We start from the raw sequence: 56465 nt of genomic DNA on the forward strand, positions 1-56465 counted from the left end.
GGTAGAGCACGGCGTGCTGGGCCGGAGAGAACATCGGGTCGCCCTGGCGCACCGCCTGGATCGTCTTCGTCAGCTCCACCTCGCGCGTGCGCCGCTGGCCGCCAGTCGAAACTGTCGACACGAAGCGCCGGCCGGTGCCGGCAAGCGACGTTCCGGCGGCGGCATCTTCCCGCTCCAGGATAATGAGCTTCGTCACCAACCCTTGCGCCACCGCCTGGTGCTTGGCGATATCGTCCTCGTGCAGCGTCGTCAGGCCTGTATTGAGTGTCATCGTCAAACCTCGCTCACGACCTGATTGCCCGAAATGACGTGGACCTTGTAGTCGCCGAAGACCTGTTCCGCCTCGCCGGCGGCATAGAGCGCCTGATAGGCGTCGTGCGGCACCAGCGCGTGCTTCTCGTAGGAAGAAACCCCCATGCGCGTCGCTTCCAGATTGGCGGTGTCGATGTGGAATTCTTCCTGCGCCGGGGTCGACGACCAGAAGCCGCGCTTGGCCGGCCGCTCCGATTTCGAGAAGACCTCCTGCACCGTCCAGGTCAGGAGCCAGGCGTTCTCGGTCTTGCGTACCTTCGAGAGGATGTCGTTGATGCGCGCATTGTTCTCGGTGATCCCGGCCGAGTAGAACGGCCCGAGCACGATGCGGCGCAACTGCTTCGGATGCAGCTCGTCAAAATCCTTGTCGAGATTGGTGGCGATCGTCACCGGTGTCAGCGAATAGCTGCTGTTCTTGGACGCAAAATCGTCAAAGCGGCTGGCAAGCTCCGGATTGAGCAGGCCGCCAACCGGCAGTGGAATTTCCACCTGCGGGTTGAGCTTGCCATCAGCGGTCACCAGCATGTCGACGATCTTTTCCGAGGAATCCTCGATCGTCGCCATGTAGACCATCGGCAGAGTATTGGCCCCGTCGAAGGCGCCCCAGCTCACGATGTAATAGGGCCGCATCGTCTTGGAATTGACGGCGACACGGATGGTCTCCGGCAGGATGAAGGGCGAAAAGATCTCGCCCTTGCCGATCTGCTCCAGATAGAGCCGCTCGGCCATGCGCGTCTGCAGCGCTTCTGGAAAGGCCTTCTGCCTCAAGATGAAGTCGACCATCTCGTCACGCAGCGCATCGGCCGATGGAATATCGGCCAGGCGCTTCGTCGCCGTCTGGCGATCGTTCTCCAGTTCCAGCACGTTCTGAAAGACGGGAAAGCCACTTTCGGCGCGCGAAATCCGGAACTGGTCGACGAAGCCGATCCGGTTCTCCCAGCAGTCGATCGAGGCCTTCAACCGGCCAAGATAGGGAACGATCACTTCACCGACGACGGTGTTGCGATAGAGCGGCGAGTTGCGGTCGCCGAGAAAGAGCTCAAGCCCGGCGAGTGCGGCGTGGATCGACGCGAAATACTGTGCGACAGCGGATGAAGCCGCGACCTTCATGCAAATCCCCGTGGCGCGTGCCGAAAGGCAAACTCGGTTCGGATCATGCGCCGCCCGTTCACTGCTTCACGTAATTGGCAGTGTTGTGCTTGTCCATGACAGCCTGGAAGCGGCGGGCAAAGGCATCGTCTGCCAGCTTCTTGCGGCGCTGGATATCCTGCGTTGAAAGCATGTTCTTTTCATGCATTTCCAGGAGATCGCCGATGTGGCGTTGCGCTGCGGCACCGATGCCGGCCATCGTCTCCTCGGCGGCCGTGTCGACCTGGCTGCCGAGCGTGTTGATCTTGTGCGCGACGTCCTGCTGGGCGGCGGTCTTCAGCGAATCTTCCAGCGCCTTGTAGAGCACGATGCGCTGCTCCGTATCGATCGTCAGCTTGTTGATCAGCGTGTTCTGCGCGGCGATCTGGTTGTTGAGCGAATCGACGAAGGTCTGGAACATCGAGGTATAGCGCTCGAGCGTCTGGCTCTCGGCCAGCAGTTCCTGCTCCTTGGCCTGCTTCTCGTTATATTCGGTCGCAAGCGCGGAGCGCTCGCCTTCGAGCTCGGTGCGCACCTTCTGCTCGGTCGAGGCGGCGATGCGGTTTTCGATGTCGAGCAGCAGCGGGTTCAGTTCCTCGATGCGCTTCTGCACCGCTTCGAGGTTCGCCATCGTGCCCTTGCGGCGCTCGATCACCTGGATCAGGCTCTGCTCCGAAGTCTTGTAGCGCTGGTCGAGGATCGACTTCTGTTCCTTGAGGATGCCGACGATCATGTCGGACTTGGAAAGCAGTTCCTGCAGGTTGCCGGCAAGCGACATGTTGCGCACGCGGTCGGTGCGCATGCGCTGCATCTTCTGCTTGGAGAAGATGCCGATGAACTTCTCGTAGCCCGTATAGTTCTTCATGCTCTCGAATTCGGAGCCGAAGACATTGGTCGCGTCTTCGAGGCCGATGATCAGGTCGGCGATGTTCGCTTCCATCACCTTTTGCTGGTTGATCACGTCCTGGATGCGGGCATTCTCGATGTCGAAGTTGACGTCGCCGAGCTTGGTTTCGGCCTTGGCGAACTGTTCGAGCACGACACCTGATTGTTCGAGCTTGCCGCGCATCTGCTCGACCACGCCCTTCGTCTTTTCGATCTCCGCGTCAAAATTCTGAAGAGTCGCCATGCCCTGCCCCTCGGTCCACCGTGGCGATATCCGCCAGCCCGGCTGAATTATTCAGCCTTCGATTGCAGTTATATAAAGGGTGTTTACCGAAAGAGAACAAGCCTTTCCCGGCAGCTTTTTGATCAGCCACCACAGCGAAGTGCTTGAGATATCGACGGCATTGCCGCGCGCAGGTCCAGGAAAGATGGGAAACGGCTTTCCGTCCGGGGTTTGCGTCGTCCCTATTTGGCAGCCGGCGACGCCTTCAAATAGGCAATCACGTCGGCGATGTCCTGCGGCTTCTTCAGACCGGCAAAAGCCATCTTGGTGGCACCGACCATTGCCTTGGGGCTCAGCAGGTATTCGCTCAACGTCGCCTCGTCCCAGACGCGACCCTCAGCACCAAAGGCCTTCATTGCATCGGAGTAGTTATAGTCGGCGACGGATGCGGCCGGACGTCCGACGACACCCATGAGGCTTGGGCCGACGCGGTTTGTCGGCTCGCTTGCCGTGTGACAGGCCGCGCATTTGCGAAAGACGGCAGCGCCAGCCGTAGCGTCGCCGCCGGCATGGGCGACCGTTGCGCCAAGACAGAGCGTGATGGAAAGGCTGGTGACGAGACGCAACATCGAAGACCCCTGGCGTGCGATAGAGGCGAAGAATGGCATCGCGCGCGTGGCGGTTTCAAGCCGCCACGACGCCGCACTCACTCGCAGCGCATCAGGTCGTCCCAATGGCGCCGGCAATAGGAGACATATTTCTCGTTGCCGCCAACCTCGACCTGGGCGCCCTCGCGCGCGACCTTGCCCTCACCGTCCAGGCGCACGACCATCGTCGCCTTGCGGCCGCAATGGCAGATGGTGCGCACCTCGCGCAGCTCGTCGGCAATCGCCAGCAGCGCCATCGAGCCCGGAAACAGCTTGCCCTGGAAATCCGTACGCAGACCATAGGCCATGACCGGAATGCCGATGCGGTCGGCGACGCGGGCGAGCTGCCAGACCTGCCCCTCATTGAGGAACTGCGCCTCGTCGACAAAGATGCAGGCGATCTCGCCTTCGCCATCCGAGTGCAACCGATCGATCAGCCCATAGAGATCGTCGTCGCCGTGAAAGGGAATGGCGTCCGCACCAAGACCAATGCGCGAGGAAATGCGGCCGACGCCGCCCCGGTCGTCATGGGCGGCGATCAGCATCACCACGCGCATGCCGCGCTCCTGGTAGTTGTAGGAGGCTTGCAGGAGCATCGTGCTCTTGCCCGCATTCATCGTCGCATAGCTGAAATAGAGTTTGGCCATAGTCACCGCGTCCGGTTTTTCCGTTTTTTGGGTAATGACGAGGCTTGGCCGGGAAGGCCAGAGCCCGTTTGCAGCACCCACAGTTTTTCGGCGGACTAGACTATTTCGTGGACATTGCGACATCGAGCGTCGCATCGTGCACCCCGCCAGCATATTGACGCAATACACTTCCTCCGACATCAAAGCGCTTGAATTCGCTATCCAATGGTGTTTGGCTAAAACAATAATCGAGGCAGGGGAACGACAACGATGAAAAAACGACTCTCTCTCAAACTGATACTGGCAGGCGCCGTTTCGGTCGTCGCCATCACCGCTCAGCAGGCTGCAGCTGCCGAGCCGGAAAGCTGTGGCACCGTCCGTTTCTCCGACGTCGGATGGACGGATATCACCGCAACCACTGCCACCGTTTCCACCGTTCTAAAGGGCCTCGGCTACCAGACCGACATCAAGGTTCTCTCGGTTCCGGTCACCTACACCTCGCTCAAGAACAAGGACATCGACGTCTTCCTCGGCAACTGGATGCCGACCCAGGAAAACGATGTTCGTCCCTTCCTCGACGACAAGTCGGTCGAATCCTTCGGGCCGAACCTGGTCGGTGCCAAGTACACGCTGGCGACCAACGCCAAGGGCGCCGAGCTCGGCATCAAGGACTTCAAGGATATCGCCACCAAGAAGACCGAACTCGACGGCAAGATCTACGGCATCGAGCCGGGTAATGACGGCAACCGCCTGATCATCGACATGGTCGACAAGGATACCTTCGGCCTCAAGGGCTTCGAAGTGGTCGAATCCTCCGAGCAGGGCATGCTGGCGCAGGTCGCCCGTGCCGAAAAGGACGGCGCGCCGGTCGTCTTCCTCGGCTGGGAACCGCATCCGATGAATGCCAACTTCAAGCTGACCTATCTTTCGGGTGGCGACGACATCTTCGGCGCCAATTTCGGCGGCGCGGAAGTCTTCACCAATGTGCGCGCCGGCTACACCACCGAGTGCCCCAACGTCGGCAAGCTTTTGACCAACCTCAAGTTCTCGCTCCAGATGGAAAACGAGATCATGGGCAAGATCCTGAACGACGGCCAGGAGCCGGACAAGGCGGCCGAGGAATGGCTGAAGGCCAACCCGACTGCCGTCGATCCGTGGCTCGCCGGCGTGACCGCCAAGGATGGCGGCGACGGCTTGGCCGCAGTCAAGGCCGCGCTCGGCCTCTGATCGGCATCAAGGCGGGGAATGACCCCGCCTTTTTTCACCGCGTCATGCGCTCCTTTTTGACCTGACGAGACGGATTACCTTCGTGGAATATCTGACCGATAACCGCATCCCCATCGGCGGCTGGGCCAAGGCATTCGTCGACTGGCTGACGACGAATTTCGATTTCTTCTTCGACCAGCTCGCCCGCTTCCTTCAGGCCGTCGCCGACTCGCTGCTCTGGGTGCTTTATGCCCCGCACCCGCTGATCGTCGTCGCCGTCATCACCGGGCTCGCCTGGTGGTTCCGCCGTTCGATCGGCATAACGCTGTTCACCGGCCTGGGCCTGCTCCTGATCATCAACCAGGGCTACTGGAAGGAAACGACGGAAACCCTGGCGCTTGTGCTCGCTGCCACCGCCGTGAGCATGGCCGTCGGCGTGCCGCTCGGCATCGCAGCCGCCCGTCGCCCATGGGTCTACGCCGTCATGCGGCCGATCCTCGACCTGATGCAGACGATCCCGACCTTCGTTTATCTGATCCCGGCGCTGATCCTCTTCGGCCTCGGCATGGTTCCGGGTCTGATCGCGACCGTGATCTTCGCCATTCCCGCACCGATCCGGCTGACGCGCCTCGGCATCATCTCGACGCCGCCGTCGCTGGTGGAAGCCGCACAGGCCTTCGGCGCGACGCCCGGCCAGGTATTGCGCAAGGTGGAGCTGCCCTTTGCCATGCCGCAGATCATGGCTGGCCTCACCCAGACCATCATGCTGTCGCTGTCGATGGTGGTTATCGCCGCGCTCGTCGGCGCCAGCGGCCTCGGCGTTCCGGTCGTGAGAGCCTTGAACACGGTCAACATCGCCAAGGGCTTCGAAGCTGGCCTTTGCATCGTCATCCTGGCGATCATTCTCGACCGCCTTTTCCGCTCGTCCGACGAAGGAGAAGGCGCATGACCAACGCCGTCGTTTTCAAGAATGTCGACATCATCTTCGGCAACAACCCTCAAGTCGCGCTGCAGATGGTCGACCAGGGCAAGACCCGCGACGAGATCGGCGCCGAAACCGGCCTCGTGCTCGGCGTCGCCGGCGCCTCGCTCGAAATCACCGAGGGCGAGATCCTCGTGCTGATGGGGCTTTCGGGCTCCGGCAAGTCGACGCTGCTTCGCGCGGTCAACGGCCTTGCCCCGGTCGTGCGGGGCGACGTCGAGGTGAAGACCGCAAATGGTGCGCTCAATCCCTATCGAACCAGTCCGAAGTCGCTGCGCGACTTCCGCATGCACACGGTCTCGATGGTGTTTCAGCAGTTCGCGCTTCTGCCCTGGCGCACCGTCGCCGACAATGTCGGCTTCGGGCTTGAGCTTGCCGGCATGCCGGACGCCGAACGCAAGGCGCGCGTCGGCGAACAGCTCGAACTCGTCAATCTCTCGAAATGGGCGGGTCGCAAGGTCAACGAGCTTTCAGGCGGCATGCAGCAGCGCGTCGGGCTTGCCCGCGCCTTTGCGACCGGTGCACCGATCCTGTTGATGGACGAGCCGTTCTCGGCCCTCGACCCCTTGATCCGCACCCGCCTGCAGGACGAGTTGCTGGAGTTCCAGCGGCGGCTGAAGAAGACCATCATCTTCGTCAGCCACGATCTCGACGAGGCCTTCCGCATCGGCAACCGCATCGCCATCATGGAGGGCGGGCGCATCATCCAGTGCGGCACGCCGCAAGATATCGTCAAGAACCCGGCCAACCAGTATGTCGCCGATTTCGTCCAGCACATGAACCCGATCACCATGCTGACGGCGAAAGACGTGATGCAGACCGGCGTCCAGCGCGGATTGACTGTTGCCGGCGTGACCGCGACGGCCAAGCCCACGACACCGCTCGTCGACATCCTCGACGCCATGTCCCGCCAGCCGGGCAGCATCGGGGTCGTCGACAACGGTTCCGTCGTCGGTACGATCGACGCCCAGGATATCGTCCAGGGACTGACGCGCCACCGCAACAAAAGTTGACGAAGCCGCTCAACAAGCCAATAAAAGCCCGGAGCGTCGTTCCGGGCTTTTTTCGTCCCGGCGACGACCGCATGGCAGGAAAAGGGAAAGACCATGAGCGACAAGCCGAACGTTCTGCGCGACACCGATAACGAAGCCCGCACGCTGGCCCGCACGCTTCTGCGGGGCGCGCGCAGCGCATCGCTTGCGGCGATCGAGCCGGAGAGCGGCGGCTTCCCCTTCGTCAGCCGCGTGCTCGTCGGCATGGATGTCGACGGGGTGCCCGTCATCCTGATCTCGAAACTGTCGACACACACGCAGGCGCTGCTGGCCGACGCCAGGGCCTCGCTCCTGACCGGCGAGCCTGGCAAGGGCGACCCCCTCGCCCATCCTCGCCTGACCGTGCAATGCACCGCCGAACAGGTTGCGCGCGACAGCGAAGCGCATATCCGCATCCGCGAGCGATTCGTCCGCCGCCACCCCAAGTCGAAACTTTACGTCGATTTTCCCGATTTCGGCTTCTTCCGGCTGTCGCCGCTGCGTGCCAGTCTCAACGGCGGCTTCGGCCGCGCCTATGTCTTGACCGCCGAAGACCTTCTGATCGACACGCCTGCCATCGCCTCGCTCGCCGCGATGGAGGCGAACGCGATCGATCACATGAATACGGATCATTCTGACGCAGTTCAGCGCTATGCGGTGAAGCTCTGCAAGGCACCGGAAGGCAACTGGAAAGTCGTGGGTATCGACGCCGCGGGGCTCGATCTTGCAGATGGCGATCAGCTAAAACGCCTTGAGTTCCCGACACCTATCGAAGATAGTTCCAATTTACGGGCAATTTTGCGTGAACTTAACGGTTAATCGCTGGAGAGCTACCCCCATTTCTTGCAGTAGGTGGTTGCCCTTTTATGCATCACGACTAATTATCTTGCTTCGTCAACCATAACTACGTGTGATGTAATTTTCGCATGGAGCACGCAATGCAGCCACTTTCGCCTGAAAAACACGATGAAGCCGAGGTAGCAGCCGGTTTCCTCTCGGCCATGGCAAATCCTAAGCGCCTCCTCATCCTCGATTCCCTCGTGAAGGAAGAGATGGCAGTCGGCGCATTGGCCAACAAGGTTGGGCTGAGCCAGTCGGCTCTCTCCCAGCATCTTTCTAAGCTCCGTGCTCAGAATCTCGTCAGCACCCGTCGCGATGCGCAGACGATTTACTATTCGAGCTCATCCGACGCGGTCATGCGGATTCTAGGCACGCTCAATCAAATCTACGGTGACGACCAGAGCGCCACTGCAGAAAAGACTCCGGTCCGTAAATCGGCCTGATATTCGGTCCGCATCTGCGGACCCGTTCGAACAGCCCCACACGAGAAATCGCGCGGGGCTTATTCTTTGGCGGATAGTCTTCCCAGTTTGCACGCGAAAGGTGCCGGCGCTTGCTGGCATTTACCGAGCCTTGAGACTTCCGGGGCACGATGCGCCGCGACAGAATCAGCCGGAAAGCGGACATCGGGATATGCGTGACAAGGTCCGCTGGGGCATCGCCGGAACCGGCACGATCGCAAACAGTCTTGCCTCGGACTTCCGCTTCGCAACCCATGCGAGCCTCGTCGCCGTCTCGTCCCGCAGCGCGCAGAAGGCCGAGAGCTTCGCTGGGCGTTTCGGCGGCATCCGCGGCTATCAGGGCATCGAGGCACTGGCGGCCTCTCCCGATATCGACGCGATCTACGTCGCCTCACCCAATGCTGAGCACCTTCAACAGACCACCCTCGCCTTGGCCGCCGGCAAAGCCGTTCTCGTCGAAAAGCCGCTGACGACGTCGTCGTCCGACGCGCGCACGCTTGCAAACGCCGCTGCCGCCGGCAGCACCTTCGCCATGGAAGCGTTGTGGACCTGTTTCCTTCCGGCGATTTCCAGGGGTCGCGAACTGCTCACGGCCGGAACGCTCGGCGCGATCCGCCATGTCCGGGCGGACCTCGCCTACGAGAAACCGTTCGATGCCGGCAGCCGGTTCTTCGATCCGGTGCTCGGCGGCGGGTCGATGCTCGACCTCGGCATTTATCCGATCGCCCTTTGCCTCAATCTGTTCGGGCACCCCGGGTCCGTCGATGGCACATGGAAGCGCGCGCCGACCGGCGTCGACAGTTCAGCCAAGATCAAGCTGGCCTATGACGGCTTTGACGCTGAACTGGGCTGCGGCTTCGATCGAAACGGGCACAATCGCTTCGTTATCGAGGGCGAGCGCGGCACGCTGGTCATCGACACACCGTTTCTGAAGGCAAGCCGCCTCTTCGTTTCCACCGGCGGCGCGGCGCGCAAGCTACTGGCTTTCAACGGAAAAACGGCCTACCGGCTGGCCCGGCATATCCCCCTGCCCGGCCTTACCCGCCACGATCATCACTTCCCCGGGAGCGGCCTGCAATTCGAGATCGAGGCAGCAAGCGCGGCGATTCTCGAGGGCCGCAGCGAACATCCGTTGATGCCGCTATCGGCCAGCATAAAGGCCCTGGAAATCATCGAGACGGTCCGCTCAAGGACACCTGAGGCAGGCTAGTTCTACCTCGAAACGGAACGCAAAACGTGGCCGACGCTGCGCCTCTAGAGGTCGAGCGGACGGTAGTCCCGCCAGCCGCCGTTGAGCGCCAACACCACCTCCGTCAGATGTCGCGCCGTCGCGCCGGAGAAAAACGGTGTTTCGCCGCCTTTGAGCGCCTGCGCCTGCACTGCAATGCCGCGCACGAAATCGATCTGCGACGGAAAGGCCGGAAGCGCACTTGCCGATGGCGCCGTCGGATAGCGCATCTTCGTTCCGGGATAGAGCCGAAGCGGAAGCTTGCGGCCGAGTTTCCACTCCAGCCAGTCGAGCCCGCGATGCAGGAGCGGCCGCTTCGCCCCGAAGATCTCCAGATGGATCGGCGAGCGATTGTCCCAGAGATCGCGAACGGCGATCATGCCCTTTTCGCCGATGATCGTCAGCGAGCGGTCGCGCGGCGCCGCCAGGCCGCAGGTGACCCGCGCCGTCAGGCCGGAGCGGAACGTCAGGCAACCCACGGAAAAATCGGGCCCGAGCGCCAGCGTCTCGGTTCCCGGCCCCTTGTCCGGAAAGGTCAGCGCCGAGACGGCACTGACTTCGGCGACCGGGCCGAAGAGCGAGACAAGCCAGCTTGCTGCATAACCCGCATGTTCGAGCGTGCAGCCGACCTCGAATTCATGCACGCCCGGCCAGCGGGCGCCCGAGCGGCTGCGCCAGGCGCGCCAGTTGGCCTTGAACACCGGGCCATCTTCCATCTCGGCATAGACAAGCCGCGGCGTGCCAATGGCACCGTCCGCAAGCAGACGGGCGCAGAGCGCCTGCGCGTCGCTGAGCCCATTGGCCGGTGCACCGGCCAGAACAAGCCCCTTGGCCCTTGCCAGGTCGACGAGTTCGCTCGCCTGCTCCACCGTCATCGCCAGGGGCTTTTCGCAATAGACGTGCTTTCCGGCCGAAAGCGCCCGGCAATTTACGGTATAGTGGCTCTCCGGCGTCGTCAGATTGACGACGATCGACACCGCGGGATCGGCAAGCACGGCGTCGAGCGAGGCATAGGGCGAAACCTTCCAGTAGCGTGCGAACGCGTCGAGGCGCTCGGCATCGCGGTCCCAGACGCCGGTGAGCCGCAGCTCCGGATGGTTGGCAAGCGTCGTCATGTAATAGTCGGCGACGAAGCCGGTTCCGACAAAGGCAATCCCGGTCACGCTTTCAGTCTCCTATCGAGCGTCAGCCAGGAACGACGCGACGTAAACGAGCGGCGCATTCCAGTTGATGGCGATTTCGTTGGACCCATAGGCTTCGATATCGTCGACATAGCAGGTTTGCGGCGCGCAACCGCGCAGCCGCTCCCTGGCGATGTCGTCGACAAAGGTCGAGTTCGGACCGCCGGCAAGCGAACCGACGGGCGGATTTGGCAGCTGCGGATCGCGCTGACGGGCATACCAGCGGCTGTGCTGGTTCTGCGGCGAGCGGCTGCCATAGCCGGTTATGTAGGAAAGCCCCATCGCATTGCGCCCGAGGATGTAGTCCATGCCCTCGCGCGCGCCGTCGAGAAAGACCCTGTCGCCGGAGAGATCATAGGCGGCCGACAGCACGACGATGTTCTGCAGCATCAACTGGTTCGATCCCCAGTCGTAGCGGCGCTCGTTCGGCCGGTAGACGATACCGAATGGCTCCGCCTGTTGCAGCGACAGCAGGTGCTGAGCGCTCGTGAGCACCGAATTGCGGATCGTTTCCTGATCGACCGCCGGCAGAGCCCTGCCATAAAGGGCGAGTTGCAGTCGCGCGAAGCCGGCAACGTCGCGCCAGTTGAAAGCGCCGCCGGGCGAAAACACATCCGCCTCCCAGAGCGGCGAGGCCCGCAGGGTCTTGAGATATTCGCCGTTGCCGGTCGTCAGATAAAGCTCGGTCGCCGCCCAGAAAAGCTCGTCGGAAATGCTGTCGTCGTCGTAGTCGCCGCCGCCGCCGAACCCATCGGACTTGGGGGCAAGGAGCGCCGGATTTGCATTCGCCGCCACCCACGCCTTGCGCGCCGCCGAAAGCAGCCGCGCGGAAAATGTCGGGTTATGCTCGGCAAAGAGCCGCGCGCCCTGGGCAGCCACCGCCGCAACATCGAGCGTCGCCGCGGTCGAGGGGCGGTAAAGCGCGCGCGGCTGCGGGTCGTCGCCCGGCAGCATAGGCGCGGCGGTCCAGGCCGTATCGTGGATCTTGTGGTGCACCATGCCGGCGAGCGGCTCGCCGTCCGGGACCATCATCCGCAGCAGGAACTCCAGCTCCCAGCGCGCCTCGTCGAGAATATCCGGAAGGCCATTGCCGTTTTCCGGAATGCGCGACAGCCCGTCGCGCATCACCGCCGATGTGGGCGCAAACGTCAGGCCGCGTTCGTAGGCGGCGAGCAGTTGCGCAGCAGCCAGCGCTCCGGTCACCGCATATTTGCCGTGGTCGCCCGCGTCATACCAGCCGCCGGTCACGTCCAGTTGGTAGGAACAGGACCAACCGCCATAGACCGCCTCGGCCTGCGCGCCGCCAAGGCACGGAACCGCCTTGTCGCCCTGGTTCGGCGCGACGCCGACATGGCCGGCCGATCGGGCATAGGCCTTGCCGGCGATCGCCCCCCTGATCTCGATCCCGCTTCTTTGCGGGTAGAACCAGGATAGCGCATCGACCCGCAACCGCGTGTAGAGATCCTCGCCGATCGAAAAGCGGTCGCTTGCCCAGTCGCCGGACACCAGTCGATAGCCGTCGCCCGGCGTCTTGAACGCTGAGAAGTCCGCAACCTGCGTCTCGACCCCGGCCGTCGGATCGAAACCGTGGGGCTGCGTCTTGCCCTTGCCGACGATCCTGTCCGCAGAATCCAACAGTCGAAAATCGATGGGTTGTTTCGCATCGGCGACAAAGGTCGCCCGCTTCGGGCCATCCGTGAGGTAGCCGAGCTGGTTGACGCGAATGGCCGGCCCTTCGGCCGCCCGCCGCGCCGCCGGCGAGGAAGCCCCGCTCGCCACCAGCGAGACGTCGTCGAGGCAGACACGGCCGCCCTCGCCGCCGCCAAGCGGAAAAACGAGCTGCGCTTCGTCCGGCTCCTGCCCCGCGAACTCCGCCGAAAAAAGGCTGCCTTCCGGCGTGCCTTCCATCGTGAATTCGTCCACCATGGTCCAGGGATCGGCGGCGCGCTGCACCCTTGCCTGGACGCTGCGCGCCGGCTCGGCGATCACCCTCATCGACAAACGGTAGATGCGACCGGGCTCGAGTTTCAAGCCATTGGTGCCGATGAGTTGGCTCCAGGCTTCACCGCCCCGCGCAGCCTCGACGCAAAGCCGGCCGTTCTCGCGCGCGAACGTCAGTCCGTCGCTCGCCCAGAACATGTCCTGTCTTCTGTCAAAGTGGCCGTCAGCAATCAGTTCGGCGCCCCTTGCCAGGCCCGGCAGGAAGAGCACGGCAATCGCCGCGTGTGCTATCCCGAACCTCGACACGTTTCCAACTCCGAACTCGCCGGCCACCCAAAAGGCGCCACGGAGCCGACAAGCCATGGCAGCAGAGCGTTGCCGCAAACAAGTTAAGCTTGAGAAAAGATCCGGCGGCGCGGCGAAATTTCGCTGTCGCCAAGACCCGTCGCGACCTGTCTGGCGGACCGGTGCGAGGCTTGACGCGCCTCGGCGCCCTGATAGTTTGACCAAAGGGTAAAAATTTGGGCGGCAGCACCGCCCGGACGACAAGAGAGACCGAGGAGAACTGGAATGTCGAACCGCCTTAACACGCCGAACGACCTGCGTGCTTTCTGGATGCCGTTCACTGCGAACCGGCAGTTCAAGAAGGAACCGCGCCTCTTCGTCGGCGCCAAGGACATGCACTACACGACCCATGACGGCCGCACGGTACTGGACGGCACGGCGGGTCTGTGGTGCGTCAACGCCGGCCATTGTCGCCCGAAGATCACCGAGGCGATCCGTGAGCAGGCGGGCGAGCTCGACTATGCGCCGGCCTTCCAGCTCGGCCACCCCAAGGCCTTCGAACTGGCAAACCGCCTAGTCGACATCGCGCCCGAGGGCATGAACCACGTTCTCTACACCAACTCTGGCTCGGAATCGGTAGATACGGCGCTTAAAGTTGCACTCGCCTATCACCGCGCCAAGGGCGACGGCTCGCGATTCCGCCTGATTGGTCGCGAGCGCGGCTATCACGGCGTCAACTTCGGCGGCATTTCGGTCGGCGGCATCGTCTCCAACCGCAAGATGTTCGGCACGCTTCTGACCGGCGTCGACCATATGCCGCACACCCACTTGCCGGCCCAGAATGGCTTCACCCGCGGCGAGCCCGAGCATGGCGGCGATATCGCGACCGAACTCGAGCGTATCGTTACGCTGCATGACGCCTCCACCATCGCAGCCGTCATCGTCGAACCGGTGGCCGGCTCCACCGGCGTGCTGATCCCGCCGAAGGGCTACCTGCAGAAACTGCGCGAGATCTGCACCAAGCACGGCATCCTGCTGATTTTCGATGAAGTCATCACCGGTTTCGGCCGCCTCGGCACGCCGTTTGCCGCGCAGTATTTCGACGTGAAGCCGGATATCATCACGACCGCAAAGGGTCTCACCAACGGCGTCATCCCGATGGGTGCGGTCTTCGTCACCTCCGAGATCCATGATGCCTTCATGAATGGCCCGGAGCACATGATCGAGTTCTTCCACGGCTACACCTATTCGGGCAACCCGATCGCCTCGGCCGCCGCCCTCGGCACGCTCGACACCTACAAGGAAGAGGGCCTCTTGACCCGCGCCGCCGAGTTGGCGCCCTATTGGGAAGAGGGCCTGCACTCGCTGAAGGACTGCCCGCATGTCATCGACATCCGCAATCTCGGCCTGATCGGCGCGATCGAGCTTCAGCCGATCGCCGGCGAGCCGACGAAGCGCGCTTTCTCCGCCTTCCTCAAGGCCTATGAGAGCGGCCTCTTGATCCGCACCACCGGCGACATCATTGCGCTGTCACCGCCGCTGATCATCAGCAAGGCAGAAATCGACGAGCTGTTCGGCAAGCTGCGCGCCGTTCTCAACAGCAATATCTAAGCAGGCCTCGTCGAGACCGTCAGAACCCTTTCCCCGGCAACGGGGGAAGGGTTACTCTTATCCGCAACAATGAAACCAAGCGTCGTCCCGCCGAGAGAGCATCCGGGGCGCGTATAAGAAATGGAGTTGCCTCATGTCCGAAGCGCTGGAACGCTATATCGATCAGGGCGTCGGACGCGAGCCGGCTGACATCGTCTTGAAGGGCGGGCAGTTCTTCGATCTCGTCACCGGCGAACTGGTCGCCTCCGACATCGCGATCTCCGGCGACCGCATCGTCGGCACCTTCGGCAGCTACGAGGGGCGCGAGGAAATCGACATCACGGGCCGCATCGTCGTGCCCGGTTTCATCGACACCCATCTGCACATCGAATCCTCGCTGGTCACGCCGCACGAATTCGACCGCTGCGTCCTGCCGCTCGGCATCACCACCGTCGTCTGCGACCCGCACGAGATCGCCAACGTGCTCGGCACCGAGGGCATCGAGTATTTCCTGGATTCGGCGCTCGAGACCATCATGGACGTCCGCGTCCAGCTCTCCTCCTGCGTGCCGGCGACGCATCTGGAAACGTCGGGCGCCGACCTGCCGATCGAACGTCTCCTGCCCTTCCGCCACCATCCGAAAGTCATCGGCCTTGCCGAGTTCATGAACTTTCCGGGTGTTGTGCACAAGGACCCGGTCTGCCTCGCCAAGCTCGATGCCTTCCAGGGCGCCCATATCGACGGTCATGCTCCACTGCTTTCGGGCAAGGACCTGAACGGCTATCTGGCAGCCGGCATCCGCACCGATCATGAATGCACCAGCGCTGAAGAAGCCATGGAGAAGATCCGCAAGGGCATGCACATCCTCGTGCGCGAGGGCTCGGTCTCCAAGGACCTGCATGCGCTGATGCCCATCATCACCGAGCGGCTGTCGCCGCACCTGGCGCTCTGCACCGACGACCGCAACCCGCTCGACATCGCCGAGCAGGGTCACCTCGACCATATGATCCGCACGGCGATATCCGCCGGCGTCGAGCCGCTGGCGATCTACCGCGCCGCCTCGATCTCGGCTGCCCGCGCCTTCGGGCTACGCGACCGCGGCCTGGTCGCGCCCGGCTGGCGCGCCGATCTCGTGGTCATCGACAGCCTGGAAAACTGCAAGGCCGAAACGGTGTTCTCCGGTGGCCGCCGCGTCACCGACGCGCTCTTTGCCACCCGCAATCCGGTCGCGCCCGTTGGGCTCGACAGCGTCAAGGCCGGCCAAGTCCATGCCAGCGCCTTCGGCATTCCGGTCGCAGACGGCGACACCTCGGTCATCGGCGTTCTGCCCGGCAAGATCATCACCGAGCACCGCCGCTACCGCCTGCCGGCGGTCGGCAACCAGACCGGCGTCGATCTCGGCCGCGACATCATCAAGGTCGCCGTCATCGAACGCCACGGCGTCAACGGCAACCATGCCAATGGCTTCGTGCAGGGGTTCGGGCTGAAGAAGGGCGCGATCGCCTCGACCGTCGGCCATGACAGCCACAACATCTGCGTCGTCGGCGTCAACGACGAGGACATGGCGATCGCCGCCAACCGGCTCGGCGAGATCAAGGGCGGTTTCGTCGTCGTCGAGGACGGCAAGGTGACCGGCGAGATCGCGCTTCCGGTCGCAGGCCTGATGAGCCTCGAGCCCTATGAGAGCGTCCGTGACACGCTGCACGACCTGCGCCACGCCGCCTTCGCGCTCGGCGCAACGCTGGAGGAGCCGTTCCTGCAGCTCGCCTTCCTGCCGCTGCCGGTCATCCCGCATCTGAAGATCTCGGATCGCGGGCTGGTCGATGTCGACAAGTTCATGCTGATCGGGTGATTGGCGGCGGCACTCAGTTGTCGGCCACGGCGGGCGCCAGTTCCTTGCGGAAATAGACGACGCGCTCCGTCTCCTCGAAGCCAAGCGCCATGTGCAGGCTTTGGCTCCTCAGATTGTCGGTCGCCGTGTCGGAGGCGAGTTCCTGGCAGCCCCGGCTTGTCGCCCAGCGTTCGACCGCGGTGATCAGGGCGCGCGCCACGCCGCGACGGCGGTAGGCGGGCAAGACGTAAATGCCTTCGAGGAAGCCGACGGGCGAGGTCTCGCAGCCGTTGACGTAATCGTGGCGGATCGACGCTTCAGCGAAACCGGCAGCGACGCCGGCTTCGTCCTCGCAAAGGAACGAAGCGTAGCGGTCGCCCTCCGCGAGACTGGATTCGACTTCGGCGCGATGATCCGCCGCCGGTGTATCCGGCCAGAGCGCCAGACGCATCTCGACCCAGCGGCCGATGGTTTCGCCATCCATCAACAATACGCGCATCAGAACTTCCCTGAGAAGGCCGACAGTCCGGCAACCCTGATGCTACCGGCTTCAAGCCGTGCCGGATATCCGGGCAATTCCAGGGGCTCAACCGCCGACGGCGCCAGAAACTCCAGCGGTTCCCGGGTGAGATTGAAGACGAAGAGCAGCCGGTCGCCGTCTTTCTCGCGAACAAAGGCCAGGAGATCGCTGTTCGTGTCGAGGAACCGCATCGTGCCATCGCTGAGCGCAGGCTGCGATCGGCGGAAGGCGAGCGTCGCGCGATAGTGATCGAGCACCGTGTCCCCGGTCTGCTGGGCGTCGACCGAAAGCCGCCGATGGTCCTCGGGCACCGGCAGCCACGGCTTGCCGGCGGTAAAGCCGGCATTGGCCGCCGCGTGCTCCCAAACCATCGGTGTGCGGCATCCGTCGCGGCCCTTATAGGAGGGCCAGAAACGGATGCCATATGGATCGCGCAGATCCTCGAAAGCAAGCTCCGCCTCCGGCAGCCCCAGTTCCTCGCCCTGATAAAGGCAGATCGAGCCGCGCAGGCTGGAAAGCAGTGTGATCGCCAGCCGCGCCACCCTCTCCCGCTCCGCTTCATTGCGGGCAAAGCGGCTGACATGGCGCGTCACGTCGTGGTTGGAAAAGGCCCAGCAGACCCAGCCATCGGTCACCGCCTCCTGGAAGTTCTCGACACAGCGGCGGATATGGGTCGCGGTAAAGTCCGGCCCCAGGAGGTCAAAGGTATAGCACATGTTGAGCTTGTCGCCGCCGCTGGTATAGGCGGCCACGGTCTTCAGCGAGCGGGCGCCGTCGCCCACCTCGCCGACGGTCATGCGGCCTTCGTAGCGATCAAGCAACGCCCGAAACCGCGCGAGGAAGGCGATGTTTTCCGGCTGGCTCTTGTCGTGGAGATGATCCTGCATGCCGTAGGGGTTCACGTCGGGCGCATCGTTGCTGGTGGCATCCGGATCCGGCACGAGCGGCGGGTTGTCCCGCAAGTGCTTGTCGTGGAAGTAGAAGTTCACCGTATCGAGACGGAAGCCGTCGACCCCGCGGTCGAGCCAGAAGCGGGCAGCATCGAGCACCGCGTCCTGAACTTCGGGATTGTGAAAGTTGAGGTCCGGCTGCGAGCCTAAGAAGTTGTGCATGTAATACTGCTTGCGCACCCCGTCCCATTCCCAGGCCGGTCCGCCGAAGATCGACAGCCAGTTGTTGGGCGCCGTGCCGTCCGGCTTAGGATCGGCCCAGACATACCAGTCCGCCTTCCCGTTCGTTCGGCTGGAGCGGCTTTCGACAAACCAGGGATGGCGATCGGCGGTGTGGGAGATCACCTGGTCGATGATCACTTTCAGGCCAAGACGATGGGCCTCGCCAAGCATCTCGTCGAAATCGGCGAGTGTTCCGAACATCGGATCGACGTCGCAGTAATCCGAGACGTCGTAGCCCATGTCGGCCTGCGGCGAGGTGAAGAACGGCGACAGCCAGATCGCATCGACGCCGAGCGAGGCGATGTGCGGCAACCTGCGGGTGACACCCTTGAGATCGCCGATGCCGTCGTCGTCGGTATCCTGGAACGAGCGCGGATAGACCTGATAGATCACCGCACCGCGCCACCAATCGTTGCCCGATACCTGCCGAGACGCCATGTAAGCCCCCTGAAGACGGTCTGTCGCGCAAAGGTGTAGCGTTGCCCGGCACCGGAGTAAACGCCATTCACCGCCACGCACGGATCGCCACCAAACAGCCGGAAACTATCTCTTGCCGAGAACGATCGAGACCCTTATCCCGTCTCAGGCGAAATCTTGTGAGGAGGAAAGTCGTTGGCCGGAAAGATGCTTGCGATCGGAGAGTGCATGGTCGAGCTCATGCAGGCGGAAGGCGGGCTCTTGCGCAAAGGCTATGCCGGCGACACGTTCAACGCCGCCTATTATGCGCGGCTCTTCATGCCTGCTGATTGGACCGTCGCCTATTGCTCCGCCGTCGGCACCGACACGGTTTCCGACGAGATGCTGGCCTTCATGGCGGAAAAAGCGATCGACACCTCGGCCGTCCGCCGCATCGAGAACCGCTCGGCAGGCCTCTATATGATCCATCTGAAGGACGGCGAGCGCAGCTTCTCCTACTGGCGCTCGCACTCGGCTGCCAAGCTGCTTGCCGACGACGCCGAGCACCTCAGACGCGCGATCGAAAGCTCCGACCTCATCCTCTTCTCCGGCATCACGCTGGCGATCCTTGCGCCCAATGCCGTAGAAACGCTGCTGTCGGAGCTGCGCCGCGCCAAGGCTGCCGGCAAGGCGGTGGTCTTCGACCCGAACATTCGCCCGCGTCTCTGGGACGATGCCGAGCGCATGCGCCGCACGCTGACCGACGGTGCCCGCGCCGCGACCCTGGTGATGCCGAGCTTCGACGACGAGATGACCCATTTCGGCGATGCATCGATCGACGCGACGATTGCCCGTTACAAGAGCCTGGGCGCCACCAACCTCGTCGTCAAGGATGGCGAGAAGGGTGTGACGCTCGCCTTCGGCGATGCCCCGGTTGAGCATGTGCCGGCGACCCCGGTCGAGCGCGTCGTCGATACGACCAGTGCCGGCGACAGCTTCAACGGCGCCTTCGTCTCCCGCCTGGTGGCGGGCGACAAGCCGGCCCAGGCCGCCACCTTTGCGGCAAGCGTCGCTGCCGGCGTCATCGGCCATCACGGCGCGCTCGTGGCGCGGGAGAAGCTGCCTTCCGCGTGAGCGGCAGGTCACTTTTCAGGAACTTTAGGAAGGATGCAGACGGAAAGCCTGTTTGGTTTTCCGCTCCCTCTTTAGCGGCGCTTCTTCGCCTTGGACTCGTACGGGTTGTCGCCCGAACGGAAGTGCATGCGGATCGGCACGCCCGGCAGGTCGAAATCGTTGCGCAGACCGTTGATCAGGTAGCGCACGTAGGATTCCGGCAGCGCGTCCGGCCGCGTGCAGGAGATCATGAAGCCCGGTGGGCGCGCCTTCACCTGGGTCATGTACTTGAGCTTGAGCCGGCGACCGGAAACGGCCGGTGGCGGATGCTGAACCGTCTGCGATTCCAGCCAGCGGTTGAGCCGTGCGGTGGAGATGCGGCGGTTCCAGGTCTTGTCGGTCTCGATGATCGCCTGCATCAGCCGGTCGAGGCCGTAGCCGGTGTGACCGGAAATCGGCACGGCACGGATGCCGCGGGCCTGCGGCAACAGCCGCTCGGTCTTTTCGCGAAGATCGGCAAGCACCGCCTGCCAATCCTCGACCAGGTCCCACTTGTTGAAGGCGAGAACGGCCGCCCGGCCTTCGCGCAGCACGAGGTCGACGATCTGCAGATCCTGCTTCTCGAAGGGAATGGTTGCATCAAAGACGATGACCACCGTTTCGGCAAAGCGGATGGCGCGCAGCGCGTCCGCGACCGAGAGCTTCTCGAGCTTCTCCTGCACCTTCGCCTTGCGGCGCATGCCGGCGGTGTCGAACATCTTGATGGTCCGGCCACGCCATTCCCATTCCACGGAAATGGAATCGCGGGTGATACCGGCTTCCGGACCCGTCAGCAGCCGGTCTTCGCCGAGGAAGCGGTTGATCAGCGTCGACTTGCCGGCATTCGGACGGCCGACGATCGCCACCCGCAGCGGCTTGGTCTCGTCATAGGCGGTCTCCACCTCTTCGTCTTCACCGTCGTCCTTGAACGTGGGGCGCAGATCGATATCGGTTTCGGCCACGTCGTCTTCCGGCGGGTAGGCCCGGTCTTCGCCGATCGCAGCGACGATCGCGTCGCGCAGATCGAGCATGCCCTGGCCGTGTTCGGCCGAGATCGGGCACGGCTCGCCAAGGCCGAGCGTGAAGGCATCGTAGAAGCCACCATCGGAACCGCGTGCTTCCGACTTGTTGGCGACCAGCACCACCGGCTTGCCGCGGCGGCGCAGCATTTCGGCAAGCGTCTCGTCTGCCGGCGTCAGTCCGCCCTTTGCGTCAACCAGGAACAGCGAAAGATCGGCTTCGTCGATCGCGGCCTCGGTCTGCGCCCACATTCGCCCCTGCAGCGTGTCGGGTCCCGATTGCTCGAGACCGGCCGTGTCGATGATGCGGAAGCGCAGATCGATCAACTTGGCGTCCCCCGGGCGACGGTCGCGGGTGACACCCGGCGTATCGTCGACGAGCGCCAGCTTCTTGCCGACCAGGCGGTTGAACAAGGTGGACTTGCCGACATTGGGACGCCCGACGATGGCGACGGTGAAGCTCATGGATCTATCCGTTTCCGCTTGGAGCGCTGCTGCCAACAAGGCGGCTGCGCTCATAAATTCGTTTTCTGCCGCATCGGGCAGCGACAGTTCCAGCAGGAACTGTTGCGATTGTACTCGGCAATCCCGAACGCAAAACCGCTTAAGCACTTTTGCTGGAACTGCTTGCCTTGTCTCTCACAGTTCCGGGCGCAAAACCGCTGAGCACTTTTGCTGGAACTGCTTTAAACGCTTTAGCGCACAATCCCAAGGTCGAGACCGACATTGGGATCATGCGCTGATTCGATAGGGTCTTTCACCCTGTGCCCTTCCGGTGGGATGGGCTGTCGTCTTAGGCCTTGCCGCTCGCGGCGATCACGTCGAGCAGCATCTGGGCGCGACCGGTGACGTTGCGCGGGCTCTGCGCATCGTCGACGATCTGCTGGAACCAGGTCTTCGCCTTGGCGTAGTCGCCGGACTTGTAGGCAGCGAGACCAAGGGCTTCACGCGCCGAGTGGCGCATGTTGTTCTGCGGCGTAGCAAGCTGCTCGACCTCGGCCGAAACCTGGTCGTAACCGCCGGTATCGACGAGCAGGTAGGCTGCACGCAGACGCGCTGCCTCCTGGATAGCTGCCGGGACGCTGCTGTCCTTGCCGATGGCGGAGAAGGCCTTGGCAGCCGCCTCTGTCTCGCCCTTCTGCGCCTGCAGCGTGGCAGCGCGCAGACGCGCCAGCACCGGATAGGCGCCGTAGCCGTCCTTCTCCAGCGTGTTCAAGGCGGCGAGCGCCTCGTCCGTCTTGTTTTCCTTGGCGAGGTTGAGCGCCTGCAGGAACGCATCCCCCGACTTCGAGGAGGCGCCATCCTGCCAGTAGTCGAAGCCGACCTTGCCGATGGTGCCGAGTACGATAAGCACGGCGATGGCCACGATGACGCCGCCGAAGCGGGCCCAGATGCTCTTCATCTGGTCGGAACGCAGTTCCTCATTGACCTCGCGGATAAAGCTGTCGTCTTGGTTCGCCATCTATTGCCCCGGCCTTGCCTGCACACTGGCCCGTCGCGCCAACGGTCACATGACCATCGGCGAAACGGACACTCTCAAACTGTTCGAGCATGCACGAGGGGTCCTTGCCGCACCCGCCGCACTCTCATGGATTTTGCGCCTTCTACCCGATTTTGCGGCGCTTGTAAGGGGGCCGACGCGATTTAGAGCGCCTATGGCCGACACGAGGCCGACTCCGTCGCTCTAAATTTTCTGTTACTGCAATTCCGGACGCAAAACCGCGGTGCACTTTTGCATCAGCCCATGACGACCGGTGCAACGCCGATCAACCATTCGTGCAGCTTCCAGACGAAGAGCACGTAGGCGACAAGCCCGATGATGATGGCGAGCACATCGTTGGAGGCCGATTTGAACACCGGCAGTACGCGTTCGCCTGCCCGCTCGCGGCGTTTCAGCGAGATGCGCAGGATCACCGCCCAGGCGAGAAATGAGCCGAACAGCAGGACGGAGGACGTCTCACCATTGGCGAGCAGATGCGCAAGTGCCCAGACCTTGATCGAAAGCACCTGAGGATGCTTGACCGCAACCGCGATGCGCCCGGCCGGGAGGAAGCCGGCAGCAAGGAAGATGAAGGCAAAAAGCATCAGAAGCAGTGCGATGTGGCGCATGAATACGGGCGGATCGTAGAGCATGCCCGTTTCGCTGCGGGCCTGGCCGAAGCCATAGATGATCAGACAGAGGCCGATGAGGCTGAGGATTGCATAGATCCCCATCCAGGTGCCCTTGCCGCGGCGCTCGATGACGCCGGCGCGGAAACCGGGCGCGACGACGCGGATGAGATGCAGGCCGAGAAAAAGAATGATGCCGAGAACGAGTATCGCCATGGGGCCACCGCTTTGTTCGAGTATCGGGCAAACTCAGCGCCGCTCGTCGGAAAAGACGGGAGCTGGCCGCTGAAGCGTGTTGATTTCCAGTGTATTCGGTTCCCGGACCGATTCCGCCCAGGTTGCTATGGAGTAGCCTTGATAGCGCGTTTTTTCCAGACCGATCAAAGGATTGCCGCATTTTCGAACCATTTGCGACAAAACCAAAACAGTGCAGTTGATCATGATCCGTATTCCGCTTGCCCTCTCGCTCGCCCTTCTTCCCGCTCTTGCCAGGGCCGAGCCGGCGTCGCCGGCCACCGCGCCCGCCGGTGACAGGCAGTTGGTGATCGTCTCGTTCGACGGCGCGCATGACAACGCGCTATGGGAAAAAAGCCTGGCGATGGCCAAGCGCACCGGTGCGCATTTCACCTATTTCCTCTCCTGCACCTTTCTGATGACCCGGGCGGACGGCAAGACGCTCTACAAGCCGCCGGGCCAGAAGGCAGGCCGCTCGAATGTCGGCTTCGCGCAGAGCCGTGAAGAGATCGCGGCCCGCGTCGGCCACATCTGGCAGGCCCATCTCGACGGCCACGACATCGCCAGCCACGCCTGCGGCCACTTCGACGGCAAGGGCTGGAGCAAAGCCGACTGGCAAAGCGAGTTTTCGACCTTCAACGCGGCGCTCAAGGACGCCTGGAAGAAGGCGGACAAGCCCGAGGCCGAGCCGGCCGGCTGGGCCGAATTCGCCGCAACCGGGATCAAGGGATTCCGCGCCCCCTATCTGTCGCTGAGCGACGGCCTGCTGCCGGCGCTGAAGGCGAACAACTTCACCTATGACGCAAGCCTGGTGACCAAGGGTCCGGGCTGGCCGACGACAAAGGATGGCCTGCCGCGTTTCGGACTGCCGCTGATCCCCGAAGGGCCGTCGCAGCGCCCTGTCATCGGCATGGACTACAATCTCTTCGTCCGCCACTCCATGGGTGTGGAGAACAAGAAGGACAGCGCCCGCTTCGAGGAGCGCACCTACGAGGCCTACAGGAAAGCCTTCGACCGGGAATATGCGGGCGACCGCATCCCGCTGCAGCTCGGCTTCCATTTCGTCGAAATGAACGGCGGCGCCTACTGGCGCGCGCTCGATCGGCTGTTGGGCGAAGTCTGCGGCAAGCCCGACGTCGCCTGCGTCAGCTACGCCCAGGCGCTGCCGCTGATCGAGCAGGCAAAAAAGAAGGCGGGTCGAACCGCCTTCTGATTGCTATGCGTTCGGCCAAGCTCAGGCCAGTTCCTCTTCACCACCGACCTCGATGAACTTCTGATCGATATGCGGTAGCGGCTCTTCGTCGATCGTCGCCTCGAACGCGCGCAGGCGCTTGTAGATCGACAGGAGCTCGACGATCGTCGGCCAGGAAGAAACCAGATACTGGAACGACGAGGTGACCTGGCCGAAGGCGCCGGAGATTTGGTTCAGCGCGCCAAGCGTGATCTTACCGGCAATAATCGACGGCGCCAGGATCAGCAGCGAAAAGATATTGTTGATCTGCAGGTAGAAGATGCGGGCGATGTTGAAATAGAGATAGTGGAAGTACAGCCGGAAATAGTTGCGGCGCACGTTCTCGAAAAGGTCGGCAACGGTCGTCGGCTGGGCGCGATCGGCGTGATCTTCGCCATAGACCAGTTCCTTGCGGTAGGCCGCCTCGACGCGCTGGTTGCGGAACTCAAGCCCCGGCAATTTGATGCCGACGACAGCCAGGAACACGGTGCCGAACAGCGACCAGAGCACCGCGGCGGTGACCAGCGGATAGGGAATGGCGCCGACGATCGGCAGTTCGGTGACGTTTGCGGACAGCCGGATCAACACCGGCGTAAACGCGATCAGCGTCATCACGCTGTCAATCAGGCTGACGCCGAGACCTTCCACGGTCGTGGAAAAGCGCATCGTGTCTTCCTGCACACGCTGCGAGGCACCTTCGATATGGCGCAGCTTGCCCCAATGGGCCATGTAGTACTCGTTCATCGCGGTGCGCCACCGGAAGATATAGTGGCTAACGAAGAAGCGCGTCATGACGGCCACGGCCACGGCGACGAGCGCGATCGCGAGGAAGGTGGCGATTTCGCCGTAGAACTCTTCCGCGGTGACGACCTTTGACTTGGAAACCGCCGCCTGGATCAGGTCCCAGAACGGCCCATACCAGTTGTTGATGGCGACGCTGACCTGCACCTGAAAATAGGTGACGAACAGAATGAGCGCGGATCCGAGGATCGACCAATTCTGCCAGCGATGCGGTGAGTAGACGTACCAGAACGCCGCAAATAACCCCGTGACCAGCGCGAAATAGATGTAGAACCAGAGGAAGGCCGGAGACCAGAAGGCGGAAATGCCGACGATCGGCGGCGCGTCGGACGGCAAAGGCGGCATGCCGAAGACCGCCCCCAGTTGCTCGCCTTCCCCATACCAGAAGGCGATGGCAACCAGCGACCAGACGACAAAGGAAATGAAGAAGAGCTTCGGCTTCGGAAAGAAGGATAGGAACAAGTGCGGCACTCTCGTTTCGGTGGAGACGAACAACTCGCCTCCCGAAGCGCCGAAACTAGGGCAAAGCGCCGTCGTCAACAATCGGGTAATGTAAACGTTACTGTTATTTCATCCAGGCGAGCGCCGGTGCCGGAGGGTCTTTTTTCGCCGCTGCTCAGGCCCTCAATGCCTGTGAAATCCGCTTCAATTCGACGACAACGACCCCACCGCACAGGAAAAGAACGGCAGCAGCGATCAAGGTTGGTGCGGCGAAGCTGCCGGTGCGCTCCGCAAGCCAGCCGGCGACCAGCGGACCGACGATTTGCCCAATACCGAAAGCAGCCGTCATCAACGCAAGCGCCTTGCGCGGGCTCTCGGGCGCCAGCTTCCGGCCGATCTGCAGGCCATAGGCAGTGATCATCATGAAGGTTGCGCCGAGCATCAGGCCGCCGGCAAGCGGCGCATAGGGCAAAGGCAGGCTGACCGTCAGCACCAGCCCGACCGCCTCGACCAGAAGGCCGATCGCGTAGACACCGGCAAGACCGAAGCGCGGCACGGCAAAGCGCCAGAGATAGACGGAGAGCGCTGCGGCAAGCCCCGTCAGCAGCCAGGCGAGAAATTCGATGCTGTGGCCGCCGCTCGGATCACGCGCCATGGTGACGAGGAAGGTTGCGGTGATCACGTAGCCGAAGCCGAAGAGCGCATAGGTGAACGTCACTACGGTCAGCGGCCGCGTCCAGCGCAGCGGCCTTTCGCGCACCGGACCAGAACCGGACGACGGAACGCCGGGAAGAAGTGCGGCAACGACGATCGTCCCGACCAATCCGACCAGCGCGCCGGTAAACCAGTCGCCCATGGAGGTCGTCAGGCCGGCGCGACCCGCGATCGGGTTCGCCCATACGCAAAGCGATGAAAACGCGATGCCGAGGCCGACGCCGCCAAAGTGAACGGCCGGCACGTGTTCCGAGCGCGCGAGCACGCCATGGCCGAGCACGATGCCGGAGATGAAGATCATCGCAAAGGCGCTGGCAAGGCCGGCGAGGAAACGGATCAGCGCCAGCACGACGACGGAGGACGAGAGGCCCATGGCCGCCAGCAGAGCCGTCGTGGCGACGAGCGACAGCAGACCGATCCGCCGCTCGTGCCCATGGGCCCAGCCATAGGCCGCAAGAATGGCGCCAGCGAGATAGCCGACGAAATTGGCCGAGGCGATGAGCCCGGCATCACCCGGCGACAGGCCGAGATCCACCATCATCGCCGGCAGGATCGGCGTATAGGAGAAGCGTCCGAAGCCCATGGCGACGGCCATGGCGATGGCGCCGGCGGTTGCCGTGGCGGAGATGTTGGTCTGCAGCGGTCGGTCGAGCGTGGTCATATCATTTTATTGCGCCGCAACACGACGCACGACAAACGACAATAATTGAAGGATCTATTGAAGAAATCGAACGATCGCCGATTTCAATGGCTTAGACCAATCACCGGAAAGGTGAGATGCACCACATCACGGCGGCAGATCATGCACCGCGGCGATGGAGCAAAAAATCGTCTGGAGGACGGCGGAGGCTGCAGGCCGCCGCCGTATCCCTGGTTCATTCAGCCCGGTAGTGTCACCACCAGCGGCCCGCCGCGGGTGACGACAACTGTGTGCTCATACTGCACCGTCGGCGCGCGCGGGTCGCTGTAGAGCGTCCAGTCGTCGTTGCCGCCCTCGGCCCATTGCGCGCCCATCGACAGGAAGGGTTCGACGGTGAAGACCATGCCGTCGGTCATCCGGCGACGTTCGCGCGGATCCGGCCAGGTTGCGATCTCGGTCGGCTCCTCGTGCAGCGAGCGGCCGATGCCGTGGCTGGCGAGATTGGTGACAAGCGAATAGCGGTTCTTGCGGGCGAAGTCGCCGATCGCGTTGCCGATGGCAGCCAGCGGCTGGTCGGGGCGCACCTGCTTGAGGCCCACCCACATGGCCCGCTTGCCATCGCGGCAGAGCCGGTCGATCGCGGCCGTGACCGGCGGTACCGGGAACGAGGCGCCGGTATCGGCAAAGATGCCGTCCTTTTCGGCCGAGACGTCGATGTTGACGAGATCGCCGGCCTTGATCACGCGGTTGCCGGGAATGCCGTGGGCGATTTCCTCGTTGACGCTGATGCATGTGGCACCAGGAAACTGGTAGCAGAGTTCGGGCGCCGAGCGTGCGCCGGCCTCTTCCAGTACCTTGCGGCCGATCGCATCGAGTTCCGCAGTGGTAATGCCGGGCTCGAGCGCCTCGCCCATCGTCTGCAGGGCATTGGCGCAGATGCGGCCGATTTCCTTCAGCCGCAGCAGATCTTCTTCGTTGTTGAGGGTCATCCGTGTCTCGCTTTCGCGCTCACATGTAGCGTGTCGCAACGCGTTATGCCAGCGTCGAGCGGGACGACCGGAGCCGGGCCCCAGCCCCGGTCGTCGAATGGTCAGACGGAGGCCGCCGCTGCTGCCCTTTCCTCGGCCAACGCCTGGCGCACGAGCGGCGCCACCCTGGTGCCGTAGAGTTCGATGCCGCGCATGATCTGGTCGTGCGGCATCGGACCGATCGCCATCTGCAGCAGGAAGCGATCGTTACGGAACAGCTTCCAGTTCTCGACGATCTTCTCGGCCACCGTTTCCGGATCACCGAGGAAGAGGTTGCCGTCGGGGCTGCGCGCCTGGTCGAAATGCGCCCGGTTCGTCGGTCCCCAGCCGCGCTCGCGGCCGATGCGGTTCATCACTTCCGCCTGCGGCCCGTAGAACTGGTCGGCGGCAAGATCGGTCGTATCGGCGATGAAGCCGTGCACGTTGATGCTGGTCTTGAGCTTTTCCGGGTCCTGACCGGCGCGGCGCGCGGCCTCGCGGTAGAGGTCGAAGAGCGGCGCAAACCGGCGCGGCTCTCCGCCGATGATCGCAAGCGCCACCGGCAGGCCGAGCGCACCCGCGCGGGCCACCGATTGCGGCGTGCCGCCAACGGCGATCCAGAGCGGCAGCACCTCCTGCAGCGGCCGCGGATAGACGCCGCGATCATGGATCGCCGGCCGCATCTCGCCGGCCCACGAGACCTTTTCGCTTTCGCGCAGCGCCATCAGGAGGTCGAGCTTTTCGGCAAAGAGCTGGTCGTAGTCATCGAGCGACTGGCCGAAGAGCGGGAAGGATTCGATGAACGACCCGCGACCGGCCATGATCTCGGCGCGGCCGCCCGAGATCAGATCAAGCGTCGAGAATTGCTGGAAGACGCGTACGGGATCGTCCGAGCTCAAGACCGTGACGGCACTGGTCAGCCGGATATTCTTCGTTTTTGCCGCTGCGGCCGCGAGGATGACCGCCGGCGCGGAGGCCGCGTAGTCAGGCCGATGGTGTTCGCCGAGCCCGAAAACATCGAGGCCAACCTGATCTGCAAGCTCGATTTCCTCGAGAAGGTTCTTGAGGCGACGCTGGCCCTCCCTGCCCTTGTGATCCGCGTTCGGATCGACATCCGCAAATGTGTAAAGCCCGAGTTCCATGAGGTCTGTCCTTTTTCTGTTTGCACAACAGATAGTTGGCGCACACATGAGCAGCAAATGCGCATCCGGGAAACGCTGTGTTTCCCGGATGCATACGAACGAGACCTTACCCTCTGGGTAGACCGTCAAGCAGGACGTCGAGGCCCTTCCGGAACGTGCCATCCCAATCGCTGTCCAGGAGCAGGCGCGTGCGCTCGATCGTCGGATAGCGTTCGCTGAGCGCCGAGAGGCGCTTCTGTCCGGCAGCCTGGTCGGCGTGCGAAAGCGCGAAGCTCGCCCGGGTGACGGTGGCGCCGAGCACGTAGTTCCAGAGCGACCAGATCGCGACATTCATGTCCGCGTCGGCAACGCCGGCTCTCGACAGCACCTCGCTCATGGTTTCCAGGCGGCCGAGTACATTCGCGCCGAGCGCCCGGCGCGGCAGCAGCGACGCCGACCAGGGATGGCGCAGCATGATTGCGCGCCAGTCTTCGAGCATGTGAACCACATCCCTGCGCCAGTCCTCGGGCCCGATCCTTTGCGGGGGCGCGCGATAGGCAAACACCGCATCGAGCGCCAGGTCGAAGACCTCCTCCTTGTTGGCGACATGCCAGTAGAGGCTCATGACGCCCGCACCGAGACGGTCGGCGAGACGGCGCATCTTCAAGCCGTCGATACCCTCGGCGTCCAGCAATTCGACCGCGGTCGCCACGATGCGCTCCAGAGACAGGGACGGCTCGCCGCCCGGCTTCTTCCCGGCCTGGGCTGCCGACTCTACCCGCTGGGAGCGTTTGCCCTGCCCGCCGTTCCCTTTCGCCGCCATGCGTCTTCCTTGCTGATTGGAGGTGTCGATTTACGCCGACAACGCGCCGGATGTCGATCCTGAACGATTGACTCGTACGGCGTACGATGTAAATGAGTCGTACGCCGTACGAGTCAATAGCAAGAGCGTCGGCGAAAGGTCAAACCTGCAGACCTGCAAGCGGCATCGCGCGCAGACCTCGGAGACGAGAGAACACCATGTCACGCGCAATCAGACATCTCATGATCGGAGGACTCATCATCATGACTACGGGCGTTTCCACGGCGGCCACAGCGAGCGAGCAGGCGGCCAAGCTGACGGTCGTCAACCCCACGAACCTCTACGACCCGACGCCGCATGGCTATAGCACCGCGGTGATCGTGCCTGCCGGGGCACGGGTGGCCTACATTTCAGGACAGGGCGGCCAGGATAGCACCGGCGGCCTGTCTCCCGACTTCGCGGTTCAGGTCAAGCAGGCCTATGCCAATCTGGGCGCAGCGCTCGAGGGGCTCGGCGGAAGGCCGGACCAGGTCGCCAAGCTCACCATCTTCGTGGTCGACCACGACATGTCCAAGCTCGAGGTCCTGACCGGCAGCGTCAAGGAAATGTTCGGCGCGACGCTGCCGGCGCAGACACTGGTACCCGTGCCCAAGCTGGCGGTCGACGGCATGCTGTTCGAGGTGGAAGCGGTCGCTGTCATCGACTGACGGCGGCCCGGAAGGCAGAGTATGGTCGGGAGAAACGGACGCGCGGCGAAAATCGCCGCTCGCCCGGCTCTTAGCTCAGCGTCCTTTTGACCGCGTTGCGCCAACCCTTGAACTTGGCCTTACGCGTCTTTTCGTCCATGGCGGGCTCGAAGCGGCGGTCGCGTGCCCAGGACTTGGCAAAGTCTTCCTGCTTCGGCCAGACGCCGGCGCGGCTGCCGGCAAGCCAGGCGACGCCGAGCGCGGTCGTTTCCAGGATGACGGGCCGATCGACCGGCGCGTCGAGCAGGTCGGAAAGCCGCTGCATCGTCCAGTCGGAGGCAACCATGCCGCCGTCGACGCGCAGAACCGTCTCCTTGCCGTTGTTGCGCCAGTCCTTGTGCATCGCCTCAAGCAAGTCGCGCGTCTGGTAACAGACGGCTTCGAGTGCCGCGCGGGCAAACTCCGCCGGACCGGTGTTGCGGGTCATGCCGAAGATCGCGCCGCGCGCGTCCGGATCCCAATGCGGCGCGCCGAGCCCGGTGAAGGCCGGCACGAGATAGACGTCCTGCGTCGGATCGGCGCTTGCGGCAAGCGTCCCGGTATCGGGCGCAGCCTTGATCACCTTCAGCCCGTCGCGCAGCCATTGCACCGCAGCACCCGCGACGAAGATCGAGCCTTCGAGCGCATAGGTGGTTTCGCCATCAAGCTTGTAGGCAATGGTGGTGAGCAACCGGTTCTTCGAACGCACCATGTCCTTGCCGGTGTTGAGCAGTGCGAAGCAGCCGGTGCCATAGGTGGATTTCAACATGCCCGGCTTGAAGCAGGCCTGGCCGATGGTCGCCGCCTGCTGGTCGCCGGCAACGCCGAGGATCGGGATCGCCGCGCCGAAAAGTGCGGTATCGGTAACGCCGAAATCGGCGGCGCAATCCTTGACCTCGGGCAGCATGGCACGCGGCACCTTGAGGATCTTCAGAAGCTCGTCGTCCCAGGCATTTTCGGCGATGTTATAGAGCAGCGTGCGCGAGGCGTTGGTCGCGTCGGTCACGAAGGATTTGCCGCCGGTCAGCCGCCAGATGAGGAAGGTATCGATGGTGCCGAAGCAGAGTTCGCCCTTGGCGGCGCGGGCCTGCGCCCTGTCGATGTTGGTCAGCAGCCAGTTGAGCTTGGTGCCGGAGAAATAGGGATCGAGCAGCAGGCCCGTCTTCCGGGTGAAGGTCTTTTCCAGCCCCTGCTTCTTCAGCCGATCACAATAGGAGGCGGTGCGACGGTCCTGCCAGACAATCGCGTTGTGAATGGGATTGCCGGTCTCGCGATCCCAGACGACGACGGTTTCGCGCTGGTTGGTGATGCCGATCGCCGAAAGGTCGCCGGCCTTGATGCCGGCCTTGGCGATAGCGTCCTCAACCGTCGAAAGCACCGTCTGCCAGATTTCCTCGGGATCGTGTTCGACCCACCCGGATTTCGGAAAATACTGCTTGAATTCCTTGTGGCTGGCCCCGGCGATCTGCTGCTGACCGTCGAAGATGATCGCCCGGCTCGAGGTCGTACCCTGATCGATCGCGAGAATGTATCCGCCCATATGCCCCTCCCCGGCCACACGCATGTTTGTTCACCCGGCCTTGAAGGCGGGATCTCATTTCGAAAACTTCAATACGATGGCAAAACGAATGTCAAACGAAAACAAAACGCAACCGTCGACTTCGCCATTCCCCTCCTCAACTCTGCGGTCCGCAACCCAAAAACACAATTGTCAGCGCCGGCGTTTTCCGCGTAGGCTGGCGCTGTTGCGCCGCAACAAAGCAGTGCGCGGCGCCACAAAGGGAGAGAGCAGCAATGACGAAAACAGCGGTCATCACCGGTTCGACGAGCGGCATCGGGCTTGCGATCGCCAAGGCCTTCGCCAAGGGTGGCGCCAATATCGTGCTGAACGGCTTCGGTAGCCCGGACGAAATCAAGAAGGCGACGGACGACGTCAGCGCGCTGACGACAGGAACGGTCGTCTATCATGCTGCCGACATGACGAAGCCAGCCGAGATCGCCGATCTGATCGCCACGGCGACGACCCGCTTCGGCGGCGTCGATATCCTCGTCAACAATGCCGGTATTCAATATGTCGAGAAGGTCGAGGATTTCCCGATCGAGCAATGGGACCGCATCATCGCGATCAACCTCTCCTCATCCTTCCACACGATCCGCGCCGCTATTCCCGGCATGAAGGCGAAAGGCTGGGGCCGCATCATCAACATCGCCTCGGCCCATGGCCTCGTCGCCTCGCCCTTCAAGGCGGCCTATGTGGCGGCGAAGCACGGCGTTCTCGGTCTGACGAAGACCGTGGCGCTCGAAGTGGCCGAAAGCGGAATCACTGCGAACTCGATCTGCCCGGGCTACGTGCTGACGCCGCTCGTCGAAAAGCAGATCCCCGATCAAGCCCGCACCCGCGGCATCACCGAGCAGCAGGTGATCAACGACGTGATGCTGAAGGGGCAGCCGACGAAGAAGTTCATCACCGTCGAACAGGTCGCAGCCCTTGCCGTCTATCTCGCCGGCGACGACGCGGCACAGATCACCGGCACCCATGTGTCGATGGACGGCGGTTGGACGGCGCAGTAACGGCCGACATCCGTCAAGTGGACGGCAGCGCGGACCGGATGCCCCCGCGCTGCCCGCATGGCGTGCAAAAGTCCGCTCAGCCCTTTGCTTTTCTGCATAACCACCTAAGATCAAAGTGATTTCAGGACGTATGCAGCAGCAGGGAATGAATGGCATGCCCCAGCCGACCGGTTCAATCAGCTTCATCCTTAACGACCGCGAGGTCGCTCTTTCCGACATCGCACCGACAACGACGCTGCTCGACTATCTGCGGCTGGAACGCCGGCTGACCGGCACCAAGGAAGGTTGTGCGGAGGGCGACTGCGGCGCCTGCACCGTGCTCGTCGGGCGGCTGGTCAGCGACCGGCTCGTCTATGAAAGCGTCAACGCCTGCATCCGTTTCCTCGGCTCGCTGCAGGCAACCCATGTCGTCACCGTCGAGCATCTCGCCGGTCAGGATGGCACGCTGCATCCGGTGCAGCAGGCAATGGTCGATTTTCACGGCTCGCAATGCGGCTTCTGCACGCCCGGCTTCGTCATGTCGCTCTATGGCCTGTGGCTTGGCAACGACAGCCCCAGCCGCGCCGATATCGAAAAGGCGCTGCAGGGCAATCTCTGTCGCTGCACCGGTTATGAGCCGATCGTGCGCGCGGCCGAAGCGGCGGCAGAGGCGCGCCCCTCCAACATCTTCGATCCGATCACCAGGGAGCGGGAAACGATCACCATCAGGCTGAAGGCGCTGGCACCGACGGAAACGATCACACTCCGCCAGGGCGAAAATTGTCTGATCGTGCCGGCCGACGGCAGTGGCCTGGCGGAAGCGCTCGCCGACCATCCCGGGGGGACGGTCGTTGCCGGCTCCACCGATGTCGGCCTCTGGGTGACGAAGCAGATGCGGACGATCAACCCGGTGATCTTCATCAACGGAATCACCGAATTGCAGCAGATCGAGGAAACCGCGGACGGTCTGATTATCGGCGCCGGCGTCAGCTACACCATGGCCTATGCCGCCCTCGCCAAGACGTTTCTCGGGCTCGGTCCGCTGATCAACCGCATCGGCGGCGAACAGGTGCGCAACATGGGCACGATCGGCGGCAATATCGCTAACGGCTCACCGATCGGCGACAGTCCGCCGCCCCTGATCGTGCTTGGCGCGACGGTGACCCTGCGCTCGACCGCCGGTCGGCGGACGTTGCCGCTCGAATCCTTCTTCATCGCTTATGGCAAGCAGGATCGCCAACCCGGCGAATTCGTCGAAAGCATCTTCGTGCCGCGCCTACCGGCGGGCGATCTCTTTGCCGCCTACAAGATCTCCAAGCGCCGCGACGAAGATATCTCCGCGCTGCTTGGCGCGTTCCGTCTATCGGTGGATGGCGGCATCGTCCGCTCCGCCCGCATCGCCTTCGGCGGCATGGCCGCGACGCCCAAGCGCGCCAGCAACGTCGAGGCGGCGCTGATCGGCAAGCCATGGACCGAGGAAACGGTCCGCGCCGCGCAAGCCGCCTTCGAGACCGACTACCAGCCGCTCACCGACTGGCGGGCAACGAGCGACTACCGCATGCTTGCGGCGAAGAACCTTCTGATGCGTTTCTTCCTGGAAAGCGGCGGCGAGCCGGCGCAACTGGTTCGCTTTGCTGCGGGAGGCCGATAATCATGGACAAATCCACCTTCGAGGAACGCAAGACGATCCGCGGCGAGATGCATGTTTCCCAGCGTCACGACAGCGCCCACAAGCATGTCTCCGGCACCGCCGACTACATCGACGACATGCCCGAGCCGGCGGGCACGCTGCATGGCGCGCTTGGCATGACCGACCGGGCGCATGCGGAAATCACCGCCATGGACCTTTCGGCCGTCGCCGCCGTGCCCGGTGTCATGCTGGTGCTGACCGCCAAGGACATGCCGCATTCCAACGACATCAGCCCGAGCCACCTGCATGACGAGCCGGTGCTTGCCGATGGCCTCGTGCAGTTTCATGGCCAGCCGGCCTTCGCCGTGATTGCAGAAACCCGTGACATCGCCCGTCGGGCGGCAAGGCTCGCCAAGATCACCTACCGCGACCTGCCGCATTTCACCGACATTCTCGATGCCGTCGCCCATGGCGGGCAGTTGGTCACCCAGCCGCTCACGCTGCAGCGCGGCGATGCCGAGGCGGAGCTGGAAAAGGCGCCACGGCGGCTCAAAGGCAGCATGCGCATCGGCGGACAGGAGCATTTCTACCTCGAAGGCCATATCGCCCTTGCCATTCCCGGCGAGGACGACGAGGTCACCGTCTGGTCCTCGACCCAGCATCCGAGCGAGATCCAGCACATGGTCTCGCACGTGCTCGGCGTGCCCTCCAATGCGGTGACCGTGAACGTGCGCCGCATGGGTGGTGGCTTCGGCGGCAAGGAAACGCAAGGAAACCAGTTCGCAGCCCTTGCCGCGGTCGCGGCGAAGAAGCTCAACCGCGCCGTCAAGTTCCGCCCGGATCGCGACGAGGACATGACGGCAACCGGCAAGCGCCACGACTTCCTGGTCGATTACGACGTCGGCTTCGACGACGAGGGCCGCATCCATGCGGTCCATGCCAACTACGCGGCGCGCTGCGGCTACTCTTCGGACCTCTCCGGCCCGGTCACAGACCGTGCGCTGTTCCATGCGGACAGCTCCTATTTCTATCCGCATGTGAAGCTCACCTCACAGCCGCTGAAGACCAACACGGTCTCAAACACCGCTTATCGTGGCTTCGGCGGCCCGCAAGGCATGGTCGGCGGCGAGCGCATCATCGAGGAAATCGCCTACCAGCTCGGCAAGGATCCGCTCGAAATCCGCAAGCTGAATTTCTATGGCGACAAGGGCTCCGGCCGCGATGTCACGCCCTACCATCAGCAGGTCGAAGACAACATCATCGCGCAGATCGTCGCGGAGCTGGAAGAAAGCGCCGACTATCAGGCGCGCCGTCAGGCGATCCTCGCGTTCAATCGGGAAAGCCGCGTCATCCGCAAGGGCATCGCGCTGACGCCGGTGAAGTTCGGCATCTCCTTCACCATGACCGCCTTCAACCAGGCGGGCGCGCTTGTGCATATCTACCAGGACGGCTCGATCCACCTCAACCACGGCGGCACCGAGATGGGCCAAGGCCTCTACATCAAGGTCGCGCAGGTGATCGCCGACAGCTTCCAGGTCGACCTCGACCGCGTTCGTATCACTGCGACGACGACCGGCAAGGTGCCGAACACGTCGGCGACCGCCGCCTCTTCGGGCTCTGACTTGAACGGCATGGCCGCCTTCGACGCCGCGCGCCAGATCAAGGACCGTCTCGTCGGTTTCGCCTGCGAGCGCTGGCAGACGACGCCCAAGAATGTCAGCTTCGTCGCCAACCACGTGAAGATCGGCGAGGAGCTGATCCCCTTCCCTGAATTCATCAAGCAGGCCTATATGGGCCGTATCCAGCTTTCGGCCGCCGGCTACTACAAGACGCCGAAGATCCACTGGGATCGCGCCAGCGGCCGCGGCACACCCTTCTATTACTTCGCCTATGGCGCTGCGGTTTCGGAGGTTTCGATCGACACGCTGACCGGCGAATACATGGTCGACCGGGTCGACGTGCTGCACGACGTCGGCCGTTCGCTCAATCCGGCGATCGACCTCGGTCAGATCGAGGGCGGCTTCGTGCAAGGGATGGGCTGGCTGACGACGGAAGAGCTCTGGTGGGACGACAAGGGACGGCTTCGCACCCACGCCCCCTCCACCTACAAGATCCCGCTTGCCTCCGACCGGCCGAAGATCTTCAACGTCAAGCTTGCCGAATGGTCGAGCAACGCCGAGAAGACCATTGGCCGCTCCAAGGCGGTGGGAGAGCCGCCCTTCATGCTGCCGATCTCGGTGCTGGAGGCTTTGTCCATGGCAGTCGCCAGTGTGGCCGATTACCGCGAGTGCCCGCGGCTCGATGCCCCGGCAACACCGGAGCGTGTGCTGATGGCCGTCGAGCGTCTGCGCAATCGCTGACGGCCATCACGATTTGCCTCAGATCCGCGGCAGTTCATTGATGCTGAACAGGCGGCGAGCGTTGGCCATCGCCTCCTCGTCGTCGCGGTGCGGGCTATGGACATCCATGAAACCCATGTCTCTCTTGATATGATCGGAGAGCGCGTTGACATCGAGCATCGACTTGGGGGCAACAAGGCCGCCGAACAGGGCGGCTGTGAGCCGGGCGACCGGCTCGAATGAAAGAAATGCTTTTCTTTCAGTACGTTCGTAAGTGTCGCAAGTCATTTCAGCACCTGTTTCGTCTTGGGAAGTTGACTTGAAGGATGCCGTGGAGGAGGATCGAAATCCAATCGAACATCCGTCTGGATGCATCAAGAGAACTTATCCATGAAGATGTCGAAGCAGTTTCCGCTGAATGCGCTGCGGGTCTTCGAAGCGGTCGCAAGGCTCGGCAGCTTCACCAAGGCCGGTGAAGAGCTGGGCATGACCCAGACGGCCGTCAGCTACCAGGTCAAGTTGATCGAGGAGAATGTCGGCGAGCCGCTGTTCCTGCGCCGCCCGCGCCAGATCTCGCTGACGGAAGTCGGCCAGCGCATGGCGCCGCGCGTCACCGAAGCCTTCGAGATGCTGCAGGAAGCGGTTTCGAATGCCCGTGGCGATATCGACAGCGCGCTCCTGATCAGCTCGACGCCGACCTTCGCCTCGCAATGGCTTGCCCGCAACATCGGCAGCTTCCAGCTCGCCCATCCGAACATCGCCGTTCGGCTGACGACCAGCGACTCGCTCACCGATTTTACCCGCGAGCCGGCCGACCTTGCCATCCGCTCGGGTGCCGGCGTCTGGCCCGGCCTCGACACGCATCCGCTGATGCGGGTGGAATTCAGCCCGATGCTGAGCCCGGCGCTTGCCGAGACCATTGGCGGCGTGCACGAGCCGCGCGACCTGCTGAAGCTGCGCATCATCGATCCCGGTGACCCCTGGTGGCCGATGTGGTTCAAGGCCGCCGGCGTCAAGGATCCCGATCTCGAAGGACGGCCGCACAGCCGCCTCGGCGCGCAATCCTTCGAGGCGCGCGCCGCCATCGCTGGCCAGGGCGTGGCGATCCTGACGCCGGAATTCTACCCCGATGACGTGGCGCTCGGTCGGCTCTACCAGCCCTTCGAGCTGCGCTGCAGCGACGGCTGCGATTATTGGCTCGCCTATCCGCACGCCCGCCGCAACACACCCAAGATCAGGATTTTCCGCGACTGGATCCTCGGCGAACTTTGCGCGCCGAACTTCCTGCAAGCAAATAGCGCTTGAGGAGCGTCGAAGCCCCTTTTCCCCTCCGTGGTTTATGCGCAAAGTGAGGCAACGGAGACAAAGGGGATCTGAATGTACGAGTTCGCCATCGCCTGGGAATGGCTGGCCTTTGCCGTGCGCTGGTTGCACGTCATCACCGCCATCGCCTGGATCGGCTCATCCTTCTATTTCATCGCGCTCGACCTGGGTCTCGTGAAGCGCGATCACCTGCCCGTCGGCGCCTATGGCGAGGAATGGCAGGTCCATGGCGGCGGTTTCTATCACATCCAGAAATACCTGGTCGCACCGGCCTCGATGCCCGAGCATCTCACCTGGTTCAAATGGGAATCCTACGTGACGTGGCTTTCTGGCTTCGCCATGCTCTGTGTCGTCTACTATGGCGGCGCCGATCTGTTCCTGATCGACCGCCACGTGCTCGACATCTCGGCGACCACGGCGATCCTGATTTCGCTCGCCTCGCTCGGCATCGGCTGGCTGTTTTACGATCTGCTCTGCAAGTCGCCGATCGGCAGGAACACCTGGGGGCTGATGGCACTGCTCTATGTGGCGCTGGTCGTCATGGCCTGGGGCTATACGCAGGTCTTCACCGGCCGCGCCGCCTTTCTACATCTTGGCGCGTTCACGGCAACGATCATGTCGGCCAATGTGTTCTTCATCATCATCCCCAACCAGAAGATCGTCGTCGCCGACCTGATCGCCGGCCGCACGCCGGATCCGAAACTTGGCGCGCAAGCCAAACAGCGCTCGCTGCACAACAACTACCTGACGCTGCCCGTCATCTTCTTCATGCTGTCGAACCACTATCCGCTGGCGTTTGCCACCGCGTTCAACTGGATCATCGCCGCACTCGTCTTCCTGATGGGCGTCACCATCCGCCACTGGTTCAACACCACCCACGCCCGCAAGGGCCGGCCGACCTGGACCTGGCTCGTCACCGCCCTCCTCTTCATCCTGATCATGTGGCTTTCGACCGTGCCGAAGGTGCTGACCGGCGGCAAAAAGGCCGAGGTTGCGCCCGCCTTCAGCCGCTTCGCCGCCAATGCCCACTTCCCTGCAGTCAAGGACACGGTCTCGACACGCTGTTCCATGTGCCATGCGGCAGAACCGGTTTATGAGGGTATCACCCAGGCTCCGAAGGGCGTGATGCTCGAAAGCGACGCGGAGATTGCCGCCCATGCCCGCGAAATCTATATCCAGGCCGGGCGCAGCCACGCGATGCCGCCCGGCAACGTGACAGACATGACGACGGACGAGCGCCAGCTTCTGACAGCCTGGTTCGAAAGCGCCGTCGAGGAAGGCAAGACACAATGACGACCACCCTCATCCGCGGCCGATTGCTGAGCTTTAACCGCGCGCCTACGTCGATCGACGACAGCGCCGCCTACAGCTACGAGAGCGACGGTGCGCTTCTGATTGAGGGTGGACAGATCGCCGCGAGCGGCTCCTATGCTGCGGTCAAGGCAAGCGCGCCTGACGGCGTCGCGGAAGTGGACCATCGCCCACACCTGATCGTGCCCGGCTTCATCGACACGCATCTGCATTTCCCGCAGATGCAGGTCATGGCCTCCTATGCCGCCAACTTGCTTGAATGGCTGAACACCTACACCTTCCCCGAGGAGTGCCGCTTCGTCGAGACCGCCCATGCGGAGCGCATCGCGACGCGCTTCTTCGATGAGATGGTGCGCTATGGCACGACAACAGCAACCGCCTATTGCTCGGTTCACAAGGCGTCGGCCGATGCCTTCTTCGCCGAGGCGCTGCGCCGTGACATGCGCATGGTCGCCGGCAAGGTGATGATGGACCGCAACGCCCCGCAAGGCCTGCTCGACACGCCGCAGATGGGCTACGACGAAACCCGCGCGGTCATCCGCGAATGGCACGGCAAGGGCCGCAATCATGTGGCGATCACCCCGCGCTTCGCCATCACCTCAACGCCGGAGCAGATGGACGTCGCGAAGTCACTGGTGCACGAATTCCCCGACCTGCACGTCCAGACGCACCTTTCGGAAAACCGCGACGAGATCGCCTTTACCTGCGAACTCTATCCGGAAGCCAAGGACTACACAGACGTCTACGCCCGCTACGGCCTGCTCGGACCGAAGAGCCTGTTCGGCCACTGCATCCATCTGTCTGAGCGCGAGGCGGATCTCATGAGCGAGACCGGCTCGGTCGCCGTTTTCTGCCCGACCTCCAATCTCTTTCTCGGTTCTGGCCTCTTCCCGCTGCGCGCGCTCAGCCGCCGCGAAAAGCCGGTGCGCACGTCGGTCGCCTCCGACATCGGCGGCGGTACCAGCTATTCCATGCTGAAGACGCTCGACGAGGCCTACAAGATCCTGCAGCTGCAGGGCGAGCGGCTGAACCCGTTCGACAGCTTCTTCATGATGACCCGCGGCAATGCCGAGGCGCTATCGCTGGTCGACAAGATCGGAACCTTGGAAGCCGGCACCGATGCCGATTTCATCGTGCTCGACATGGCCGCGACGCCGGCGATGGCGCTTCGGGCCGAAGTGGTCAACTCTCTGGCAGACGAACTCTTCCTGCTGCAGACCATGGGCGACGACCGGTCGATCGTCGAAACCTATGTCGCCGGCAAGCCGGCAAAATCGGCGCTTGCCGCCGCATGACCGACCAAAAGCAGAGAGGTCAAGAAAATTGACCTCTCTGCTTTCTGGCTATTAACAAGCCTCTGCCAAACATGGTAATGGCTCGTTCAATCTCCCTTGGACGAAGGCCTTATCCATGACGCAAATCCTCGAAATCAGCGATCTCAAGGCGCTCGCCAAGCGCCGGGTGCCGAAACTCTTCTTCGACTACGCCGACAGCGGCGCCTGGACCGAAGGCACCTATCGCGCAAACGAGGAGGATTTCGCCAAAGTGAAGCTGCGCCAGCGCGTGCTGGTGGATATGACCGACCGGTCGCTGGAAACGACGATGATCGGCCAGAAGGTGTCGATGCCGGTGGCACTCGCCCCGACCGGCCTCACCGGCATGCAGCACGCCGACGGCGAGATGCTGGCAGCCCAGGCGGCGGAAGCCTTCGGCGTGCCCTTCACGCTCTCGACGATGAGCATCTGCTCGATCGAGGACGTCGCCTCGGTCACCACCAAGCCCTTCTGGTTCCAGCTCTACGTCATGCGCGAACGCGAATTCGTGCTGAACCTGATCGACCGGGCCAAGGCGGCGAAGTGCTCGGCGCTGGTGCTGACGCTCGACCTGCAGATCCTCGGCCAGCGTCACAAGGATCTTCGCAACGGCCTCTCGGCACCGCCGAAGATGACGCCGAAGCACCTCTGGCAGATGGCGACGCGCCCCGGCTGGTGCATGAAGATGCTCGGCACCAAGCGCCGCACTTTCCGCAACATCGTCGGCCACGCGAAAAGCGTCACCGACCTCTCGTCGCTCGGCGCCTGGACGGCGGAACAGTTCGACCCGCAGCTCTCGTGGAAGGATGTCGCCTGGATCAAGGAACGCTGGGGCGGACCGCTGATCCTCAAGGGCATTCTCGACCCCGAGGACGCCAAGATGGCAGCGGCGACCGGTGCTGACGCGATCATCGTCTCCAACCACGGCGGCCGCCAGCTCGACGGCGCCCATTCCTCGATCAGCATGCTGCCGCGCATCGTCGATGCGGTCGGCCACCAGATCGAGGTGCATATCGATGGCGGTATCCGCTCCGGCCAGGACGTGCTGAAGGCCGTCGCCATGGGCGCCAAGGGCACCTATATCGGCCGCCCCTTCCTCTACGGCCTCGGCGCCATGGGCAAGGAGGGCGTCACCAAGACGCTGGAAATCATCCGCAAGGAGATGGACATCACCATGGCCCTCTGCGGCAAGCGCGATATCAACGACGTGGATCGTAGCATTCTGGCGGAATAGGCCGCGGCACCAGCCACTCCCGCCCTCATTCCTGTGCTTGTCACAGGAATCTCTAGCAGTTCCGTTGGAACTGCGGGACCAGCACAAGTCCTTGGGCTGAAAGGTCTTTTGACCCGACGGACGTCGGGCCGCTGGATCCCCGCCACAAGGGCGAGGATGAGGGAGCTTGGAGTGACCCTTCCGGCAAAACGCGAAGCGAGCGCAAGCCTCCTAAGCCTCAACTACCCCGGTAGGTCGAATAGCCGTAGGGCGAGAGAAGCAGCGGCACGTGATAATGGCTGGCCGGATCGGCGATGCCGAAGCGCAAGGGGATGCGGTCGAGGAAGGCCGGCTCCGGCAGTGTAACGCCGGACCGGCGCAGATAGTCGCCGGCATGGAACACCAGCTCGTAATTGCCGGCCATAAAGCCGATGCCTTCGACCATCGGGCCGTCGACGCGGCCGTCGCTGTTGGTATGTACGGTGCGGATCAACTGCCGCTCTTCCCCCTCCAGCCAGTAGAGGTCGATGCGCAGACCCTCGGCCGGTTTGCCGAGAGCGGTATCGAGAACATGGGTGGTCAGGCGGCCGGTACTGCTCATGGCTTCTCTCTTCTCACACATTCGCGCGGGATGCTGTCAGAAGCCGCGCGCACGTCCTGCTAGATAGCGCTGTCTATGACGAAAGGCGCGTCATAGAAGAACTCCTCGAGATTGTTGCCCGGCCCTTCGCGGTCGACGATGAGGAAATCGCTGACGGCGCCGACGGACATCAGCGGGTGGTGCCAGACATTGCGGCCGTAGTTGACGCCCTGCCGGCCGTTCGCCTGGAAAACGCGCGGCGTGCCCGGGCGCCCGTCCTCGTCGTCCGCCACCACGACGAGCCATGGGCGGTCGTCGAGCGGCGAAAAGCTCTGGCTGCCGAGCGGGTGGCGCTCCATCATCGTCACCGAATAGGGGAAAGACCGCGGCTGGCCGCGGAAGATGTTGATGATGACATTGGCGCCGTCGCCGACGACATCGGCACGCGCAAGACCGTGGAAACGTTCCGTGTTGCCGCCGTTGATGTGGCGCATCGTTGCCGGATCGGCTTCGATGATGGTGCCGAAGGGAGCGAAGGCCTCGCGTGTCAGCGGTTCGATTTTGAGCAGGCGCGACATTATGCGGAGACCTCGCAAGACGATTTTGCGCTTGCGGATGTCCGATCCAGTTCGAGGGCCCTCCTCATGAGCGGGGACAGGCATCGAACGGTTTTGTCAGGCATTTTCGTCTCCAGGAATCATCGACTGCAGGCGCAGGCGGGCGATTTTCTCGACCTGTGCGCAAGCGGTTTCAAATTCCTCTTCGGGCGAATTGTCAATGCGGCTTTGGAAGGAGGCAAGAATTTGCCCCTTGGTCAGCCCCTTCACCGCGATGATGAAGGGGAAGCCGAATTTTTTCGTGTAGGCGTCGTTGAGCGCGGTGAAGCGCTCATGCTCCTCTGGTGTCAGCCGGTCGAGGCCGGCAGACGCCTGCTCCGCCGTCGAGTCCGCCGTCAGCTTACCGGCGATCGCCAGCTTGCCGGCAAGATCGGGGTGCGCGCGCAGCACCTGCATCTTCTCGCGCGGCAGCGCCGTGCGAAAGGCCTGGCAGAGCGCCGAATGCACCGTGCCCGCCGTCAGCCCGGTCGCCGCGGCTCGGTCGTAGGCGCGTTCGGCAACCCAGGGCGAGTGCTCGAACACGCCACCGAAACGGGCAACGAAGGCATCACGGTCGGTCATCAGAGCGCCCCTTCCGGCTTGTGGTGCTGGTACCAATGGTTGGCGATGTCAATGCGACGCGGCACCCAGACCTTGTCGTGCGACATGACGTAGTCGATGAAGCGAGCGAGCGCAGCAGCGCGGCCCGGGCGGCCGACGAGACGGCAGTGAAGGCCGATATTCATCATCTTGGCGTCGCCCTGGCGACCTTCCTCGTAGAGCACGTCAAATGTGTCCTTGAGGTAGCTGAAGAACTGGTCGCCGCTGTTGAAGCCCTGCGGCGTCGCAAAGCGCATGTCGTTGGCATCAAGCGTATAGGGAATGATCAGGTGCGGCTTGTCGGCCGAAAGACCCGGCACCCAGTAGGGCAGTTCGTCGGCGTAGCTGTCGCAGGAGTAAAGGAACCCGCCCTCCTCCAGCACCAGCTTCAGCGTATTGGCCGAAGGCTTGCCCTGGTAGATGCCGAGCGGCCGCTCGCCGGTGAGCTCCGTGTGCAGGCGGACGACCTCGCGGATATGCTCGCGTTCGACCTCTTCCGGCACGTCCTTGTATTCCAGCCAGCGCAGACCGTGGCTGGCGATTTCCCAGCCGGCTTCCTTCATGGCAGCGACCGCTTCCGGATTGCGCGCCATGGCCTGCGTCACGCCATAGACGGTCAGCGGGACGTTGCGGCTGGTGAACATGCGCCACAGCCGCCAGAAGCCGGAACGGGCACCGTATTCGTAGATCGATTCCATGTTGAGGTTACGCTGGCCAGCCCAGGGCTGCGCGCCGACAATTTCCGACAGCAGGCACTCGGACGCTGGATCGCCATCGAGAATGCAGCTTTCGCCGCCCTCTTCGTAGTTCAGCACGAACTGCACGGCGATGCGCGCATCGCCCGGCCAGTTTGCCTTCGGCGGATTGCGGCCGTAGCCAACGAGGTCGCGCGGATACTTAGTCTCAGACATCAAATCACCCTTCGAATTTTTAGGAACGGTATCACCGCCGACCGGATTGTCGATACCGAAATGACGTGAGGCAGGGCAGCGGCAGCGCCACGGCCCTGACGGAAATTACCAGAAAAATTCGGCTGAGCCCGAGGTTGAGAGATTTTTCGAAACAGCGTTGAATGGATCGGCAAGGACAACGGCCCTCATCGAGATGAAATCCTACATTCAAGCGCTCCGCGAAAAAGTCGGTTCCGGCCTGCTTCTCTGCCCGTCAGTGGCGGCCGTCATTGTCGATTCCGACGGCCGGGTCCTCTTGCAGGAGAAAGCAAGTGGCGAAGGCTGGAGCCTGCCGGCCGGCGCGATCGAGCCGGGCGAGACGCCTGTCGATGCGGTCATCCGCGAGGTTATGGAGGAAACCGGCTATCCGGTCTCGGTCGAGCGGATACTGGGCGTCTTCGGCGGAGAAGCGTTTCGCTACACCTACCCGAACGGCGACCCCGTCGAATATGTGGTTACCCTCTATCGATGCCGGATCGTCGGTTCCCAGCAGCCGATCACCGATGGCGAAACGAAGTCGCTGCGCTACTTCGCGCCGGCGGACATGCCGGACCTCGGCCTGCCCTATCCGAAAGCGCTGCTCTTTGCAGCTTCGCCCGCGTCCGTTTCCGGTTAGCGCTGCGCCATCAGCGCAGCGACGATCAGCGGCAGCGGCCGGACCGCGCCTTGCGGCGCCAGCGACGGGTCGGCGGCGGCCCGCTTCGCCCGCTCTGCGCGCGTGTTCGTCGAGATCTTGCCGAGCGGGTGCTGCGAATGCACCCGCATGGGTGCGCCCGTCTCCTGCTCGACAAACAGCGCAAGGCTGCCGATCGAAAGCGGTTTTGATAGGCAGGACTCGAACAGGTCACGAAGCGGCGCCTCGACCCGCCGCATCGCGTCTGGCGCAAGCGGACCGGTCAGCATCATGTGGAAACAGTATTCGTCCATCACATGCGGATCGCCCCAACGGTGCAGGTTGGAGAACTGTGGCGCGGTCAGCCGATCCGGATCGGAGCGCTCGATCTCGTCTTCGCTGAGCGGCGCGCGGAAGGCGTCGAACTCCTGGACGACGTTGGCCGCAAGCAGATGCATGGCCGTGCTCGGCACCTGCGGCATCAGCCCGAAGCATCGGCCGATGCGGGCGACCTCCAGGCGATCGATTTCGAACGGAGTCTGGGCGCCGGCAAAATGCATCAGCGCCTTCAGAAGCTTCGGTTCCGTCATGTCCGGATGCAGGCGGAACGGCGACATCATCACCGCATGAAAGCCGAAGCGTCGCGGAACCGCCGTGTGATAGGCGACATCCGCGGCGCTCAAGCCCGCGACCGACGGCAATTCGGCAGGTTCCCCGGAATAGACATTGCGCCCCAGCCAGCTTGCAGCGGTCGCGGAAAGCGGGTCGGCCATCGGCGGCGTAAAACAAATGGCATAGCGCATCGGCTGGCTCCGGGTATCCGTCAGCGCAGGATGAGCAATAGCTGCGGTTTTCCGCCCTCACCCCGACTTGTCCAATGGCCGCGTCTTAGGTGATTTGCGTGACAGATTGACGAAGTCGGCCGGGGATGAGCGCGGCAGCGGTCCGAACGTCGCCCCTCGTCTTTCGGAACCATCCGGGCCATCGCCCGTTCCTAAAAGGTACGAAAACAAGGATGGAGAAGAAGCGTGACCTATCACAATGCGAACCTTCAGGACGCCCGGATCAAGGAGACCCACGACCTGATCGCAAGCGACAAGGTTGAAGGCACCAGGGTCTATGGCCCCGACGACAAACACATCGGCTCGATCGAGCGCGTGATCATCGAGAAGCGCAGCGGGCGCGTCGCCTATGCGGTGCTCGGCTTCGGCGGTTTTCTCGGCCTCGGCGAAGACCACTATCCATTGCCTTGGGCAAAGCTGACCTATGACGAGAAGCTCGGCGGCTATCGCACTGATGTGACTCGCGATCAGGTCGAAAACGCGCCGAAATATCACGGCACCGAAGAATACGACTGGAACGCGGAAAACGGACGCCGTGTCTACGACTACTACGGCGTGCCGCCCTACTGGATGTAATGCCTGACTTTCGATCTTTCGGGTCCCGCCGCGGGCGGGGCCCTTCGCATGTCCGGCCCTAAAGATGTTTCTCGCGAAGTGCGGCTATGTGATTCCGGCAGAAGAAAGAATCGGGAATATCGATCGCCGGAGAACCGGCGATCTCTTCGACGACGAAACGCGCCAGGCGGTGTGCGATGCCGAAGCTCACCTTGAACCCGCCGGTCAGGACCGAGACGTTCGGATGGTCCGGATGTCGGCCTGCCATCGGCTCGCGCCCCGTCGCTTTCGGGCGCAACCCTGCCCATCGCTCCACCACCTCGGCACCTGCCAGGCGCGGCGCGAGCGCTACGGCGCGCCGAAGCAGCTCATCCAGCTGCTCGTCCGTCGACAGGGGATCGGCAAAACTGTTTTCGCTGGTGCTGCCGACCGCCACATGTCCGTCGTCATGCGCGATGATGTAAACGCCGTCGGCAAAGATCACCGGAAGCGCCGGATCGATCTCCGCCCGCAGCAGTGCCGCCTGCCCCTTGACAGCCGTGCCGCTCGTTTCCGCCAGCGGCACCGACACGTCGTCGATCAGTTGAAAACTGCCGACGCCGGCCGCGATGATGCAATCCTCGAAATCGATCCGGGTGCCATCGTCGAGTTCGGCCCGGCCGCGTTCCGGCTCGATCCGGCGCACGCCCCTGCCCTCGTCTAAATAGGCGTTCGGTGCCTGCAGGAGCGCTGTGCGGAGCGCAGCAAGCATGCGACGCGGCGAAACCCGTGCGGCGAGCGTGTCGAAGACCATGCCATGCGCCGCCGCGGCAGCACCCGGCCAGCCCTCAGGCCCGTCGTCCTTCACGTGCCAGTGGAACTGCCTGTCGGCCGCGCGCCAATGGCTCCGTGCATCCTGCTCGTGCCGGAGGGCGATATCGCGCAGGTGAGGCTTGGCAAGCGGGATCAAACGACCCGTCCGCCGATAGCCGGTCGAAAGCCCTGTCTCCGCCTCGAGCGCCGCTATCTCTTCCTCGAGCGTCACAAGCGCGTCGAATTGGAACTGTTTCTTATCGTTCCAGCGATCCGGCATATGCGGCATGAGCGCGCCCAAAAGGCCACCGCTGGCGCCTGCGCCGATCGCTTGTTGCTCGGCGACCCGCACGGCCATGCCCCTGCGCGTGGCGCAAATGGCGGCCCACAGCCCCATGATGCCGCCGCCGACGACCAAAAGCTCGCTCATCGATTGACCTTCTCCGGCCGGCGGATTATCGCCTTGGCCATGACAGGATCCGCAGACCCGATCGAGCCCCCGGCGCACCAGAACCTTGATTGGCACGAGGGCGATATGCCCTATTCCCGGGAGTTTGGCGATCACTTTTATTGCCGCACCGACGGGCGGCTGGAGTGCGGCCACGTCTTCCTGTCGGGCAACGGCCTGCCCGATCGTTGGGTCGGTGCGGGCACCTTCCGCATCGGCGAACTCGGCTTCGGTACCGGGCTCAATTTCTGCGAGACGTGGCGCCAGTGGAAGATGACCGCGGCCGCTGGCGATCAGCTGCAGTTCGTGTCCTTCGAACGCTTTCCGATGGCGGCCAAAGAGATTTCGCGCGCCCTCAGCCATTGGCCGGAGATCGACACGGAGCGCCAGGCGCTGGCCTCTCGCTGGCCGGCCGAGCCTGATGGTGACGTCCAGATCGACTTTGGTGACGGCGTCAGCCTCACGGTCGTCTGCGGCGCGGCACTCGGCGGCGTCGCCCGCGCGGAAGACCCGTTCGAAGCATGGTATCTCGACGGCTTCGCGCCGTCGCGCAATCCCGACATGTGGTCGGAGGAACTGATGCGGCTGGTCTTCGAAAAGACCACGCTCGGCGGCAGCTTCGCCACCTATGCCGCCGCCGGCTTCGTCCGACGCAATTTGCAGGCCGCAGGCTTTGCCGTCGAGAAGCGCAAGGGTTTTGCCGGCAAACGCGAGATGTTGCGGGGCGACCGACCCTAGCGCTCGTCGCGATTGCGGCCTGTCTTGAACGGTTGCGCCACCCGACTGCAGAAATGCGTCAGCGCAAGCGTTTTACTCCACAAGAGAACTGAACTGTCGCAAATGGCGGGCCATCGCCGTCTCGAATCTGCGACACACTCCCCATCGGCAACACGGTGGGTCTTTCATGAACGACGATCAGTTTCCCGATGCACCAACCGGCGACGCAACCTCGACGCCGCTGGAGCGCCGACGCCGCCCGGGCGGGCGCAGCGCCGAGCGTGTGCGCAAGTCTCCCGGCGGGAAATATCTCAATCTTGTCAATACGCTGGCGAAATCCACCGTACTTTCGGATGATGCGCTTGAATCGGTGCATGAGGCATCGCTGACGATCCTCGAAGAGATCGGCATGGACGTTATCCTGCCGGAGGCGCGCGAGCGGATGAAGGCGGCTGGCGCCGACTTGACGCCCGGCACCGACCGGGTGCGCTTCGACCGCGGCCTGATCATGGACATGATCGCCTCTGTTCCTCCGGCCTTCACCATGCACGCCCGCAACCCGGCCCGCAATGTCGCGATCGGCGGCAACAATCTCGTCTTCGCCCAGATCGCCAGCGCGCCGTTCGTCGCAGACCGGGACGGCGGCCGCCGCACCGGCAACCAGGAAGACTACCGAAAGCTGGTGAAGCTCGCGCAGTCCTATGACATCGTCCACACGACCGGCGGCTATCCGGTCGAGCCGGTCGACATCCATGCCTCGGTGCGCCACCTCGATTGCCTCTCCGACATGGTGAAGCTCACCGACAAGGTGTTCCACGTCTATTCGCTGGGCAAGCAGCGCAACACCGACGGCATCGAGATCGCCCGCATCGGCCGTGGCATCACGATGGAGCAGATGGAGCGCGAGCCGTCGCTCTTCACCATCATCAACACCTCCTCGCCGCTCCGGCTCGACGGGCCGATGCTGCAGGGCATCATCGAGATGTCCTCGCGCAACCAGGTGGTGGTCGTCACGCCCTTCACGCTCGCCGGCGCCATGGCGCCGGTGACGATCGCCGGTGCGCTCGTCCAGCAGAACGCCGAAGCGCTCTGCGGCATCGCCTTCACCCAAATGGTCAGGCGCGGCGCACCCGTGATGTATGGCGGCTTCACCTCCAACGTCGACATGAAGACCGGAGCGCCCGCCTTCGGCACGCCGGAATACATGAAGGCGGTGGTCGCCGGGGGCCAGCTCGCCCGCCGCTACAACATCCCCTACCGCACCTCGAACACCAACGCCGCCAATACGCTGGACGCTCAAGCGGCCTACGAATCCGCCATGTCGCTCTGGGCGCTGACGCAAGGGGGCGGCAATTTCGTCATGCATGCCGCCGGCTGGACCGAAGGTGGGCTTACGGCCTCCTTCGAGAAGTTCATTCTCGACGTCGACATGTTGCAGATGGTGGCGGAATACCTGACCCCGCTTGATGTCAGCGAAGATGCGCTGGGCCTCGATGCCGTGCGCGACGTCGGCCCGGGCGGCCATTACTTCGGCACGCTGCACACGCTGCAGCGCTACGAGACCGCCTTCTATTCACCGATCCTGTCGGACTGGCGCAACTTCGAGACCTGGACCGAAGCCGGGCGGCCGACGACATACGATCACGCCAACCGGATCTTCAAACAGAAGCTGAACGAATACGAGCGCCCGCCCCTCGATCCGGCGATCGAGGAGGAACTCGATGCCTTTGTCGCCAAGCGCAAGGCCGAGGGCGGCGTCCCCACCGACTTCTGACGGGACGCCTTGGGTAAACCGGAAAGCGTTACGAAGTCCGGCTGCGGCCGAGCCTTAAGGGAACACCGCGGCCCGTGCCGTTGCGATCAGTTGCTCGGTGGTTGCAGCCACGCAGTTGCGGTCGATCTCGGCGACTGTCCGCTCGCGGACATGGGCGGAAAGCTGCTTGCGGAGATCGCCAAGCGTCCGGGGTGCTGCGCAAATCACCAGGCTGTCGAAGGCATGGTTGGCGGCGTAGCTCTCCAGCCTTCCGGCCACGTCCGCAACAAAGCGCTGCTGCTCCTCGCGAACGGGATCGCTCTTGTATTCCATGGCCGAGCGGCCGTGTCCGACGGACGAATGCGACCGGCCCGGCTTGTCGGCCATGATGTCCTGAACGCGCTTCGGTTCGGTGTGAAAGGTCTCCTCCTCCGGCCGCTGGCGCTCTTCCTTCAACAGGTTCACGCCCTTGACGATGCGCGCGGTGTTGCCATCCGCGGCCAGTATCCAAGTCCGGTTCTGCACGATTGTCTCCCAGTGAAAGGTGTGGATCGCGAAGGGTCATGAAGACCCTGTAAAGGAAACGAACGAGCGGCGATCCGGTTCCATCGGAAGGTGGCGATGATGTTGATTATTTGGCCGGATGCGCCGGTCACATCCGCGCGATATAGGCTTCGAAGCTGCGTTCCGGCGTCACCTCGTAACGCTCGCGCTGGACACGAAGCGTGCTGATCCTGTCGACCCGGAAATCGCGGAAATCCGACCTCAGTTCGCACCAGCCCGTCAGCAGCCAGAAGTGGCCGAAGACGCTGAGGCCGAGCGGCCAGATGGTGCGCTCGGAATGTTCGTCCTTGAGGCTGTCATAGGCCAGGCGAAGCTTGCGGCGACCGGCGATCGCCAGGCGGATCTCGCCGAGCAGCGCCGGCGGTTCCGGCTGGAGCGAAGAGCGGAAGGCGCGAAGGGGCGCGGCTGTCAGCCGCTGCCGATGTTCGGGCGGCAGACCGTGGGCGATCTTCTCCATAGCCTCGCGCGCCGCCTGGGCGAGCCTGCCGTCGCCGAGCATCTGCACGGCGCGGGCGCCGAAAGCGAGCGCTTCGAGCTGCTCGAAGGTAAAGGCAAGCGGCGGCGCATCGAACGCACCGCGCAGGAGATAGCCGACACCGCGTTCGCCGTCGATCGGCGCGCCGGAGGCGATCAGGTGCTCCATGTCGCGATAGATGGTGCGCTGGGCGACCTCCATCTTCTCGGCGATCTCGCGCGCCGTCATCACCCGGCCGCTCGCGCGCAGGAGCTGGATGATGCGAAACAGCCGGTCGGCGGGTCTCATGCCTGGCCTTCCTCGCGGCAAGACTTCGTTCAAAAGGGCTACCGCGCGCCTCGCGTGTCCACAAGCACGGCACCGTCGATAATGGCCATAAGGCTGTCAGTTGCCCTGTGTTAAATCAAGCGACAACTCACAGGGAGCCTCATCATGACCAGCGATCACATCCTTGAACTCGCCGTCTGCATCGTCACCGACAGGCCGGCGGCCACAGCCACGCGCCAGCGAGCGATGCAGGCCGTTTCCCGCTATCCGGGCTTCGTCTCCTGGCGCGCGGTCGATTCCTGCGAGACCTCGGGCATGTTCGCAGACCTGGTCGAATGGGAGACACTGGAGGCTGCGCAATCGGCCGGAGAGCGCGTCCGGGTCGATCCGGAGTTCGCACCTTACGCAGCGACGATCAGCGCGGTAATGCTCGTGCAGCATTTTAGCGGCGGCCAGAGGATCTGACCGGCCCGGAATTGGACGAGCAAAGGACTGCCTGAGCGATGGCCGAACCACTGAAGAATCTGCTGCACCCCGGTGTCGTCATCGCCATCGCCGATGCGCTCGAACGCAACGCCGCCGGTTTCGACCGCAAGAGGTTCGTGGCGCTTGCGGGTGACGGGCTGGAGGCGCTGGAGCTGATGCAGCGCTCGCTGCAGATCCGCGACGCGCTGGTCGAGACGCTGCCGCAGGCGTTTCCGGAGGCGGCCGTCAACCTCCACGCCTGCCTTCCTCGCGACGGCGCGGACGGTATCAGCGGCTGGTCGCTGCTGCCCTTCAGCCAGTACGTCGCCTTGCGCGGCCTCGACGACTTCGACCTGTCGCTGTCGCTGTTGCGGGCGCTGACGCCGCATTTCACAGCCGAGTTCGGCATCCGCGTCTTCATCGATCGCGACCAGGAGCGCGCCCTCGCGACGATCCGGGACTGGACGAAGGATCCCAACCATCACGTCCGGCGACTGGCGAGCGAAGGCACCCGCCCGCGCCTGCCCTGGGCGATGCGACTGCCGCAGCTCATCCGCGATCCGCAGCCGATCCTGCCGATCCTGACCGCGCTTCTCGACGACCCCGAGGAGTATGTGCGCCGCTCGGTTGCCAACAGCCTCAACGACATCGCCAAGGACCATCCGGATCTGGTGGCTGCTTTCGTCGCCGAACAGATCGGCGACGCATCGCCGGAGCGCCGCCAGCTTCTGCGCCACGCCTCGCGCACGCTGCTGAAGCAGGGGCACGCGGACGCGCTCGGCAATTTCGGTTTCGCTCCCCCGGCCGGCATCAATGCGCGCTTTTCGCTCGATCGTTCGGACATCGTGCTTGGCGAAAGCCTCGGCCTGCGCCTCGCCGTCAGCCATGACGCCGAGACGAGCCAGAAGGTGATGATCGACTACGCCCTGCACCATCGCAAGGCAAACGGTGCGACCTCGCCGAAAGTCTTCAAGTGGACATCCGCGACGCTTGTCCCCGGCGGCTCGATCGAGATCGAGAAACGCCATGCGATCCGGCCCATTACCACCCGTCGCTATTACCCGGGCGCGCATCGCATCGTCATCCTCGTCAACGGCCAGGAAGCGGCAGAAGCGGGCTTCGATCTCGCGCTTGAGTAGATCTCATTTCGCACCTGCGAAAAGATGGACCTTGACTTTTTCGTCCAAACCAACGACATGGTGCCCAGCGTCACCTTCCGGCCGCCGCGTGAGCGCGCCCTCGGCAGACATCGAAAGCCGTGAAGAAGGATAGCGCACATATCACCGCGATAGGCGGTACAGCACAGGCGCTTGACGACTTAATTCAACCCACAAGTTCCCAATTCACGCGGGGTTCTTGACGCCGAACGACACCGGAACAGCAACAATGCGGTTCCGGCGAATGCGTTTGGCGCCCCCAAAAGGTATATGCATTTGTCCACCTTTAAAGATCTCGGCCTCTCCGAGCACATTCTGGAAACCCTGACTGCCAACGGCTTCGAAAAGCCGACCCCGATCCAGGCTCAGGCGATCCCGCTGGTGCTGAAGGGCAACGATCTCATCGGTCTCGCCCAGACCGGCACCGGCAAGACGGCCGCCTTCGGCCTGCCGATGATCGAGAAGCTCGTTGCCGAAGGCAAGCGCCCCGATCCGCGCAACATTCGCGCCCTGGTATTGGCGCCGACCCGCGAACTGGTCAACCAGATCGCCGCCAACCTCAAGCTGTTCGTCAAGAAGTCACCGCTGAAGATCGGCGTTGTCGTTGGCGGCGTCTCGATCAACAAGCAGACCGAACAGCTCGCCCGCGGTGTCGACATCCTGGTCGCAACCCCCGGCCGCCTGCTCGACCTCGTTGCCCGCAAGGCCGTGACGCTGACGCAGGGCCGCTACCTGGTTCTCGACGAAGCCGACCAGATGCTCGACCTCGGCTTCATCCACGACCTGCGCAAGATCTCCAAGCTGGTGCCGAAGAACCGCCAGACGCTGCTCTTCTCGGCCACCATGCCGAAGCAGATCGCCGAGCTTGCTGGCGAGTACCTGACCAACCCGGTCAAGGTTGAAGTCACGCCTCCGGGCAAGGCTGCCGACAAGGTCGAACAGTATGTTCACTTCGTTCCCGGCAAGGACCTGAAGACGACCATTCTCAAGAAGACGCTGACAGAGAACCCGGACGGCCTGTCGCTGATCTTCAGCCGCACCAAGCATGGCGCCGAGAAGCTGATGAAGCATCTCGACCACGTCGGCTTCAAGGCCGCCTCGATCCACGGCAACAAGAGCCAGGGCCAGCGCGAGCGCGCGCTCAAGGCCTTCCGTGACGGCGAGATCCGCGTGCTGGTCGCGACCGACGTCGCCGCCCGCGGCATCGACATCCCCGGCGTTACCCACGTCTACAACTACGACCTGCCGGAAGTGCCGGATGCCTATGTTCACCGCATCGGCCGCACCGCGCGCGCCGGCCGCGACGGCATCGCCATCGCCTTCTGCGCGCCGGACGAAATCCGCCTGCTGCGCGACATCGAGAAGCTGATGGGCATCAACATTGCCGTTGCCAGCGGCGAGGCTCCCGCCGACCAGGCGCGTCCGGCCAAGGGCCGCGGCGGCCGTGGCAACAACGGCGCCGGCCACCGCAAGGGCAATGGCGGCGGTCACCACCAGAACGGCGGCCGTCCGCCGCGCCGTGAGCGTCCGGCCGGCGAGCCGGTTGCTGCGACCAGCGGCTTCACCGGTGACGACCTATTGCGCGACGAGCGTCGCCCGCAGCGCCAGGAGCGCCGCGATCACGGCCATCCGCAGACCGACGGCCGTGGCGAAGGCAACCGCAACCACGAAGGCAAGAAGCACCACGGACGTCCCGGCCAGAAGCAGGGCGAACGTCGTGACCGCAACCATGGCGGCCGCAACGAAAACCGTGGCGGTGGCGAGCGTCGCGAAGGCGGCCAGGGCCAGCGTCGGGGCAATGGCGGCAATCGCGGCCACCAGGGCTGACCCAGGCGCTGCGCGTCAACCGGGCGCGCAAAAGCCAGCGTAGAATTTTGAAATGTGAACGGCGGGTCGCTTCGGCCCGCCGTTTTAGTTTTGGGCCATGCGCATGCCGCTATTGCAAAACCGCTTCACACTCTCGCGCGTCGTGCTTCACGCCTGCTTGCGGTTGGTGAGATAGACGCCGGCAACGGCAATGATGGTGCCGATGACCATCGGCAGCGTCAGCGCTTCGCCGAAGAAGAGCCACGCCTGCACGGCGGCAAGCGGCGGCACGAGATAGATCAGCGACGCTGCGCGCGACACCTGCCCCCGACGGATCAGATAAAGCAGCAGCGCGATCGCGCCCATCGAGAGCCCGAGAACCGACCAGGCAAGTGCCAGAACCACCTGGAGGTTCCAGGTGACGTGCAGGTCTTCGAGCATCAGCGCCAGCGGGATCGTCACGATCAGCGCGCCGAGATATTGCAGCGCTGCGATGGTGCGGATGTCACCGCTCTGCAGATGGCGCTTCTGGTAGAGCGTGCCATAGGTGACGGCGCCCATGCCGAGCACATTGATGATCACAGGCAGGAATTGGATCGGCGTCGCCCCCGTGTCGATCGCCAGCACCTTCGGCAGGACGGCAAGCGCAATGCCGAAGAAGCCGAGCACCAGCCCGAGCTTCTGCTGCGTGCTCAGCCTCTCGTCGATGACGAAGGCCGCGGCGACCGCGGTCATCAGCGGCTGCAGGCCAGCGATGATGCCGGAAATGCCGGCCGGCACGCCCTCGCCGATCGCCCACCAGACCGACCCGAGATAGAGCCCGTGCAGGAACATGCCGGACACGATCGCATGACCGGCCATTTTCCAGGACTTCGGCCATCGTGCGCCGGTGACGACGCAGAACAGGATGAAGAGCGCGATCGCCAGCGTGTAGCGCAACACGAGAAAGGTCAGCGGATCTGCGTAGACCGCAGCATATTTCGCCACCACCCAGCCGGTGGACCAGAGCAGAACGAAGATGGCGGGAGCCAGACGGGCGAGCATGGTGAGCCTATCGGAATGACGGCGGCAGGTGGAAGCAATGAACCGCCTTCGCTGAAGCGCGTCGGGCCGTTGTAACGCTTT

The 56465-nt window shown here is 63.4% G+C and carries 54 protein-coding genes (1 of these 54 cut by a window edge); 25 read left to right on the forward strand and 29 right to left on the reverse strand.

Translation table 11 applies throughout. From position 1 onward, the window contains the following. The 5 genes from IB263_RS11660 to IB263_RS11680 all read right to left on the reverse strand — a co-directional run. A protein-coding gene (locus IB263_RS11660) for an AAA family ATPase (RefSeq protein ID WP_192438518.1) crosses the window boundary here: on the reverse strand, nt 1-271 show its 5' end (the start). 1646 nt of this gene lie to the left of the window's left edge; only the first 271 of its 1917 coding nucleotides appear in the window; it begins with the start codon at nt 269-271; the stop codon falls past the left edge of the window. Between the two features lie 2 nt (nt 272-273). Further along, nucleotides 274-1422, reverse strand: a complete 1149-nt coding sequence (locus tag IB263_RS11665) for a hypothetical protein (RefSeq protein WP_034788914.1) — start codon at nt 1420-1422, stop codon at nt 274-276. Between the two features lie 58 nt (nt 1423-1480). Beyond that, on the reverse strand, nt 1481-2569 hold the full coding sequence (locus IB263_RS11670; RefSeq protein WP_060606673.1) for a hypothetical protein: 1089 nt from the start codon (nt 2567-2569) through the stop codon (nt 1481-1483). 221 nt (nt 2570-2790) lie between these two features. Further along, entirely contained in the window at nt 2791-3177 is a 387-nt protein-coding gene (locus IB263_RS11675) for a cytochrome c family protein (protein ID WP_192438519.1), read from the reverse strand. A gap of 77 nt (nt 3178-3254) precedes the next feature. Then, nucleotides 3255-3842 (reverse strand): thymidine kinase, encoded by a 588-nt coding sequence (locus tag IB263_RS11680; protein WP_034788924.1) that lies wholly within the window; start codon nt 3840-3842, stop codon nt 3255-3257. Between the two features lie 249 nt (nt 3843-4091). Here IB263_RS11680 and IB263_RS11685 point away from each other — a divergent pair, with 249 nt between their 5' ends. The 6 genes from IB263_RS11685 (at nt 4092) to IB263_RS11710 (ending at nt 9551) form a co-directional block, all read left to right on the forward strand. After that, nucleotides 4092-5048, forward strand: coding sequence for a choline ABC transporter substrate-binding protein (locus IB263_RS11685; RefSeq protein WP_034788927.1), 957 nt, complete (start codon nt 4092-4094; stop codon nt 5046-5048). An 82-nt stretch (nt 5049-5130) separates the two neighbouring features. Continuing rightward, nucleotides 5131-5976 (forward strand): choline ABC transporter permease subunit, encoded by an 846-nt coding sequence (choW, locus tag IB263_RS11690; RefSeq protein ID WP_034788930.1) that lies wholly within the window; start codon nt 5131-5133, stop codon nt 5974-5976. Next, nucleotides 5973-7022: a choline ABC transporter ATP-binding protein gene (gene choV / locus IB263_RS11695; protein ID WP_192438520.1), complete on the forward strand. Its 1050-nt coding sequence runs from the start codon at nt 5973-5975 to the stop codon at nt 7020-7022. The genes choW and choV overlap by 4 nt, the downstream gene beginning before the upstream one ends. A gap of 93 nt (nt 7023-7115) precedes the next feature. Beyond that, nucleotides 7116-7859: a HugZ family protein gene (locus IB263_RS11700; protein WP_060518950.1), complete on the forward strand. Its 744-nt coding sequence runs from the start codon at nt 7116-7118 to the stop codon at nt 7857-7859. A gap of 119 nt (nt 7860-7978) precedes the next feature. After that, nucleotides 7979-8323, forward strand: a complete 345-nt coding sequence (locus tag IB263_RS11705; protein WP_034788940.1) for a helix-turn-helix transcriptional regulator — start codon at nt 7979-7981, stop codon at nt 8321-8323. Nucleotides 8324-8513: 190 nt separating this feature from the next. Then, entirely contained in the window at nt 8514-9551 is a 1038-nt protein-coding gene (locus tag IB263_RS11710; RefSeq protein ID WP_192438521.1) for a Gfo/Idh/MocA family protein, read from the forward strand. A gap of 44 nt (nt 9552-9595) precedes the next feature. Here the strand turns inward: IB263_RS11710 and IB263_RS11715 are convergent, their stop codons facing one another. Both IB263_RS11715 and IB263_RS11720 read right to left on the reverse strand, forming a co-directional pair. After that, the gene (locus IB263_RS11715; protein ID WP_210338257.1) at nt 9596-10684 is read right to left on the reverse strand and encodes a Gfo/Idh/MocA family protein; all 1089 of its coding nucleotides are present in this window, start codon (nt 10682-10684) and stop codon (nt 9596-9598) included. Between the two features lie 60 nt (nt 10685-10744). Then, complete coding sequence (locus IB263_RS11720; RefSeq protein ID WP_192438522.1) at nt 10745-12997, reverse strand: glycoside hydrolase family 9 protein; 2253 nt, start codon at nt 12995-12997, stop codon at nt 10745-10747. A 264-nt stretch (nt 12998-13261) separates the two neighbouring features. Between IB263_RS11720 and IB263_RS11725 the strand changes: the two genes are divergently transcribed. Beyond that, nucleotides 13262-14587, forward strand: coding sequence for an aspartate aminotransferase family protein (locus tag IB263_RS11725; RefSeq protein ID WP_034788948.1), 1326 nt, complete (start codon nt 13262-13264; stop codon nt 14585-14587). Between the two features lie 133 nt (nt 14588-14720). Next, on the forward strand, nt 14721-16418 hold the full coding sequence (gene ade / locus IB263_RS11730; protein ID WP_192438523.1) for an adenine deaminase: 1698 nt from the start codon (nt 14721-14723) through the stop codon (nt 16416-16418). A gap of 13 nt (nt 16419-16431) precedes the next feature. Here the strand turns inward: ade and aac(6') are convergent, their stop codons facing one another. Next, the gene (gene aac(6'), locus IB263_RS11735; RefSeq protein ID WP_051659141.1) at nt 16432-16896 is read right to left on the reverse strand and encodes an aminoglycoside 6'-N-acetyltransferase; all 465 of its coding nucleotides are present in this window, start codon (nt 16894-16896) and stop codon (nt 16432-16434) included. Further along, complete coding sequence (locus IB263_RS11740; protein ID WP_192438524.1) at nt 16896-18527, reverse strand: alpha-glucosidase family protein; 1632 nt, start codon at nt 18525-18527, stop codon at nt 16896-16898. Before IB263_RS11740 ends, aac(6') begins: the two co-directional genes overlap by 1 nt. 174 nt (nt 18528-18701) lie before the next feature. Here IB263_RS11740 and IB263_RS11745 point away from each other — a divergent pair, with 174 nt between their 5' ends. Next, nucleotides 18702-19619: a sugar kinase gene (locus IB263_RS11745; RefSeq protein WP_192438525.1), complete on the forward strand. Its 918-nt coding sequence runs from the start codon at nt 18702-18704 to the stop codon at nt 19617-19619. Between the two features lie 71 nt (nt 19620-19690). On the opposite strand, the gene der is transcribed toward IB263_RS11745, so the two are convergent. The 4 genes from der to IB263_RS11765 all read right to left on the reverse strand — a co-directional run bounded on the left by der (nt 19691) and on the right by IB263_RS11765 (nt 23206). Beyond that, the gene (gene der / locus IB263_RS11750) at nt 19691-21121 is read right to left on the reverse strand and encodes a ribosome biogenesis GTPase Der (RefSeq protein ID WP_060609311.1); all 1431 of its coding nucleotides are present in this window, start codon (nt 21119-21121) and stop codon (nt 19691-19693) included. A gap of 328 nt (nt 21122-21449) precedes the next feature. Continuing rightward, entirely contained in the window at nt 21450-22118 is a 669-nt protein-coding gene (locus IB263_RS11755) for a tetratricopeptide repeat protein (protein WP_034788954.1), read from the reverse strand. 275 nt (nt 22119-22393) lie between these two features. Further along, the gene (locus IB263_RS11760; RefSeq protein WP_060518793.1) at nt 22394-22981 is read right to left on the reverse strand and encodes an NnrU family protein; all 588 of its coding nucleotides are present in this window, start codon (nt 22979-22981) and stop codon (nt 22394-22396) included. Between the two features lie 33 nt (nt 22982-23014). Next, on the reverse strand, nt 23015-23206 hold the full coding sequence (locus IB263_RS11765; protein WP_060609314.1) for a hypothetical protein: 192 nt from the start codon (nt 23204-23206) through the stop codon (nt 23015-23017). Here IB263_RS11765 and IB263_RS11770 point away from each other — a divergent pair. After that, nucleotides 23205-24212, forward strand: coding sequence for a polysaccharide deacetylase (locus IB263_RS11770; protein ID WP_083523777.1), 1008 nt, complete (start codon nt 23205-23207; stop codon nt 24210-24212). The two genes, IB263_RS11765 and IB263_RS11770, sit on opposite strands and share 2 nt — an antisense overlap. Nucleotides 24213-24233: 21 nt before the next feature. On the opposite strand, the gene sbmA is transcribed toward IB263_RS11770, so the two are convergent. From sbmA to IB263_RS11795, 5 genes are all read right to left on the reverse strand, one after another. Continuing rightward, nucleotides 24234-25493 carry a peptide antibiotic transporter SbmA gene (sbmA, locus tag IB263_RS11775; protein ID WP_060609315.1) on the reverse strand — a complete coding sequence of 420 codons (1260 nt, stop codon included), beginning with the start codon at nt 25491-25493 and terminating at the stop codon, nt 24234-24236. 154 nt (nt 25494-25647) lie between these two features. After that, nucleotides 25648-26847 (reverse strand): MFS transporter, encoded by a 1200-nt coding sequence (locus tag IB263_RS11780; protein ID WP_192438526.1) that lies wholly within the window; start codon nt 26845-26847, stop codon nt 25648-25650. A gap of 218 nt (nt 26848-27065) precedes the next feature. Beyond that, nucleotides 27066-27815 (reverse strand): type I methionyl aminopeptidase, encoded by a 750-nt coding sequence (gene map / locus IB263_RS11785; RefSeq protein WP_034788960.1) that lies wholly within the window; start codon nt 27813-27815, stop codon nt 27066-27068. A gap of 101 nt (nt 27816-27916) precedes the next feature. Then, nucleotides 27917-28975, reverse strand: a complete 1059-nt coding sequence (locus IB263_RS11790; RefSeq protein ID WP_060609318.1) for an LLM class flavin-dependent oxidoreductase — start codon at nt 28973-28975, stop codon at nt 27917-27919. Between the two features lie 106 nt (nt 28976-29081). After that, the gene (locus tag IB263_RS11795; RefSeq protein ID WP_060609321.1) at nt 29082-29777 is read right to left on the reverse strand and encodes a TetR/AcrR family transcriptional regulator C-terminal domain-containing protein; all 696 of its coding nucleotides are present in this window, start codon (nt 29775-29777) and stop codon (nt 29082-29084) included. Between the two features lie 197 nt (nt 29778-29974). Between IB263_RS11795 and IB263_RS11800 the strand changes: the two genes are divergently transcribed. Next, nucleotides 29975-30463, forward strand: coding sequence for a RidA family protein (locus tag IB263_RS11800; protein ID WP_060609324.1), 489 nt, complete (start codon nt 29975-29977; stop codon nt 30461-30463). 70 nt (nt 30464-30533) lie between these two features. Here the strand turns inward: IB263_RS11800 and glpK are convergent, their stop codons facing one another. Next, nucleotides 30534-32021: a glycerol kinase GlpK gene (gene glpK, locus IB263_RS11805; RefSeq protein WP_060518801.1), complete on the reverse strand. Its 1488-nt coding sequence runs from the start codon at nt 32019-32021 to the stop codon at nt 30534-30536. Between the two features lie 254 nt (nt 32022-32275). Here glpK and IB263_RS11810 point away from each other — a divergent pair, with 254 nt between their 5' ends. The 3 genes from IB263_RS11810 (at nt 32276) to xdhB (ending at nt 37021) form a co-directional block, all read left to right on the forward strand. Next, the gene (locus tag IB263_RS11810; RefSeq protein WP_089045040.1) at nt 32276-33052 is read left to right on the forward strand and encodes a 3-hydroxybutyrate dehydrogenase; all 777 of its coding nucleotides are present in this window, start codon (nt 32276-32278) and stop codon (nt 33050-33052) included. 154 nt (nt 33053-33206) lie between these two features. Continuing rightward, on the forward strand, nt 33207-34682 hold the full coding sequence (gene xdhA / locus IB263_RS11815) for a xanthine dehydrogenase small subunit (protein ID WP_113079387.1): 1476 nt from the start codon (nt 33207-33209) through the stop codon (nt 34680-34682). 2 nt (nt 34683-34684) lie between these two features. Beyond that, nucleotides 34685-37021 carry a xanthine dehydrogenase molybdopterin binding subunit gene (xdhB, locus tag IB263_RS11820; protein ID WP_113079381.1) on the forward strand — a complete coding sequence of 779 codons (2337 nt, stop codon included), beginning with the start codon at nt 34685-34687 and terminating at the stop codon, nt 37019-37021. A gap of 18 nt (nt 37022-37039) precedes the next feature. Here xdhB and IB263_RS11825 read toward each other — a convergent pair whose 3' ends face one another. Next, a complete protein-coding gene (locus IB263_RS11825; protein ID WP_113079382.1) occupies nt 37040-37288 on the reverse strand; it encodes a hypothetical protein in 249 nt (82 codons plus the stop codon). A gap of 102 nt (nt 37289-37390) precedes the next feature. Here IB263_RS11825 and IB263_RS11830 point away from each other — a divergent pair, with 102 nt between their 5' ends. From IB263_RS11830 to IB263_RS11845, 4 genes are all read left to right on the forward strand, one after another. Then, nucleotides 37391-38305 carry a LysR substrate-binding domain-containing protein gene (locus IB263_RS11830; RefSeq protein WP_034788978.1) on the forward strand — a complete coding sequence of 305 codons (915 nt, stop codon included), beginning with the start codon at nt 37391-37393 and terminating at the stop codon, nt 38303-38305. 72 nt (nt 38306-38377) lie between these two features. Beyond that, complete coding sequence (puuD, locus tag IB263_RS11835) at nt 38378-39616, forward strand: urate hydroxylase PuuD (protein WP_112772296.1); 1239 nt, start codon at nt 38378-38380, stop codon at nt 39614-39616. Next, nucleotides 39613-40929: a guanine deaminase gene (gene guaD / locus IB263_RS11840; protein WP_113293687.1), complete on the forward strand. Its 1317-nt coding sequence runs from the start codon at nt 39613-39615 to the stop codon at nt 40927-40929. The genes puuD and guaD overlap by 4 nt, the downstream gene beginning before the upstream one ends. Nucleotides 40930-41044: 115 nt before the next feature. Then, the gene (locus tag IB263_RS11845) at nt 41045-42181 is read left to right on the forward strand and encodes an alpha-hydroxy acid oxidase (protein WP_060518813.1); all 1137 of its coding nucleotides are present in this window, start codon (nt 41045-41047) and stop codon (nt 42179-42181) included. Between the two features lie 217 nt (nt 42182-42398). Here the strand turns inward: IB263_RS11845 and uraH are convergent, their stop codons facing one another. The 4 genes from uraH to puuE form a co-directional block, all read right to left on the reverse strand. Next, nucleotides 42399-42761, reverse strand: a complete 363-nt coding sequence (uraH, locus tag IB263_RS11850) for a hydroxyisourate hydrolase (RefSeq protein WP_043623670.1) — start codon at nt 42759-42761, stop codon at nt 42399-42401. Nucleotides 42762-42820: 59 nt separating this feature from the next. Beyond that, on the reverse strand, nt 42821-43318 hold the full coding sequence (locus IB263_RS11855) for an ureidoglycolate lyase (protein ID WP_192438527.1): 498 nt from the start codon (nt 43316-43318) through the stop codon (nt 42821-42823). A gap of 96 nt (nt 43319-43414) precedes the next feature. Further along, nucleotides 43415-43918 (reverse strand): 2-oxo-4-hydroxy-4-carboxy-5-ureidoimidazoline decarboxylase, encoded by a 504-nt coding sequence (gene uraD, locus IB263_RS11860; RefSeq protein WP_060518819.1) that lies wholly within the window; start codon nt 43916-43918, stop codon nt 43415-43417. Beyond that, nucleotides 43918-44847 (reverse strand): allantoinase PuuE, encoded by a 930-nt coding sequence (gene puuE / locus IB263_RS11865; protein ID WP_034789000.1) that lies wholly within the window; start codon nt 44845-44847, stop codon nt 43918-43920. Before puuE ends, uraD begins: the two co-directional genes overlap by 1 nt. A 193-nt stretch (nt 44848-45040) precedes the next feature. Between puuE and IB263_RS11870 the strand changes: the two genes are divergently transcribed. Next, nucleotides 45041-45502, forward strand: coding sequence for an NUDIX domain-containing protein (locus tag IB263_RS11870; RefSeq protein ID WP_210338236.1), 462 nt, complete (start codon nt 45041-45043; stop codon nt 45500-45502). Here IB263_RS11870 and IB263_RS11875 read toward each other — a convergent pair. Then, entirely contained in the window at nt 45499-46302 is an 804-nt protein-coding gene (locus IB263_RS11875; RefSeq protein ID WP_089045045.1) for a DUF1045 domain-containing protein, read from the reverse strand. The two genes, IB263_RS11870 and IB263_RS11875, sit on opposite strands and share 4 nt — an antisense overlap. Nucleotides 46303-46527: 225 nt before the next feature. Between IB263_RS11875 and IB263_RS11880 the strand changes: the two genes are divergently transcribed. Continuing rightward, nucleotides 46528-46917 (forward strand): PRC-barrel domain-containing protein, encoded by a 390-nt coding sequence (locus tag IB263_RS11880; RefSeq protein WP_034789006.1) that lies wholly within the window; start codon nt 46528-46530, stop codon nt 46915-46917. Between the two features lie 58 nt (nt 46918-46975). On the opposite strand, the gene IB263_RS11885 is transcribed toward IB263_RS11880, so the two are convergent. Continuing rightward, nucleotides 46976-48118, reverse strand: coding sequence for an FAD-binding oxidoreductase (locus IB263_RS11885; RefSeq protein ID WP_192438528.1), 1143 nt, complete (start codon nt 48116-48118; stop codon nt 46976-46978). Between the two features lie 39 nt (nt 48119-48157). On the opposite strand from IB263_RS11885, the gene mnmD reads away from it, so the two are divergent. Beyond that, on the forward strand, nt 48158-48874 hold the full coding sequence (mnmD, locus tag IB263_RS11890) for a tRNA (5-methylaminomethyl-2-thiouridine)(34)-methyltransferase MnmD (RefSeq protein WP_192438529.1): 717 nt from the start codon (nt 48158-48160) through the stop codon (nt 48872-48874). 166 nt (nt 48875-49040) lie between these two features. Beyond that, the gene (locus IB263_RS11895; protein ID WP_113187182.1) at nt 49041-50627 is read left to right on the forward strand and encodes a trimethylamine methyltransferase family protein; all 1587 of its coding nucleotides are present in this window, start codon (nt 49041-49043) and stop codon (nt 50625-50627) included. 54 nt (nt 50628-50681) lie between these two features. On the opposite strand, the gene IB263_RS11900 is transcribed toward IB263_RS11895, so the two are convergent. Both IB263_RS11900 and IB263_RS11905 read right to left on the reverse strand, forming a co-directional pair. After that, nucleotides 50682-51131, reverse strand: a complete 450-nt coding sequence (locus IB263_RS11900) for a host attachment protein (protein ID WP_034789016.1) — start codon at nt 51129-51131, stop codon at nt 50682-50684. 127 nt (nt 51132-51258) lie between these two features. Beyond that, a complete protein-coding gene (locus tag IB263_RS11905; protein ID WP_034789019.1) occupies nt 51259-51933 on the reverse strand; it encodes a YafY family protein in 675 nt (224 codons plus the stop codon). A gap of 144 nt (nt 51934-52077) precedes the next feature. Between IB263_RS11905 and IB263_RS11910 the strand changes: the two genes are divergently transcribed. The 3 genes from IB263_RS11910 (at nt 52078) to IB263_RS11920 (ending at nt 55361) form a co-directional block, all read left to right on the forward strand. Further along, the gene (locus tag IB263_RS11910; RefSeq protein WP_034789021.1) at nt 52078-52377 is read left to right on the forward strand and encodes a hypothetical protein; all 300 of its coding nucleotides are present in this window, start codon (nt 52078-52080) and stop codon (nt 52375-52377) included. 38 nt (nt 52378-52415) lie between these two features. After that, the gene (locus IB263_RS11915) at nt 52416-53516 is read left to right on the forward strand and encodes a DNA alkylation repair protein (RefSeq protein WP_192438530.1); all 1101 of its coding nucleotides are present in this window, start codon (nt 52416-52418) and stop codon (nt 53514-53516) included. Between the two features lie 294 nt (nt 53517-53810). Next, nucleotides 53811-55361, forward strand: a complete 1551-nt coding sequence (locus IB263_RS11920) for a DEAD/DEAH box helicase (RefSeq protein ID WP_060528915.1) — start codon at nt 53811-53813, stop codon at nt 55359-55361. 147 nt (nt 55362-55508) lie between these two features. On the opposite strand, the gene IB263_RS11925 is transcribed toward IB263_RS11920, so the two are convergent. Then, entirely contained in the window at nt 55509-56384 is an 876-nt protein-coding gene (locus IB263_RS11925) for a DMT family transporter (protein WP_112985947.1), read from the reverse strand. Nucleotides 56385-56465 lie beyond the last annotated feature (81 nt).

This window comes from Ensifer sp. ENS03, from assembly GCF_014852035.1.
GTDB classification, from domain to species: Bacteria; Pseudomonadota; Alphaproteobacteria; order Rhizobiales; family Rhizobiaceae; genus Ensifer; species Ensifer adhaerens.

Bases quoted from the DNA above. Each gene is read 5' to 3' on its own strand.
- IB263_RS11665 (WP_034788914.1), bottom strand. From the start codon at position 1,422: ATGAAGGTCGCGGCTTCATCCGCTGTCGCACAGTATTTCGCGTCGATC.
- IB263_RS11670 (WP_060606673.1), bottom strand. From the start codon at position 2,569: ATGGCGACTCTTCAGAATTTTGACGCGGAGATCGAAAAGACGAAGGGC.
- IB263_RS11675 (WP_192438519.1), bottom strand. From the start codon at position 3,177: ATGTTGCGTCTCGTCACCAGCCTTTCCATCACGCTCTGTCTTGGCGCA.
- IB263_RS11680 (WP_034788924.1), bottom strand. From the start codon at position 3,842: ATGGCCAAACTCTATTTCAGCTATGCGACGATGAATGCGGGCAAGAGC.
- IB263_RS11685 (WP_034788927.1), top strand. From the start codon at position 4,092: ATGAAAAAACGACTCTCTCTCAAACTGATACTGGCAGGCGCCGTTTCG.
- choV (WP_192438520.1), top strand. From the start codon at position 5,973: ATGACCAACGCCGTCGTTTTCAAGAATGTCGACATCATCTTCGGCAAC.
- IB263_RS11700 (WP_060518950.1), top strand. From the start codon at position 7,116: ATGAGCGACAAGCCGAACGTTCTGCGCGACACCGATAACGAAGCCCGC.
- IB263_RS11705 (WP_034788940.1), top strand. From the start codon at position 7,979: ATGCAGCCACTTTCGCCTGAAAAACACGATGAAGCCGAGGTAGCAGCC.
- IB263_RS11710 (WP_192438521.1), top strand. From the start codon at position 8,514: ATGCGTGACAAGGTCCGCTGGGGCATCGCCGGAACCGGCACGATCGCA.
- IB263_RS11715 (WP_210338257.1), bottom strand. From the start codon at position 10,684: ATGACGACGCTTGCCAACCATCCGGAGCTGCGGCTCACCGGCGTCTGG.
- IB263_RS11725 (WP_034788948.1), top strand. From the start codon at position 13,262: ATGTCGAACCGCCTTAACACGCCGAACGACCTGCGTGCTTTCTGGATG.
- ade (WP_192438523.1), top strand. From the start codon at position 14,721: ATGTCCGAAGCGCTGGAACGCTATATCGATCAGGGCGTCGGACGCGAG.
- IB263_RS11740 (WP_192438524.1), bottom strand. From the start codon at position 18,527: ATGGCGTCTCGGCAGGTATCGGGCAACGATTGGTGGCGCGGTGCGGTG.
- der (WP_060609311.1), bottom strand. From the start codon at position 21,121: ATGAGCTTCACCGTCGCCATCGTCGGGCGTCCCAATGTCGGCAAGTCC.
- IB263_RS11755 (WP_034788954.1), bottom strand. From the start codon at position 22,118: ATGGCGAACCAAGACGACAGCTTTATCCGCGAGGTCAATGAGGAACTG.
- IB263_RS11760 (WP_060518793.1), bottom strand. From the start codon at position 22,981: ATGGCGATACTCGTTCTCGGCATCATTCTTTTTCTCGGCCTGCATCTC.
- IB263_RS11770 (WP_083523777.1), top strand. From the start codon at position 23,205: ATGATCCGTATTCCGCTTGCCCTCTCGCTCGCCCTTCTTCCCGCTCTT.
- IB263_RS11765 (WP_060609314.1), bottom strand. From the start codon at position 23,206: ATGATCAACTGCACTGTTTTGGTTTTGTCGCAAATGGTTCGAAAATGC.
- IB263_RS11780 (WP_192438526.1), bottom strand. From the start codon at position 26,847: ATGACCACGCTCGACCGACCGCTGCAGACCAACATCTCCGCCACGGCA.
- map (WP_034788960.1), bottom strand. From the start codon at position 27,815: ATGACCCTCAACAACGAAGAAGATCTGCTGCGGCTGAAGGAAATCGGC.
- IB263_RS11790 (WP_060609318.1), bottom strand. From the start codon at position 28,975: ATGGAACTCGGGCTTTACACATTTGCGGATGTCGATCCGAACGCGGAT.
- IB263_RS11795 (WP_060609321.1), bottom strand. From the start codon at position 29,777: ATGGCGGCGAAAGGGAACGGCGGGCAGGGCAAACGCTCCCAGCGGGTA.
- IB263_RS11800 (WP_060609324.1), top strand. From the start codon at position 29,975: ATGTCACGCGCAATCAGACATCTCATGATCGGAGGACTCATCATCATG.
- glpK (WP_060518801.1), bottom strand. From the start codon at position 32,021: ATGGGCGGATACATTCTCGCGATCGATCAGGGTACGACCTCGAGCCGG.
- IB263_RS11810 (WP_089045040.1), top strand. From the start codon at position 32,276: ATGACGAAAACAGCGGTCATCACCGGTTCGACGAGCGGCATCGGGCTT.
- xdhA (WP_113079387.1), top strand. From the start codon at position 33,207: ATGCCCCAGCCGACCGGTTCAATCAGCTTCATCCTTAACGACCGCGAG.
- xdhB (WP_113079381.1), top strand. From the start codon at position 34,685: ATGGACAAATCCACCTTCGAGGAACGCAAGACGATCCGCGGCGAGATG.
- IB263_RS11825 (WP_113079382.1), bottom strand. From the start codon at position 37,288: ATGACTTGCGACACTTACGAACGTACTGAAAGAAAAGCATTTCTTTCA.
- IB263_RS11830 (WP_034788978.1), top strand. From the start codon at position 37,391: ATGAAGATGTCGAAGCAGTTTCCGCTGAATGCGCTGCGGGTCTTCGAA.
- puuD (WP_112772296.1), top strand. From the start codon at position 38,378: ATGTACGAGTTCGCCATCGCCTGGGAATGGCTGGCCTTTGCCGTGCGC.
- guaD (WP_113293687.1), top strand. From the start codon at position 39,613: ATGACGACCACCCTCATCCGCGGCCGATTGCTGAGCTTTAACCGCGCG.
- IB263_RS11845 (WP_060518813.1), top strand. From the start codon at position 41,045: ATGACGCAAATCCTCGAAATCAGCGATCTCAAGGCGCTCGCCAAGCGC.
- uraH (WP_043623670.1), bottom strand. From the start codon at position 42,761: ATGAGCAGTACCGGCCGCCTGACCACCCATGTTCTCGATACCGCTCTC.
- IB263_RS11855 (WP_192438527.1), bottom strand. From the start codon at position 43,318: ATGTCGCGCCTGCTCAAAATCGAACCGCTGACACGCGAGGCCTTCGCT.
- uraD (WP_060518819.1), bottom strand. From the start codon at position 43,918: ATGACCGACCGTGATGCCTTCGTTGCCCGTTTCGGTGGCGTGTTCGAG.
- puuE (WP_034789000.1), bottom strand. From the start codon at position 44,847: ATGTCTGAGACTAAGTATCCGCGCGACCTCGTTGGCTACGGCCGCAAT.
- IB263_RS11870 (WP_210338236.1), top strand. From the start codon at position 45,041: ATGAAATCCTACATTCAAGCGCTCCGCGAAAAAGTCGGTTCCGGCCTG.
- IB263_RS11875 (WP_089045045.1), bottom strand. From the start codon at position 46,302: ATGCGCTATGCCATTTGTTTTACGCCGCCGATGGCCGACCCGCTTTCC.
- IB263_RS11885 (WP_192438528.1), bottom strand. From the start codon at position 48,118: ATGAGCGAGCTTTTGGTCGTCGGCGGCGGCATCATGGGGCTGTGGGCC.
- mnmD (WP_192438529.1), top strand. From the start codon at position 48,158: ATGACAGGATCCGCAGACCCGATCGAGCCCCCGGCGCACCAGAACCTT.
- IB263_RS11895 (WP_113187182.1), top strand. From the start codon at position 49,041: ATGAACGACGATCAGTTTCCCGATGCACCAACCGGCGACGCAACCTCG.
- IB263_RS11905 (WP_034789019.1), bottom strand. From the start codon at position 51,933: ATGAGACCCGCCGACCGGCTGTTTCGCATCATCCAGCTCCTGCGCGCG.
- IB263_RS11910 (WP_034789021.1), top strand. From the start codon at position 52,078: ATGACCAGCGATCACATCCTTGAACTCGCCGTCTGCATCGTCACCGAC.
- IB263_RS11915 (WP_192438530.1), top strand. From the start codon at position 52,416: ATGGCCGAACCACTGAAGAATCTGCTGCACCCCGGTGTCGTCATCGCC.
- IB263_RS11925 (WP_112985947.1), bottom strand. From the start codon at position 56,384: ATGCTCGCCCGTCTGGCTCCCGCCATCTTCGTTCTGCTCTGGTCCACC.